The sequence below is a fragment of the Streptacidiphilus sp. EB129 genome, from assembly GCF_041262645.1.
Lineage (GTDB): Bacteria > Actinomycetota > Actinomycetes > Streptomycetales > Streptomycetaceae > Streptacidiphilus.
On record NZ_JBGCCS010000036.1, the window covers coordinates 1 to 57,671 of the forward strand.

The following is a 57,671-nucleotide window of genomic DNA, read 5'->3' on the forward strand; positions in this document are numbered from 1 at the left end:
GCTCGTTCTTGGTCGCGAAAGGGACCTCGTCCCCGATTCCGGCCGCGCGGCACCGCTCGCGGTCATCGGTCCACGAGGTGGGCAGGTAGAGCTCGCGGTCGATCAACGCCCGCCCCCGACCGGAAGCGTAGGCCAGGAATGTCCCGATCTGGCTGTTTTCTGTGCGGCCAGCTGTGCCGGTGTACTGCCGTTGGACGCCGGCGGACTTGACGCCCTTCTTCAGGAAGCCGGTATCGTCGCCGATCAGCACGCCGTCCCTGGCACCGATGGTCTCCACAACGAAGTCGCGCACATCGTCACGGACGGCATCGGCGTCCCAGTCGGAATGGTTGAGCAGCCGTTGGACACCGTCGGGACGCAACTGCCCGACCTGCTCGGCCACCGTCCAGCCGTTCTTCCTCTCCAGCGGAGCGAGCAACCCGTTCAGGTAGTCGAGCGCGCGCTCGCGGGGCTCCGACCTGCCGAAATGTCGGGCGAACCGGGCATGGAACCCGGCTATCCCCTCGGACCACGCCTCAACTTGTTTGACCGTCAGCTCATCAGCACACAGTCAGACCAACGAGCACGCACGCTCACAGTCACGCCCAGATGCGGTTGCAGTATTAGGCACGACGGCCTTCCAGCCATAGCGGTGGTGCCGACCGGTTGGGTGTACGCCCCCAAGCCCGGGGCCGTGCCACTGCGTCCACTTGACGCGAACGACATAGTCAAGGGCGTCTTCGCCACCGTCCGGCGCTACTTCGGGCCGCTGTACCTCCCGCTGCTCGCCGTCGTACTCGGCAGCACCGTGTTGCTCAGCGGCTGTGTCTACGTCGCTTGGAAGCTGGTCACTCGCTTGCACCTGCACGGTGAGCGGATGACCACAGGCCGCGTGGTCGACGCGGCCCTCGCGGCCGCCGTGGTCGTTGTTCCCGCTCTGTTCTGCGCTGCCTTCGCCTACGCGGTCACTACGGCCGTCAGCATCACCGTCCTGGGCCACCACGCCGTGCTGGGCCAACAGCCCCTGACAGCTCGCCAGGCCTGGAGGGAGGCCCGCCCCCATCTGTGGCGCACGCTCGGGACCCAGCTTCTGACCGTGCTGGTCGTCATCGCCGTCCTTCTCGTCTCCGCACTGCCGGCCGTCGTTCTCGGTGTCGCCCTGCACAGCGGCACTGCCGCGGCGTTCGGCCTGCTGGGGCTCATCCCCGGTTCGGTCGGCATGGTCTACGTCGGAGGCAGACTGTTCTTCGCCGCACCGGTGACGGTTCTGGAGGGCATGCGTCCGACCGACGCGATGCGCCGCTCCTGGCAGCTCAACCGCGGTGCCTGGTGGCGCACTTTCGGCGTCATGCTCCTGCCCGGCATGGTCGGCAGGGCGGCGACTCAAGTGATCACCGGTGGGGGCGATACTGTCGCGGCGCAGTACGCCCCGCCGGGCCTGCTCACCGGTACACAGAGCGGCCTGTCGCTCCACCTGTCTGCCGCCGGCCTCGTCCTCCCGGTCTCCATCATCGTCCTCGCCATCATCGCTGCCGCGATCATCAGGGCCCCTCTGACGCCCCTGACTCTGGGCCTGCTCTATATCGACCGGTGCATCCGGAAGGAGCGCCTTCATATCACTCTTGTTGCAGCGGCAGGCGGCGCGGTCAGCCATGCCCCGTTTCCCTTGCTCCCGCTTCCCCCGAAGGGCCCGCCGCCCAAGCTGCGGCGTGAGCAGGCCGGGCCACCCGGGGACGGTCTCCCACCGTACGGCAATCAGCAGCCTGCCCGGGGGCGCAGAATGATCGGGGCCGGGTGGGTACTGCGGATAGTCGGGACCGGCGTCGGGTTGACCGGCCTCCAGATATTCGAGCATCCCCGAGGCGCGGGCTGCCGCCCCCGGACTGGAGCCCAATCCGAGCAGTGAGGCCGTTCAAGGGATATTCGAACCCTACGCCCTGGCAGTCGAGATGGCGGACCGAGTCTCGGCACGGCGCGGCAGCGCCAACATGTTCTTCCTCTCCATCCAGACCTCGCTGCTGGCGGCCGTCGGCCTCGCCGACACGACACTCGAACACATCACCTGGTACTCGGCTCTCGCCGCAGCGCTCGCCGGCTGCGCGATCTCCGTAGTGTGGTGGATGCAACTGCGCAGCTACCGCATGCTGAACGCAGCCAAGTTCGCGGTGATCAACACTCTGGAAGATCGGCTGCCTGCTCGTATCTTCACCGACGAGTGGGCCAGCCTGAAACAGGAGCGGGCCCGAGTTTCACGACGGCTCGCGTACATCGAACTCGGCGCAACCGAGCGCCTGATCCCCTGGCTACTCGCCGCGTTGCACCTCCTGCTGCTGTTGGGCAGACTGCTCGGATGAACGCGTATCTCACCGAGGACGCCCACCTCGTCCGCAGCCTGCTCCCGCCGACCGCGCAGCCGCCCGGCGACGACGACGCCCTCTTCCTCGGCTACGCGGTGCTGATGAGGGCCAAGGGCCTCGGGACCACCGCGGAAGACGTCCACGACACGTGGGCCGCATGGGTGCTCGGGCGCGATCCGCACCATCCGGCCATCGTGCCGTTCGACGATCTTCCGGCCGACGCGCAGGCCATGGACCTGCCGTATGTCCAGGCGATCCATGCCGCGGCGAGGCAGCGCACCGCGGACCGCGCTCGGTCTCGTTGAGGCATTCAAGCGCCGTCCTCATGTACGCGATCATGGACCGTACATGACACTCCCTCAGGTGCAGGCGGCCTGGCCCCTCGTGTTTCGCAGTTGTCGACGTCATGAGTTCCGGGGGTTCAGGCGAAGGAGTTGAAGTGCGGGCCGTTCAGTCTCAGCCCACGCGGAGAAGGCCCATACTCCGGCCCAGTGAATGGAGAACCAGCCCCCGCCAGGGCGCAGCGGCCGTCGGCGCACGGGTACGTCCGTACGCACGCCGTTCCGGCTGCCACGGTGGTCGAACTCCACGGTGAGATCGACCTCGCCACGAGCCACTTCCTGACCACCCATCTCGAGGCCGCGACCTGCGGAGACCGGCCAAACGTGCTCGTGGACCCGGTACCGGTGGCGGTGTCAGCTCGCTCCTGGTCGATGACGACACCGTCACGGTCGACGACGGTGACCGATGCCGGGGAGGACGCGGCGCGGCAGTCGGAGCCCTGGACGTAGGTGCGGAGGCCGCGACAGCGCTCGGTGCCGCCTGCGTGACCACAGCCACGCCCACCGCGGCGACGGCAGCAGCGGCGAAATACCCCCTGCACGGTTGTTCCCATTTGACGACTGTGGACCCATCTCGCCCAGGGCGGACTGGCGGATCCGTCAGAGCTTCGGATCATCAAGCAGACAAAGCATATATATCGCCCAAGGACGAGAGGGGAGGCTGGCCGTAGGCAGGTCAACTGTTCAGTTTCCGACGACAGTTGGCGTCTCTTCGCCGTCCCATGTCAAAGTTATTGACGCTTGGAGCTCCTGTGGCCACAGTGCTCAAGGCGCGCTTTGCGTCCCTCCCGCAGCCTGATCGGAGCCCCTCATGAGGTCTGGAAGCTTACGAAGGCACCATCTGCCGCTGGCACTGTCCGGCGCACTCCTCCTGGCAGCCGCACTGCCCGGCACGGCGCAGGCCACGGCCGTCGTCCGGGCCGGTGCTTCCACGGCCTGTCCGTGGGTTGGTTCCAGCGCGCCGATCTCCCAGCGCGTCAGCGAGCTGATGTCCAGAATGACGGTCTCACAGGAGACATCCCTGGTCACCGGTGCGAGCGGTTCGAGCTACGTCGGCTTCACGCCGGCGATCGGCTCGCTCTGCATCCCGGCGATGAACCTGCAGGACGGCCCGGCGGGGGTCGGCGACGGGATGTCGAACGTCACGCAGCTCCCGGCCCCGGTGGACGTCGCGGCCACCTGGGACACCTCCGCCGAGCAGCGCTACGGCAGCCTGGTCGGCGCCGAACAGGCCGCCAAGGGCACCACGGTCGACCTGGGGCCCACCGTCAACATCGTGCGTGATCCGCGCTGGGGCCGGGCCTTCGAGTCGGTGGGCGAGGATCCGTACCTCAACGGGCAGATGGGCGCCGTCGACATCCGGGGTGTGCAGTCCACCGGCGTCATGGCCCAGGTCAAGCACTATGCGGTGTACAACCAGGAGACGGACCGCAACACGGCCGCCGACGACGCGGCCGTCAGCGACCGCGCGATGCAGGAGATCTATCTGCCCGCGTTCCAGACAGCGGCACAGCAGGGTGTGGCCTCGTCCGTGATGTGCTCGTACAGCACCATCAACGGCTCGCCGGCCTGCCAGAACTCCTACACCTTGAACACGGTGCTGCGTCAGCAGTTCGGCTTCACCGGCTTCCTCACCTCTGACTGGGGTGCCACCAAGTCCACCGTCGCCTCCGCGCAGGCCGGCCTGGACCAGGACATGCCGGGCGACGACGGCTACTACGGCGGCACCCTGCAGAGCGCTGTCGCCTCCGGCGCGGTGAGCAGGGCGACGCTGAACTCGCTGATCGCCCCCGTCCTCACCGAGATGTTCGGCTACGGCCTGTTCGACCGGCCGGCCGCCGGCTCCCCGGCGCAGTCGGCGACCAGCACCACCGACCAGAGTGCTGCGGCCGCACTCGCCGAGGAGGGTGCGGTGCTGCTGAAGAACAGCGGCACCGTCCTGCCGCTGACCTCGTCGGCCAGATCCGTCGCGGTCATCGGCGCGGACGCCTCCACCAGCCCCCGCACCGCCGGCGGTGGCAGCGCCTCGGTGAACTCCAGCGGCACCGTCACCCCCTTGCAGGGCATCACCGCCCGCGCCGGCAGCGGCGTCCGCGTGACCTACGACGACGGCTCCTCCGCCGCCTCGGCCGCCGCCCTGGCCGCGTCGTCCACCGTGGCCGTGGTCTTCGTCAGCGACTTCGAGTCCGAGGGCAGCGACCTGCCGGGAATTGACCTGTCCAGCGCCGACAACGCGCTGATATCCGCCGTCGCGGCGGCGAACCCCGACACGGTCGTGGTCCTCAACACCGGCTCCGCGGTCACCATGCCCTGGCTCTCCTCGGTCAAGGGTGTGCTGGAGGCCTGGTACCCCGGCCAGCAGGACGGCACGGCGATCGCCTCGCTGCTGTTCGGCGACACCGACCCCTCCGGGCACCTGACGGTCACCTTCCCCACCTCCCTCGCCCAGGTCCCCGCGGGCACCGCGGCGCAGTGGCCCGGCACCAACGGCCAGGTGCAGTACTCCGAGGGCGTCGACGTCGGCTACCGCTGGTACGACGCCAACCACCTCACCCCGTTGTTCCCCTTCGGATACGGGCTTTCCTACACCGGCTTCTCGTTCGGCAACCTGAAGGTGGGTCCGCTGACGGCGGGCGGAGCTGCCACGGTGACCGCGACGGTCACCAACACCGGCACGGTGGCCGGCGCGGACGTCGCCCAGCTCTACATCACCGACCCGGCCGCCTCCGGTGAGCCGCCGAAGCAGTTGGCGGGCTTCGCCCGGGTCAGCCTCACCCCGGGCGCCAGCCAGACGGTGAGCTTCCCGGTCACCCAGAGCAACCTGCGCTACTGGGACGCGACCGGCAACGCCTGGGCCACCAGCACCGGCGACTACACCGTCGCCGTCGGCGACTCAGCGGCGAACCTGCCCCTGTCCGGGACCCTGGCCATCGCCTCCTCGCAGTTGGGCGCGCCGGTGACCGTCCCTCAGATCCCCGAACAGGAGGGAGCGGTCGGCACCCCCGTCTCGGTCCCCGTCCCGGCGAGCGACAACAGCGGCGGCCGGACCCTCAGCTTCACGGCCACCGGCCTGCCGGCCGGGACCTCGATCAACGCCTCCACCGGCAGCGTCACCGGAACACCCACGACGGCGGGCACCACCACCGCGCAGGTCACCGCGACGGACACCGACGGAGCCCGCGCCAGCAGTTCCTTCACCTGGACCGTCGTGCCGGCCGCCGACACCGTCGCCAGCACCCCCCTGGTCGGCTACCAGGGCCAGTGCCTCGACGTTGCCGGCGACGACAACACCGACGCCACCAAGGTCGAGATCTACAGCTGCAACGGCACCGACGGCCAGCAGTGGACCCAGGAGCCTGACGGCACCGTCCGCGCCGACGGCAGCTGCCTGGACGTCGCCGGCGGCGGCACGGCCAACGGCACCCCGGTCGACCTCTACACCTGCAACGGCACCGGCGCCCAGATCTGGCAGCCGCAACCCGACGGAGCGCTGCTCAACCCGCAGTCCGGCAAGTGCCTGGACGACACCAACCTGTCGATCACGCCCGGCACCCAGACGCAGATCTGGTCCTGCAACGGCAACGCCAACCAGTCCTGGCTCTCGCCCGCCTCCGTGACCGGAACGGTCACCGGATACCGGGGCCTGGCCTGGACGTCGAGGGCGACAACAGCGCCAACGGCACCGGCGTGGACGTCTACACCTGCAACGGCACCAACGCGCAGAAGTGGACCACCGGCACCGACAGCACCCTGCGAGCCCTCGGCAAGTGCCTGGACGTGAGCGGTGCCGGAACCGGCGACAACACCGCCGTGGACCTGTACGCCTGCAACGGCACCGGCGCCCAGGTCTGGTCCCCCCAGCCCGACGGACAGCTCGTCAACCCGCAGTCCGGCAAATGCCTGGAGGACCCGGGCTCCGGCCCCTCCGGCACCGGTCTGGTCATCTACGACTGCACCAGCGGCGCCGACCAGACCTGGACCCTGCCGTAGCAGCGCACCACACACATCCCGGTGCCAGCGGCCGGCCGCACAACCGGCCGCAGGCACCGGGGTCTGACACGCCCTTCGCGCCGGACACAACCGCCCACCGGGCCCCAGGCTGATGCGTATCACGGGTGATATGACGGTGCCAACGACGGTGCCATCGGGTCGTGACGCCCACTGCTTCGGGAGTTCGAGAAGTTACTTGTCTGTCCACCGACGGTGGTGGATTGTCCGGAGCTGCCAGGGCCGTAGCCGAACGAGCTATTCACGCTGCCGTGCGAGTCGTACGAGGGCGTGTTGGTGGCCGAGCTGTACTGCGTGGCTGAGCCGCCAACAGTGTTGGAGCCACTCGCCTGATTGGCGTAGTTGGTCCCGACGGAGTCTTCGGCCCGGACTGTGGCACAGCAGCCGGGGTCCTGGGCGGTGGCGGCCTGGTCCACGGCTGGAGCCCGGCGGTGCCCGAGCTATTGCCGGCGGGCCGGTGGTTCATGCCGCACCGACCCGCCGGCCGGCCCGGCACGAAGCGCCGGCCGCGCCCTTGCGTCAGAGGGTCTTGGCCCTCTTCGCCCCGCCCCACAGCGAGCCCGGGTTGGCCCGGTTCGGGTACAGCGCGAGCATCGCCTCGTAGAGTTCGGCCGCGGTTTCGGTCTCGGCGTCGAGCCGGTTGAAGTCCGCCAGGTAGTTCTTGGTCTCGGCCAGGATCTTCGGGTCGTCGGGCAGGTCGGGGTTCTTGTGGCCGGCGACGACGAAGACGGGGCCGAGGGCGGCGAGCGTGTCGGTGGCGCGCATCCACTCCTCGCGCGAGGCGGTGGTGGTCTCGCCCAGGTACTGGTCGATGCCGTTGTAGGCGACATCACCGGCCACGACCAGCCCCAGATCCGGCACCCACAGCGCGGTGCTTCCCTCGCAGTCGGTGAAGCCGGCCTCGATCACCCGCAGCTGGTGCCCTTCGAGGGTGAACGTGTCACCGTCCAGCACCTGGGGGAAGACCTGCGGCAGCGGGACCTGTCCCGGGAAGCGCGAGGTCCAGAAGGTGTCCAGGAACGGCGCGGTGCCCTCGAAGGTCGCCTTAGCCACCACCGCGGCGGTGGACACCGCCCTGGCCTGGGGGAACGCCTCAAGGAGCTGCTTGACGCCGAAGGCGTGGTCGCCATGGCCGTGGGTGATGTAGATGTAGGTCAGGTTGCGGTCGTGGGATTTCACCCAGTCGACGAGCTCCTGGTTCTGCTCGACGGTGAGGAACGTGTCGACCACTACCGCGTCGCGCTCACCGTAGATCAGCGTGGCGGTGTTGGAGACCCACTGCAGGTCTTCCTTGCCGGGCGGCAAATCGCGCGTCAGGCCCGGCCTGCGGAGGCACAGCGTGTCGTACTGCAGCGACGATGCGGACGCCGTCATGGTGTGTTCCCTTCCAGGCTCTTGCAACTGGCGATGACGCTCCGGCGGCCCTCCACCCGGTGACGGCGGAGACGCTGATGGATGACCCGGCCGTGCACGGCCGCCCGGGCCGCCGCATGCCGGGATTCGTGGGGACTGCGTCCGTCCGGGCCAAAGACCTCCCAGGAGAGCGAAACCGGTTCGGTCACCCCTGGGCACTTCCCTCATGGACCGGCGCGGCCCCCGGACCACTCTCGCACCAGGAGCCGCATCGCGCCCACCGCCGGGCGAGGCGATCCCACTGCCCGCCACGGTGACGGATCGCGCCGGCGCCGGAGAATCAACCCGGTCCTCGCCGTCCCGGTACCGGCTGGAGGGGCAGGTCCTGCGGGCGGTCGGGACCGGCCACACCGCCGCCGACGACTCCAGCGTCCCGCGCGTGCCCTTGACCGGCCCGGTCGTGGCCGGGGACGTCGTCTGCCGCGGCGTGCACGGACGGCTGCGGCGGGCCGGTGACTGGCCTTGCCGCCCCCCGGCAGCGTGCCGGGCTACTGGCCCGCCGAACCGCACGAGGCATCAACGCCGGGCCCGGACCGGTCCTGGGCCCCGGCCGGCAGAATGCCGAGCCCGGCCAGGCCGCACAGCTCGACAACGGAACCGCCCTGGATCTCGATCCGCAGGTCACCCAGGGGCTGGACGGTACCGGTGCTGCCACCGGCCTGGTAGGCGACGGGCTCCGTGGTGAGGTTGTCGATGTCCACACTGACCGCCCCGGGGCATACGTCATCGTCGATGGCCTGCTGGCCGGTCAGATTGAGCAGGGTGTAGTCCTGGCCGCACAGTGCCTGCCCGCTGCTGCCGTACTGGGTGACCAGCAGCTCGCCGACATCGGCTTGAGCTGCTCCGACCGGTCCCAGAAACGGAGCAGGCCGGTGCCGGCCGTGACGGCCAGAGCGCGTTTGATCCGATTCATGCTGGGTCCCTGCCTCGGGTATGGGCATGCAGGTCAAACAGGTCCAACTCCCCGACACAGCCGACCGGTTCGTCATCTGCCACAACCCCGACCAGGCCACGCGCGACGCCGCGATCTGCGCCGTCCTGCTGACCCAACTCGAAGACGCGATCAAGGGCTCCCCCTTCCGCCTCGTCCAGGCGTGGGGTCAAGCCCGGACGTGCCCGACCTGCCAGGCCAGTCCGTCGGGGTCCGTGAAGTTCTGGTCGCCGGCGGCGCTGATGGCGATGCGGCGGGAGCCGGTGCCTTCGGGGTCGATTCCGGCGTCCTTGGCCGCGGCGCGGCGGGTGTACATGGCCAGCTTGACGAGCGAGGGGGTGGTGTCGAATTCGACGTACTTGCTGCCGAAGCTCTTGGCGACGGTCAGGCCGCGGTCGGTGTAGAACTGCTTGGTGGTCTTGACGTCGTCCACGCCGAGCAGCAGGACGAAGGCGTCGATCTCACGGGTGGCAGGAGCTGTGTCCTTCTTGGCCGAGGTCGCGATCTTCCAGATGGCGCCGTCCGGGGCCCGGACGATGCCGCCGTAGCCCCAGAAGCTCTTCCTGGCCGGCTTGAGGCTGGTGGCTCCGCGTTCGAGGGCGGCGCCGGTGAGCAGGTCGACCGTGCCCGGCTGGGACACTACGAGCGACAGGACGTAGCCGCGGAAGCCGGTCGTGGGTGCTTCGGTGGCGCGGATGCGCAGCTTGTCACCCAGGCCGAACGCCGCGCTGTAGAAGGCCTCGGTGGCCTCGGGCTCAGGAGATTCGAGGATGACGGATTCGATGACGGGCACGGCGGAACTCCTTCGGCGAGTCGGAAAGTCGGGGACGGCGGCCGGTCGGGCGGGTGCCCGGTGGCGCGTGACGTATCAGTTCGCTGCCCGGGTCACCAGGTCGGCGATCCGCTGCTCGTCGGCGGCGGTCAGGGTGGTCAGGGCGAAGGCCGTGGGCCACATGGCGCCGTCGTCCAGGTTCGCCGGGTCGTTGAAGCCGAGGGTCGCGTAGCGGGCCTTGAACTTCGCCGCGCTCTGGAAGAAGCAGACGATCTTGCCGTCCTTCGCGTACGCGGGCATGCCGTACCAGAGCTTCGGGCTGAGCTGCGGTGCCGCCGCCTTGACGACGGCATGTACTTGCTGTGCCAGGATGCGGTCTGCGTCGGCCATCTCGGCGATCTTCGCGAGGACGTCGGCCTCTCCGTCGGCCGCGGATGCCTTCGCGCCGCGTCGCACGGCCGTCTTCAGCTCCAGCGCGTGCTCCTTCATCGCGGCACGCTCGCCGGCGGTGAAGCCGTCGTAGCCGGCGGTTGCGTTGCTCTTCGTGGTCTTCTTCGTGGCGGTCATGCGGGTCTCCTGATTCGGTCGGGCTTGGGGGATCTGGTCGCCGGTCACTGGTCCTGGATCAGGCCCAGGACGTTGCCGTCGACGTCGGTGAAGGTGGCGACCAGCCGGCCGCGACCCACGTCGCGGACGGGCTCGACAACGACGGCGCCGGCGGCGGTCACCGCGGCCAGGCTCGCCTCGATGTCCGGCACGTGCCAGTAGGCCACCGGGGAGGTCATGCCCTGGGGGCCGCCAGCGGGTACCAGCCCGATGTGCGTGCCGGCGATGTCGAATCCGATGTAGTACGGCGCGTCGGTCTGTGGCTCCATGCCGAACAGGGCCGCATAGACGGCCTTCGCCCTCGTCAGGTCGATGACGGGGTGAAGCACGGTCTTGATTCCCTGCGTCGCGGGATCTGACATGATCGCTCCTTAGGGGGTCGTGGGTCCGGGCGAACCGGCCGTGCTCTCAGCCTCGCGCTCGACGGGGTGCGGTCACATCCGTGGTGAACACGGACTCGTCCACGGACCGGGATACGGGACAATGGCTGCGTGGACGTCTCAGGGGAGGTCTCGGCTCGGGAAGCCGAGGTGTTGGCGCTGCTCGGGGAGTATCTGAGCAACGCCGAGATCGCGGCGCGGTTGTTCATCTCGGTACGCACCGTCGAAAGCCATGTCTCCTCGCTGCTGCGCAAGCTCGACGCTCCGGACCGGCGTGTGCTGGCCCAGCGGGTGGCCGGGGCGTCGCGTCGTGGCGGGTCAGCCCTGCCAGTGCCGGACCAGCCGCAGCCACTGACCGCGTTCGTCGGCCGCGTCGCGGAGTGCGCCGAGCTGGCCGGGCTGATCAGGATGCATCGTCACGTGGTCGCGGTCGGGCCCGGCGGAGTGGGCAAGACGCGGTTGGCGTTGGCGGCCGCTGCGCAGGCGGCCGGGGACTTCCCCGATGGCGTGTGGTTCGTCGACTTGGTCCCGGTGACCGAGCCGGGCATGGTCGCGGCCGCGGTCGCCGCCGCGCTGGGGGTGGTCGAGCAGCCGGGCCTCGAAGTGGAGGAGTCGGTGGCTGCGGCGCTGGCCGGCCGTCAGGCCCTGCTGGTGCTGGACAACTGCGAGCAGGTCCGGGACGGGGTGGCGCCGTTCCTGGAGCGGCTTCTCGGGACGTGCCCGGGGTTGACGGTGCTGGCGACCAGTCGGGCCCGGCTGTTGGTGCCCTTCGAGCGGGTGTACCCGGTGCCGGCGTTCTCCCTGGCCGGCGGTGGCGACTCGGACGCGGTCGCGCTGTTCGCCGACCGGGCGGCGGTGGCCGGCTGGGTGCCGGATCCGTCGCAGCGTGAGCGCGTCGTCGAGGTCTGTGAACGGCTCGACGGAATGGCGCTGGCGATCGAGTTGGCGGCGGCGCGGCTGCCCGCGCTCGGTCTGGACGGGATCACCGCAGCGCTGTCCGATCCGCTGCGGATGCTGACCGGAGGCTCACGCGCCGACGACCGTCACCGCTCTGTGCGGGCGGCGTTGGACTGGAGCCACGCGCTGTTGGAACCTGACGATCAGGTGCTCCTGCGACGGATCTCGGTGTTCGTGGCGCCGTTCACTGTCGGGCCGGCTGCCGAGGTGGCCGGGTCCGAGGTGGCCGTTGTCGCTGACGGGCTGGCGCGGCTTGCCGAGCAGAGCCTGCTGATGGTGACGTCATCCGCGTCGGCGACCGCGTATCGCGCGCCGGAGACAATCCGCCAGTACGGCACGGAACGGCTCACCGCCGCCGACGAGCTGGCCGACGCCCGGCACCGGCATCTCCGGTGGTGTCTGACCGCTGCCGCCGGTCTGGCGGTGAGGGGAGCGGGCTGGAGGGCCCGCTTCGACGCCGTGGCCGACGACTTGCGCGCAGCCCTGGCGTGGGCGGCCGAGAAGCCCGATCAGCGGGCTGACGCGTACCGGCTCGCGCGGCACCTGGCGCAGGCGACGTTCCCCCGTCAACTGATCGGCGAGGCCCAGCGGCGCTACGAGCAGGCGGCCGGGCTCGCCGACGATCCGGCCACCGCGACGGAAATGCTGCGCCACGCCGCCGCCGTGGCCGGATGCCGGATGAACGGCGACGACATGCACCGGCTACGCCGCGAGGCCGCCGATGCCGCACGCCGGTCCGGGGACTTCGGCTCCGCCGCACGCGACCTGGCGACCGCCGCCAGTGACGCGTACCGGTTCTCCAGCAAGTTCGTCCGACCCATGCCGCCACAGGAGACGAGGACGCTCATCGCCGAGGCCCAGGAGCTGGCCGGCGACGATCCGGCAGCCCGGGCCGCGCTGGCGCTGGCCGAGGCCGGACGGATGCTCACGGAAGCCTTCGCCGCCCAGAACCCGGTCCAGGACGCGGCAGCGGAGACGATCGCCATCGCAGAGCGTGCGGTCGAACTCGCTCAGCGCGCCGGTGACCCGCTCGCCGAGTCCGCCGCCCTCGATACCCTCGTCGGCGCGCAGAGCTGGGCCGGCGACGCCTTCGCGGCGGCAGCCACGGCACGACGACGGATGGTGCTGCTGGAGTCCGTGCCGGACACGCCGGCCGGCACGCACGAGCTGATCGAAGCCCTCGGCGAGGCCACCGAGGCCAGCCTCGGCACCGGAGACCTCCCAGGCGCCCGACGGTGGGCACGGCGGCTCGCGGATCATCCGCTGCTGGCGGAGGTCGGCCATCGTGCCACCAGCGGGCTGTTGGTGGCCGGCGCTCTCACCGGCGACGTCCAGGAGGTCCTGGCGCTCAGCGATCGGTTCCTCAAAGGCTGGCAGCGGGCCGGCAGACCGACCAGGACGGTCCTCGGTCCGGCGGTGGCGGGCGTGGCGATGATCCACGGCCTGCGCGGAGATCAGGAAGCCCGACACGTCTGGAACACGGTGCTGCGGCAGCTGGGCGGATCGCCCTGGGAGACCTACGGGTACGGTGCGGTCTTCGAAGCGCTGGACTCTCTCCACCATGGGCGGCCGCAGGACGCGCTCAAGCGGATGACGCCAGGGCCGGACGCCATCTGGAGATGGGTCACGTGGACCTGGCTCCACTGGTACGTGGCGCTGCGCGCCGAAGCCGCCGTCATCGCCGGCAGCCCCGACGCTCGTGATCACGTGACCGAGGCCCGGGCCGTCGTGGCGGGCAACCCGGTCGCCGGGGCCCTGGTCGAGCGTGCCGAAGCGCTGCTCGACCACGACCGGAAACGGCTGCTCGCCACGGCAGGCGCGTTCGACGCCGCTGGCTGCCGGTACCAGTCGGCCCGGACCATGGTGCTCGCCGGCGGGGATCACGCCGTCCGGGGCGAGGCGACGATCGCGGACCTCGGCCTCGCGCCGATGGTTCCGTGCCGCTGGCCGTGACACGAACGCCGATGAGTGCGATGAATCATGCAGCGCGTGCCCTCGCCCATCCGCTGGGCGGAGCGCACGAAACCGGCCGGAGGCTCATATGCCGTGAACAATCTCGCTGGTGGTGAAGATGCGGCCTTGGACCGCGACCCTCTCGTTCGCCAAGGCGACCCTCGGGCACAGCGTGACCAGCGGTCCAACGAGCAGCCGGACGCGCCGTCACGCAACCGCCGGTGTCAGCGCGGCGAGGCAGCGGCGGTATCGGTCGAGTGCCGAGGGGAGAGGCTCACACGGTGCGACGGTTACGCATTCGGGGTCCAGAAGTCGACCAGGTGGGCGACGCCCTGCCCGACGGACTTCCAGGATCCCGTGAAGGTCAGGTGGCGATCGAGGCCGGCGGGAAGCCGCTGCGGTTCAGCCGCGTCAACAGGTCGCTGTCAGCCTCACCCGACCGCACCTACTGGGCACGCGGAGGAGCGCTGTCAGTTCCCAGAGGCATCCAAACGATCCTCGCCTCAATACTGGGCCTCGAGCCAGTGCCAACCAGCGAAAATCCGAACTGACCTGCTGGCACCACAACTGTTGCACCGCGACGGGACGGAAGGTACATCCCATCGTCTGCTGTGTTAAGTTCCAAGAAGCCAGACGCGTTATCCGGCGACCCTACCCACAAGCTGACCCTCCTTCCGACTGAGTCGTTCTTGTCGAGAGTCAAGAGAGTAACGGTCATAAATCCCGCGGTATCCGCAGCATAAGTCTTACGGATTGTTTCACTATTGGTTGTCCTGAAGAGCTCGTATTGCGGACCGACAATAATGCCCTTCTTGGCTTCAACGGTTCCGTGGGCGATGAGGCTACTGATCTCCAGGTCGGGCCGGTTGACGGTGACGTAGGTGTTGATCGTGCGTTCTGCGGTTCCGGTGCCGGCCTGGATGCGGCCGCGGAGGTAGAACATGGTGTTGCGGCTCACGTCGTCTACGCGGAAGGTGCTGTAGTCGGTGACGTCGAATTCTTGGCTTTCGTAGAGCAGGTGGTAGGTCTCGTTTCCGTTGGTGGAACGTTCCCAGGTGAGGGTGACGGTGTCGCCGTTTTCGATGTACGCGGAGTCGGGTTTGAGGTTGCGGAGGTAGAAGCCGGGCGGGAATTTGCCGATGGCCAGCGTCTGTTCCTCGGTGCGCCAGGAAGTGGAGCCGGGGGCGCGCCAGTTGAGGGCGAGGACGATGGGGGCGGTGCCGACCTGGCGGTTGATGCGGAGCTTGTTGAGCTGGACGGTGATGCCCTGCTCGGGGGTGAGGGTGGCGTGGCCGGTGGCGGGCTTGAACAGGATCCGCTCGTTGGCCGGGTCAGGGGTGCCGGTCCAGCCGGTGAGGTTGATCAGGGACTGCAGGCCGGTCAGGTCCAGGGCGAGCTGCCATGCCTCGGTCCCGAGGGGGACGTAGACGGCGATCTGGTTCGTCTCGACCGGCTCCGGTGAGATGCGGCTGCCGACGATGATCAGGTCGCCGGTTTCGACAGTCCCGCTGGCCGGGCTGACGGTCAGCGGGTCCGGGACGGTGGTGAGCGAGTACTGCAGCTGGCTGCCGAAGTCAGCAGCCGTCTCCGGGTCAGTGGCGGCCGTGGTCTGGGTGACAATGCCCATGAACGTGCGTCCTTCCGTGTCTGAGGTGCTGGGTCAGCGGGTGGCGTCGGCGGACCGGATTACAGTGATCCGGGCGATACCGGCAACCCCGGTTTCCGGGATCTATTTCTGGAGCCGAGGGTGGTAGATCCCGTTGGCTTCTCTACCAGTCCATCTCAAGCTGCGGGGTCCCCATGGAAACCCACCAGGCTATCGTTGGGCCCGGCTGGTTTTGGGTGACGCTAAAACTGGCGTTCTTCTGCAACGGCATGGCGAGGAATGACCTCCCCGTGGGGCCGACGGTGATTCCGGATACGTCCGGGAAGTTGAAGTACAGCTCCCCGCCATTCCACAGGACATAGAGGACCCCGTCATTTTTCGGCGTCACACTGACCGTTCGCCCTGCGGGGAAGCTCTTGAGCTTCTGTACGAAGGGGCGAGGGAATGTCAGTCCCCCGTTGACGACGAGATCGCCGACCTCGAGGTCGGGCTTGTTGACGGTGACGTAGGTGTTGATGGTGCGTTCTGCGGTGCCGGTGCCGGCCTGGATGCGGCCGCGGAGGTAGAACATGGTGTTGCGGCGGACGTCGTCGACGCGGAAGGTGCTGTAGCTGGTGACGTCGATCTCAATGTTCTCGTAGAGCAGGTGGTAGGTCTCGTTTCCGTTCGTGGAGCGTTCCCAGGTGAGGATGACGGGGTCGCCGTTTTCGATGTAAGTCTCGGCTTTGAGGTTGCGCAGGTAGAAGCCGGGCGGGAACTTGCCGATAGCCAGGGTCTGCTCCTCGGTGCGCCAGGTGGTGGTTCCGGGGGCGCGCCAGTTGAGGGCGAGGACGACAGGTGCGGTGCCGACCTGGCGGTTGATGCGGAGCTTGTTGAGCTGGACGGTGATGCCCTGCTCGGGGGTGAGGGTGGCGTGGCCGGTGGCGGGCTTGAACAGGATCCGCTCGTTGGCCGGGTCAGGGGTACCGGTCCAGCCGGTGAGGTTGATCAGGGACTGCAGGCCCGTCAGGTCCAGGGCGAGCTGCCAGGCCTCCGTCCCGAGGGGGACGTAGACGGCGATCTGGTTCGTCTCGACCGGGTCCGGGGAGATGCGGCTGCCGACGATGATCAGATCGCCGAGTTCCACGGTCCCGCTGGCCGGGCTGACGGTCAACGGGTCCGGGACGGTGGTGAGCGAGTACTGCAGCTGGCTGCCGAAGTCAGCAGCCGCCTCAGGATCCGTGACAGCGGTGGTCTGGGTGACGATGCCCATGAACGTCGTCCTTCCGTGGGTGAGGGGTTGGGTCAGCGGGTGGCGTCGGCGGCGTCGCCCAGGACGAGGAACCCGGTGCGGATTTCGGGGTCCCCGAGGGGCATGTCGGTGGGGTCGGGGACGGTGATGGGCAGGGTGCGCCAGGTGTTGTCGGTACCGGCGGGTTCGGTCCAGGTCCAGCTGCCGGTGGCGGTGGCGGGGTGGGGCAGGACCGCAGTGACGGGGTCGGGGGTGGTGGGGGCGAGGAGGGGGCCGGTGCGGAAGCAGACGGCCATGCGGGAGAGCGCGTGGTCGGTGAACTCGGAGGGGACGTGGACCGAGGAGACGGGGAGGATGTCGGTGGTGGCGTGGACGGCGGCGCGGGGATCGCACAGCAGGGTGACGGTTGCCGTGCTGGTGCCTTCGAAGGCGAGGGTGAGGCGGTCACCGGTGCCGATCGGCCGCAGGTAGCCGCCGTGGTTTCCGGTGGGAGTGGTGATGGTTTCCAGGTGGGTGTAGTCCTCGTTCAGGACGTAGCCGACAAGGCCGTCGTCGGTGGAGGTGGCTTGGCCCAGGCGCACGATCCAGTCCCAGGCGGGCATGGCCGGGGGGTGCTCGTCGGGGTCGAGGACTTCGTTCCAGCCGCAGGAGGTGCGGACCGGGCCGTCGAGTTGGAGGTTGAGGCGGGCGCGGACCAGGGCGAGGGGGCGGCCGAGGAAGAAGCCGAGGCTTTGGTCGTCGGGGCCGTCGGGGTCGATGGTGGTCAGGGCGTCGTCGATGGTCGCGCGGACCGCGTCGAAGACGTCCTGGCCGCCACCAGCGATGGCGGCGAGCAGGTCGTGGGTGTGCGGGGAGACCTGCCCCAGCTGGGCGAGGGTGGTGACGTCGGAGCCGGGCAGGGGTGCCCACACGACGGCCTTCGTGCTGTTGGATTGCATGATGGTGCGCAGTTCGCCCCAGGGGTGGCCGGTGGGGTCGTAGCAGGCCAGGGTGCGGTCCAGGCGGTTGGGCACGATCCAGGCGCAGACGGGGTTGGCCCCGGGGGTGAGGTCGACGTCCTGGTCGCGGGTGGCGTTGAGGAACCCGAAGGCGAGGCGGGCGGGCTGGAGCAGGCGGGGGGACAGTTCGACGAACCGGTGGGTGTCGGTGGATTCCACGGGGTGGTCGGGGATCATTGACGTGGGCCTGGATGGCTTGAAGTGGCGGGGGTTGTCGAAGAGGTTGACGGCGCGTCCGAACCGGTCGACGACCGCGAGCTGGGTGAACGCGAGCTGCCCGGTGCGCAGTTCGAAGAACGCGGAGGAGACGACCTCCGGGGGCCGGCCGGGGAAGGCGAACTTGACGGTGCCGGGCAGGGGGGCGTAGTGGTCGCCGTGGCCGACCAGATCGCCGACTTCGCCGGTGGGGCGCAGGGTGGAGCGGGGGTCGCGCTGGGCGAGGAAGGCGGAGAAGCCGTCGAGGCGTTGGGAGAGCATGTCGAGGTTGCGGACTTCTTCGCGCAGGGCACGGAGGTCGGGCAGGTCGGTGCGGTGGCGGGCGTGGGCGGCGAGTTTGCCTTCGGTATCGTGGCCGGCGGTGGGGGCCAGGACCTGGCGGCCGGTGATGACGAACGGGTCCGCGCTCGCGCCGGTCCCGTTCCAGCGGTAGCGGATGCCGTCGAAGGTCCAGTGCGGGCCGGCCTGGTCGCGGTAGGGCAGGGCGGTGTAGTCCACGGCCCACTGCAGGAACAGCGGCTGCCAGGGCTGCTGCCAGGGCTCGGTGCCGTACTCGGGCAGCGTGCCCGTCACCTCACCCAGCCCGACGCCCTGGTGGGTGGCGCGGTCGAGGATGAAGAACTCCGTCAGCAGCCCGGGAACCGTGGCGGGCACGTCTGCGCTGGTGTTGACCTTCGCGACGCTCCCTTGGACCGAGGCGGCGGTGACGGGCCCGGCCTTGGTGACGAGCCGGTCAGGGGTGCGGCACGGCAGGAAGGAGCCGCGGGTCATGGGCGCGTGCAGATGCGCCCCTTGGAGCAACAGCACGGGGTCCGCGGGCTCCTCGTTGGGGGCCTTGGGCACGCGTTGCAGGAGGTGGTCGGTGGGCAGGCCGTGGTCGTCGGCGTACCGGGCGGCGCTGTCCTCCAGGTCCTCAGGGGTGGTACCCCACGGGAGCGATCCCGAGGTGCGCAGGTCGTCCAGGCGTGTGGTGAGGTCGGCGACGCGTCCGGCGGCACCGTCGGAGTGGTCGGGGTTGAGTTCGTCGTCGATGCGGTTGGCGAAGGCAGGTGGCACCTTCTCGGCCTGGGACAGTGCCCACAGCAGGTAGAGGCGTTCCTGCGCGGCGGCCAGGTCTGCGGTCAGTGCGTCGTGTTCGGCCTGGAGGCGGTTGAGTTCGGCGACGACGTCCTGCTCGCGGGCGTGCTGGCGGGCGCGTTCGGTGGCCGTGAGGGATGCAGGGATGTTGGGGTTGCTGCGGTCGGCGATGAGCCAGCTGTAGCCGGCGGAGGCTGGTCCGAAGCCGGAGTCGTGGGCGGCGGTGTCGGTCAGTTCGTCGCCATCGGTGCGGTCCAGGGTGTCGAGGGTGCCCAGGGCGAAGGCGCGGACCAGCCGGGTCTCGTGTTCGGACAGGGCGCTGGGGCCGGCGGCTTCGTCGATGAGGCCGGTCATGGCCTCGGCGGCGGAGTTCCCGATGGAGACCGCGACCTGGTCCGGGTCGGGGACGATGTCCGGGGAGGGGGCGGGGCCTTCGCGGTCCCAGGTGATGCCCAGCACGCTGCCGGTGTACAGGCAGTGGTTGACGGTGCTGGTGGCGGTGGGGGCGAGCCATTCGAGCGTGTCGAGCAGGTCGGTGAGCTGGCCGTCGTGGCCGGCGAGGATGTCGTCGCCGGGGTCGGCGTGCCAGCCGGTCACGTGGTAGCTCAGTTTGTCCTGGCTCGGTACGTCGTCCAGGGTGTCGTGGAGGGAGAAGACGTTCTCGTTGTAGGGCTGGTACACCGAGAAGGTGAGCAGTCCGGGGCCGAGGGCGGTCAGGAACGGCTGCCGGGCGTCGGTGGGTTCACGCCACGGTGAGGTGGTGGTCAGTTCGTGTCGGCGGCCGATCTTGGTGGCGGTGACCTCGGCAGCGTCGGGGTCGAGGTAGGAGACGGTGCCGGTCTGCAGGCCGAGGTGGTCGCTTTCCACGACCCAGGCGCGCACGGTGTCGGAGGCTGCCTGGTGGCGGACCACCAGCCACCGGTTGGGTACCAGCGGGAAGTCCTCGACACCGTCCTGGTCGTCATGGCGGCCGCGGGTCAGTGCCTCGGGGAGCTGCCACTGCAGGTAGACGCCACGTCGCTCGGTCTCGCCGGGCCAGGGGTCGATCTGGAACGGCTCCGGCTCGGGAGGGATGCGGTTGTCCTGGAGCAGGAAGAAGTTGGGCTGCCAGCGGTGGAAGACGAACCTGTCGCTGGAGTTCTGGGTGCGGGTGTTGACCGCGAGCGCGGCCACCTCGACCGGCACCACCAGGGTGTCGTTACTGCGGGTGGGCATCGTCGAACTTCCCTTGCTGTTGACGGTTGGGTGTCGAGGTGCCGGTCAGGGACGGGGGGCGAAGGTCTGCAGTTGCGGGGCCTTGACCATCTGAAGGGTGAACTGGGCCGACGACAACTCGGCCACGTTGTGCGCCCGGGCCAGGGCGGGCAGCAGAGCGTCGCCCTGGCCCGCTACGTTGAGTACGTCGTAGCCGCCGGGGCGCAGGAACCGGCTGAACCGGTCGTCGCCCGGGTCTGGGGGGAATTCGCCCATCGGCATGCCGATGTCAGGTCCGCTGATCTTGCGCAGTTCGATCGTGCCCAGGTCGCCGAATCCGAAGTGCAGGCCCTGCGGCGGCTCCGCCATCGCGAACGTGTCGATCGCGGCGGGGTAGAGCAACATCAGCACGTGTGTGCCGTAGTGCGCGGTGCGCACCGGCTCGACGAGGCGGCCGGATCGGAAGGCGGCGTAGATGGTTTCGGGCCAGCCTTCGACGATGTCGGAGTGGAGCAGCACGCCGCACTCGGGTGCCTCGCTGACACGGCGGGCCAGCATGTTGAGGTCGAAGTCGAGGATGTGGCCGACGCCGATGCTCAGCGCGCCGTCGACGGCGGCCCGGATCCAGCCGGGGTCGAGGTGGAAGAAGCGGATGCTCTCGGGGGGAAGCATCCGCGGGTCGGGCACCAGGTGCTCGAACGGGATCCGGTGCAGGGTGACGAGCTCGTCCAGCCACTCGGTGACCGGGTCGAGTTCGGTGGCCGTCGCCGCCCGCAGCATGTCCTGCACGTCGGGCCGTCCCAGCGCGGTGTGCAGCGAGGCCGCGGTCAACGGGGCCGACCTGGTCGAGGTGCGCGTGTCCGGGGCGTGGCGCCGTCCGGCCGCGACGTCGGCACCGGCTTGGCCCAGCGCGCGGGCCAGGCGCGCCCCGCCGCCGGTGGTGAGCAGTTTGTCGAAGGCGTCCCTGGCCAGATCAGCGGTGAGCAGACCGGCGGTGGACGCAGTAGCGGCTCGCCCCGCCAGGTCGGGGTGGGCGACCAGGCGGCGTGCCGCGTTGCGGGCCCCTTTGCGCCATGCCAGCAGGTGGGTGCGGAACTCGGCGTCGGCCAGGGCCAGAGCGCGCCCCAGGGAGAACGCGGAAGCGTAGCCGGTGTCGTAGACGCCGTAGGTCTCCAGGTAGACCAGGGCCTCGTCGGCTGATTCCAGCCGCACCCGGTCTTCTTCGGGCAGGTCTGGCAGCGGTTGTGCTGGGGCGGCGGTGAGCGGGCCTCGGTAGAAGCCGGCGGTGCGTTCCCCGGAAGGCAGGCGCTGGGGCAAGGCGGTGGATCCGGTGGCAATCCGGTCCAGCGCCTCCCGTTGCGCGGCGTTCGGGTTCGACGGTGCCTGCGGGCGCAGGCGCAGCACCGGGTCGGGGTCGGCGGCGATGTGCTGGGCCAGGTCGCCGAACCCGGTCCCGGAGTCCGGCTCCGACTCGAACATCCACGACCACACCGACACCAGCCGCACGTCGTCCTCCGGAGCGGGCGCATCGGGGCGCAGGAGGGTTTCGTGGCCGTCGAGGGAGACCAGGTGTGCCACGTGCAGGCCGCCGGCCACGTCCGGGAACCGGTTGGCGACGACGACCGCCTTCAGTTCCTCCTCGTCCGGGGTGGGGGCGGCGCCGCGGGTGGCGTCCGGGGGGCCGCCCTCGCGCACGTGGGCCAGCATCGCCATCTCGGCCGGCAGCGGGGCGACAGCGGTGAACAGGTCCTTGGGCACCAGGATGCTGCGGCACACCATCTCGGTCTCGTCCGTGAACAGGTGGGCCGGGTCGATGTCCGGCCTGAGGCCGGGCAGCGGCTGCCCGCCGTCCAGGCGTCCGGCGAGGAGTTCACGCACGGTGCACACGTCTGCCTGCCCGATCGCGAGCGGGTCGCCGGGCAGTTCGCCCTCGCGGAACACCAGCAGCGCCAGCCACGGGACGTCCGGCTCCTGGCCGTCGAGCGGGCGCAGCCACGGCACGCCCGGGGTTTCCAGGGTGATGTGCGGCAGTACCTGGCTGTACAGGCCCACCGATCCCGGCAGCGGGTAGCAGGCGTGGATGTCGGTCCCGGCGATGGCGAACCTGGGGCCGCGCACGTCGAACCGCTGGGCGCGGGTCGGCAGCGACGAGCCCGGAAGGTCGGTGATCGACTGCTGGGTGGTGATCGTGTACTTGCCGGCGTACAGGGCGGGGATGCGGTGGTCGAAGAACCGTGTGCGGGTCCTGACATCAGGCGTGGTCGTCACGGGAAAGGGGTCACCCCAATCGGTGTCGGCGGGTCGCGGATGGGGGCGTGGTCAGGAGGCGGGGACGAGCATCGGCTCGGCGGTGAACGCGGTCTCGGCGGCATCCTTGTGAGCGGACAGGTCCGTATCCAGCGCGCCCAGGTCAAGGCCCAGGCCGGTCAGGGCTTGGGTGAGCTGGGTGCGGGCGCTGTTCTGCGCTGGGGCCGCGACCGTGCGCGCGATGATGCCGATCACTCCCGCCCGGCGGCGCGGGGCCGGGCCGACGGGCCTGGCGTCCGGGTCGAGCGGCTGGACGCCGTCGGGGTCGATCGGGTCGAACGCCAGGGCGTCCTCGCCGATGTAGCCGGTGTCGTTGCCGTAGTCCGCGTCCGGTGTGGACAGTGTTGCCCCGGTCAGCTGATCCGGGATCACCTGCTCCCCGGGGCCGGGCAGGGTGGTGCCGCGCCCGGTGCCCCACAGCGCCTGCGGTACCGACGCGGTGGAAGCAGACCGCCGCCAGGCGGCCAGGTCGAGGTCCTTGTCCTGCTCGTGCCGGTTGACGGAAACGCGCTGCACACTGGTCAAGTTGGTCTTCTGCATGGGGCGGATGTTCAGCTTGCTGGTGGGTTCCACCGGGCTGCCGCCGCTGCGGGTCAGATACAGCTCGCCCACCGGCACGGCGGAGTCGGTGGCGAAGGTGAACCCGGCCGACGACACCTGCCAGGCGTCGTCGTCGCTCAGGGTGCCGTCGGTCAGCTGCGGGCGGTCGGCGATCAGCCCGGCGCCGGGGATCACCCGCACCGTGGTGTCGGGCGGCGGGAGCATCTCACGGAAGCCGGGCCAGTCCAGCGCGTTGGTGTCCGCGTCGCGCTTGTTCCCGAAATTGATGGTGAACGAGATGAACCACAGGTGGATCTTGGCCTGGCCGCCCGTGGGCGGCCCCCAGACGCTGAGCGAGACCCCCACCTCGACGGTGATCGTGATCCGCACGAACAGGATCTTCACCGACGCGGATACGCCGACGGACACCCGCATGCTGACGTCGAAGAAGAACGGCTTCCACTGGATCAGCGCGTCCACCTTGGCGGTCAGCCAGGCCCGCAGCGCACCGGAGTGGAACCGCACATCCAGCCCGCCCCCGGCCATCACCGCGGCCGGCGTCAGCGCGAAGTAGGCATTGCCGCTGACCGTGACCGAACCGGACAGGTCCCAGTCGAACCCCAGCCGCGGCACGACCGGATAGTGCCCGGGCTTGCGGTAGTTGTGGTGGTAGCCGCCGACGGTGACCACGAAGTCGCCCTTGTTCGGGCTCGGCCCGAACCACGTCTTGAACGCCACCCCGCCACGCAGCCGGCAGTTCGGATCCAGCACGAACGACTTCAACGTCAGCGCCGCCGACAGGCTCAGCTCGCCCGCCTTCGGCTTCAGCAACGCCTCCAGCGCGATCTCGATGTGCGCGTACTTCCGCGCGCCAGGCTGCTTGGGAAAGCTCATCCCCGCCACTCCCAGCAGTGCCAGCGTCAGATCCTCACCCGTCTGCACCGCCAGCACCGCCCGCCCGTCCAGGCACTCGGCGACGGTGAACGACAGCCCTGCGGCGACCCACACCGGATCATCGGTGCCCCGGGCAGGCGTGATCCACGGCCTGGGGCCGGAGATGAGCTTGTCCAGGACCTTCAGAGGATCAGCGGAGCCGTCCGGCTTCGCGCCGATCGCCCCCGGGTTATCCAGGGCCTTGATGAAGGGAAAGTCCGCAACCGTTTCCGGACCGTCCGGCAGCCGCAGATTGCTGCGCCAGCCGAATCCGGCGGCCACCCCGCGTACCTGGAACGCGGGCGGGCCGATGCCCTTGTCCGCGGTCAGGGCGCCGAACGCGAAGAACGACGGCTTCGCGCCGGCGCTGGGCGCGTAGGCGGCGGCGATGGCGGTGCCGTGGAAGCTGCCGGTGTCCACCAGCAGCACACCACCCACCGCCAGCGTGTACGGCGGGTCCGCCTTGCGGGCCGCCAGGCCGCCACTGATGTGCAGCGGCGCCTTGTCGTACTTGATCGCCTTGGACTTGCCGTCCAGCATGCCGATGTCGATGAACCCCAGCAGCGACACCGCATCGTTCGGTCCACCGAAGGTGAACCCCGCCCGGCGTTGCGAGCCCAGCCACCTCGGCGCAAGGAGGACGAACCCGTCACTGGTCGCCACCGCGTGCGGCGCACGCCTGATCCCGACCCTGGGCACGGCAACGGCCGGCGCGGCGCTGCCGGGCACCGGCATCGCCCGTCCCAGACCGTCGCGCCGCGCCGGATCCAGCTGCGCCGGGGGCCGCTCGGGCCGCACCGGTACCAGCCACGGACCATCCGACCCGAATCCCTCGGGCAGGACCAGCCAGGTGCCTTCCGGCACCCCGTCCCCGGGCAGGGCGACATTCACACCCTTGGCCGCGGCGAGCAGGTCCGAGGCCTGATCAGCCGTCAGCGGCCGGTCGGCACACACCGCGTACCACCCGCCGGCCGCAGCCACCATCAGCCGGCCGGTGCCGGCATGGGAGACCACGGTCACCCCGCCGTGCTCGCCCTCGCCGGTGAGGACCGTGACGCTGTCGGCGCACTGCAGGTCCAGCCGGGTCACCGACGCGGTCGCTGGAAGTGGCGCAACAGCGATACCCAGCCCACGCCCCAGCACCTCCCCCGCCACCCCGGGCACCGGCAGCTCGACCGACAGGCTCACACCCGTCACGGCCTGGCCGCCGTCATGACTGAACGACACCTCGACCGGCACCGGACCATCCGCCAGAGCAGTTACGGCAGTCCCGGTGAACGTCAACGCCTGCGCGTCACCGTCCTGCCACACCGCCCGCAGCACCCCGTCGGCGAACACCGGCCGGAAGCCCTCCCCCGGCCCCAGCACATCACCCGACACCTCCACCAGGCGCCCAGGCCCGCCCCCTGCCCCGTCACCCAACAGCCACTCACGCAACTCGGCCACTGCGACCGTCATGACGCATCGCCTCCTCACCCGCCCGGCACGCGACTGCGGCAGACGGCCAGACAACAACGGAAAAGAACGGAACACAGGCCAGCGACAGCCGCGGAAGACACGACCGCTGCCCAGGCCACCGCGCTACGAGACAGGCCTCAAGCCCGCACTCGCGCCTTCACGGGCCCAACGAGACGAACGCGCAAAACGACGTACCGACGCCAGGACGCCGGTGTGAGCAACGAGGTTCACTGCGGAGGCATTGGGGGCTGAGCCGGGCCGCTGATGCGAGGCCGGGGTCTGCCTTCCCGCGCTGTCGATGCAGCGTGCAGCAGATACCCGGTCGAACGATCGGATGTGGCGACGCCTGACACGTAACCCCCAGCCTCGTCATGATGACCAGTGAGCGACAAGATCAGCACGAAGCGTAGCAGCGGCACTCACCGCACCGTTTCTGTTCGACAACGAATGGCTTGAAAGTCCTCCTCGATTGCGGCGATTTCCCCAGCCCGGAAAACACCGACCAACCCCCGGAACCATGGGTACCGCCACGACGACATCCAGAGCCCGGCCGCACAGTCCACCCGCCGCCGTCAGCGCGCCGCATCAACGTCACCCAGCGCGCAAGCCGGATGGCGCGAGCCACCGAAACACGAGGTCACCAGCGGTGGAGGGGGCACCATCGCAGCAGCCGAAACCAGCAATGCCGAACAGACCCGCGATCACCCTGCAGGAGCGATCACGGGCAGCGGCGAGGCAATCCGCCGACTTCGTGGCGACCGACAAACGGATCAAGAAACTGACGGGCGGATACCGAAAGGCCGCCCGACACCACCCTGGATTCGATCGGTGATTCGTGTGCGGGCAGACGCAACGCGTGGCCGATTATCGGCACTTGTGTGTCGCGGTTCTCATGGGAAAGCGCCGACCAAGCAGGAGCGGGCTTGCCAGGAAGCTGCGGCAGCGCGCGGACCCGGCCTGATCCGTCGACGCCGGTGGCCTGGTCCGGGTCCCGCCGCAGATCACGGTGGCGAGCAATCCGGACCATCCAGCCCATCCCCGCCCTGTCCGGTGCAGCTGCACTGCCGGCTGCCTGCCCTTGGCAACGTTGATGAGTTGCGCGCACCTGTCGATGGGGGTAAGGAAGTCGACATTCCGGGCCTTGGCGATGGCACCGATCGCATTCGGCTGCGTAGCCACGATGCAGGAGTCGTACTGGAGCGTGACCGCCGGTCCCCATCCAAAAGACGCGGTTGCGAACGATCCGGTCACCGACGACCGGCAGTAGGTGCCGGCCTGGGAGACCCACGCCGATGCGGGGGCAGCCATGGTGATCGCCGACGAGATGACTGCGACGGTCAGACCACCGATCGCGCCGAGCTTCTGGCGCTTGTTCACAGTTCCCCCTGTGTGAGTGGCGGTGGCGGCCATTCTGGCCTCACCGCGGAACGTGCCAGCCGACCATGGCGTTGACTCCGTACACCCGCCTCATAGACTCGGGCTGTCAGGGGCACGACCACCTGGGGGCATTGTGGGTGAGCAGCGCGGTTTGATGCCGGATCCGGACAGAGTGGAGGATCTGGCGGAGTTCATAGGTCTGTTGGGTGAGTTGCGTGTGTGGGCGGGGATGCCGTCCTACCGGGTGCTGGCCAAACGGGTCGGTCCGCTGATGCGGCCACCGGGTGCCGTCTCGGCATCCACGGTCGCGGACGCGTTCAAGGCCGGGCGACGCCGTCTGGACCTGGACCTGGTCATGGCGATCGTCCGGGCCCTGGGAGTGGGCGAACCGGGTCTCGCACGGTGGCGGGCGGCTTGCGTCCGTGTGCACACCTCGGCGAAGACAGGCGGACCGGCCGGAGTGTTCCGGCAGTTGCCGGCGGACCTGGCCACCTTCACCGGGCGTGAGCTCGAACTGACAGCCCTGCTGGACGCGGTCGAGACCGGTTCGGGCCCGGCGTCCACGGTGGTGATCTCGGCGATCGAGGGGATGGGCGGGGTCGGCAAGACGACACTGGCCGTCCACCTCGCGCACCGGCTCGTCACTGCCGGGCGGTTCACCGAGATCCAGCTGTATGTGAACCTGCGCGGCTTCGACCCGGAGCACGCACCCGTTGACCCGGCCGACGCCCTGGGCGCCTTTCTGCGTCAGTTGGGCGTCCCGGCGCAGCAGGTGCCCGAGGGGGTCGAGGAGCGTGGGGTGATGTTCCGCGACCGGATGGTCGGCCGGGACGCCCTGGTCCTGCTGGACGACGCGGCGGACGAGAGGCAGATCCGCGACCTCATCCCGGCCAGTGCCGCCTGCCTGGTTCTGATCACCAGTCGGCGCAGCCTGGCCGAGGTCGAGGGCGCGGCCCTGATTCCGCTTGACGTGTTCAGCCGTGACGAGGCCGGGGCCCTGCTGGCACGGATCATCGGCGCCGAGCGGGCCGCGGCCGAGCCCGACGCGACCGCGGAGATCGTCGAGCTGTGCGGCTGTCTGCCGCTGGCTGTGGCCCTGGCCGCCGGCCGACTGCGTTCTCGGCCCGCGTGGAGCCTGGCGTACCTGGCAGGCCGGCTGCGCGGACACCTCGTGGACGCGGCCGGTATGGGCAGCAGGCTTCGCAACGTGTTCGACCTGTCCTACCGGGGCCTGCCCGTGCAGGCGCAGCGTCTGCTGCGCCTGCTGGGCCGGCACCCCGGTACCGACTACACCGTTACGGCGGTCGCGGCCATGGCGGACCTCCCGCACCGTGACGTGGAGACGCTGCTGGAGCTGCTCCAGGACGAGTACCTGCTCCAGCAGAAGACCCCCGGCCGGTACGAACTGCACGATCTGCTGCGCAGCTTCGCCGCGCGCGCGTCGGGCCCGGAGCACGGCGCCGACGGCGGCGCGGCGGTGGAACGGCTCGGCTGGTGGTTCCTGTACTCGGCCTACAACGCGGCGAAAGCCATCGACACCCCGGACCTCCCCGTTCCCACAAGGCCCTGCGAGCACGAGCCGACGGCCTTCGCCTCCTACGACGAGGCGCTGGGATGGTTCGACCGGGAGTGGGGCAACCTGATTGCGGTTCAGCAGGCGGCCCGGGACCTGGCACTGCACGAGATCGTCTGGCAGCTGGCCGTCGCGCAGAAGTTCGCCGCCGCGCTGCGCTACCACCCGGCGGACTCCGTCACCGCGCACGAGCGCGCCGTGGACGCCGCCCGGGCGCTGGGAGACCGGACAGTTGAGGCCCGCGTCACCGGCGGTCTCGGACTGGCCTGCAGCATACTGGGGCGGCCGGACGACGCCGAGCGGTACTACCTGGGAGCCCTCGCGATCCTTCGGGAGCTCGGGGACTGGGTGCGGATGGGGCCGGCGCTGCTCAACCTCGGAGGGGTTCACTTCGGCCGCAAGGACTACGAGCAGGCCATGGCGACGTACCTGGAGTCCTTGGAGATCTTCGAGGAGTCAGGGGCGATCGGGGGCCGCGGGACCGCCCACCTGAGCCTGGGCCGCGTCCACCAGGAGCTGGGCAACCTCGACCAGGCCGAGCACTACTACCTGCTCTCGATGGAAGACAACAAGACGGTCACCGCCGCCGCGCAGGCCGACAGCACGAAGGTCGGCAACCGGCGCGGCCGGGTCAAACTGCTCGGGCACCTGGCCTCGGTCCACCTGGCGCGCGGCCAGTGCGAGCAGGCGGTCCAGGGGTACCGCGACACGGTCCAGCTCGCCCGCGTCGTCGCCGACAAGTACCTCCTCGCCGACGCGGTCCACGGATTGGGGCAAGCCCTGCTCGCAGCCGGGGAGACAGAACAAGCACGGGAGGCGTGGACCGAAGCACTGACCCTGCTCGAGAACATCGGACACGAACGCGCGACCGCGATACGGGAACAGCTCCAGGACATCACGGAGCCCTGAGCCGGCCGCACGGCGCGACCGCCCTGAGGCCGCCCCACGCAGGCGGTCCCGCAGTTGCCCGGGATCGAGTCGTAGGGAGTCACGGCGCGGGCGGCGTACTGCTTGCCGTGCGCGTCGGTCTTGACGATGTAGCCGTGCTTGCGGGCGACGGCCGCGTCGAAGCCGGTGACCGTCACCGGCTCCTTGACGACCGTTGTCGGAATTGCACTACGACGCGGTGAAGTAGCCGTACACGTCGGCGATCAGCTGGGTGCTGCCTGCGTGGTTGTAGATGTCGACGGCGCCGTCGGGCCCCAGCCGGGTCTGGACGTGGCCGGCGATGTCGCTCCACGGGTTGGTGTTGAGGCTGGAGGTGCCCGGCCTGGGCTGCTGGTCGGGCCACACGGTCAGATGGCTGGGCCGGGTCTCCTGGGTGGCGGTGAGGTTCACCACGGCGCCGATGGCACCGGCCGGAACGCCGCCGTGGCCGGTGACCGCAAGCCGGAGCGTGGAGTCCGGACCGAGCGGGTGACCGCCCGCGGGGGTGTCCAGTACCCGGCTCGGCGGAACGGGAGTGAACAGCCCCTGGCCGTGGATGCTGTAGTAGCCGACCACGTCCAGGACGGCATCCACGGACCCCCCGTTGTTGTGGACGGCGATCGAACCGTTGGAGACTGTGACGACCGCCTGGTTGGAGATGTCCTTGCCCGGCTCGTAGTTGACGGTCGAGGTGGTGAACGCGGCGCCGGTGGGCGCGGCGGTGAGATAGCTCCTGGTGCTGGCGTTGGTCGCGGTGAGGTTCACCAGGAGGGCGGAGGCGTCGGCCGGGATCCCGGGCATGCTGGTGAGCTGGACGGTCCGCTGGGCCCCCGGACCCAGAGGGCCCAGATGCCGGGTGTCCAGCACCCGGGTCGGCTGGACCGGGGTGTAGCGGTAGGTGGTCTGGGTCTGGCCCGGCGTCATGTAGTACCCGAGAACGTCGAAGACGAGATCGACCGTGCCCAGGTGGTTGTAGACCTCCAGGCCCGCGTCGCTAGTGTCGTACGAGCTGGGGCTGACCGGGACGGTGACGAGGTTGGCCACGTCGTGCCCCGGCGAGAAGTTGAGTGTGGAGAAGGCCGGCCGGTGGCCCTGGTTCTGCAGGCCGGGAGCGCCGATGCTCAGGTAGCTCTTCGCGGAGGCGTTGGTGGCGGTGACGTTCAGCACCACAGCGGCCGCCCCCGCCGGAACATTGAAGTACCGGGTGGGCGGCATGTGCGAAGAACAGGCGGCGAGATCCACCTCGGTGAAGCTGTCCTGCGTCAGGGTCGGGGAGGCGCCGCAGCTCGGGAAGCCGGCCCGGGTGTCCAGGACCCGGGTCGGGTTGACCGGCACGAAGCCGGACCGCGCCGGGGCGCTCGCCACGGAACGGGTCGCCGCGAACGCCGGGGTCCAGACCCCGACAAGAACCAGGGCCGCAGTGAGTAACGCGGCCAGACGCAGATGCATGATGAGCCCCCCGATAGAGAGTGTGCTGCGAGCCAGTTGGCTGGGAAATCGCCTGCCATGCTGCCCTGACGAAGGTCTGCCAGGAAGTGGCGGAGACGACGAGGGCGGGCCGACACGGGCGGGTGATCTGGAGCATGGAGGAAGCCGGCCGAACCATCATCAGCTTCGTACGTCGCTTCACGTGACCTCCATGCTCGCGTGTTCGAACCGCCCCTCGTCGGCTGCCCGTGGCGGCAGCCGGTGTGGTACGTCGCCTCACCGCGGAACGTGCCGGCCGACCATGACTTTGACCGACGGTCGCCTGACGCTTCCGGCACGAAGCGGCAGGACCAGGCTGCCCGAGACGACCGGGTGACGTCCCGTTTCCCGCACGAATCCGTACACCCGACTCATAGACTCTGACTGTCAGGGGCACGACCGCATGGGGGAATTGTGGGTGAGCAGCGCGGTTTGGTGCCGGATCCGGGCAAGGTGGAGGATCTGGCGGAGTTCATAGGTCTGCTGGGTGAGTTGCGTGTGTGGGCGGGGATGCCGTCCTACCGGCTGCTGGCCAAACGGGTCGGGCCGCTGATGCGGCCACCGGGTGCCGTCTCGGCATCCACGGTCGCGGACGCGTTCAAAGTCGGGCGCCGTCGTCTGGACCTGGACCTGGTGGTGGCGATCATCCGGGCCCTGGGGGCAGACGAGGTGGTTGTCGCTCGCTGGCGCGAGGCCTGCGTCAGGGTCCACTCGCTGGCCAGGACCGGCGGCCCGGTCGGGGTGTTCGGGCAGCTGCCCACGGACCTTGCCACGTTCACCGGACGCCACGAGGAACTCGCCCGGCTGGTTGCGGCCGCGACGGACCCGCGCGACAACGACAGTCTCGGCGCGAACACGGTCGTGATCTCCGCGATCGAGGGCATGGCCGGCATCGGCAAGACCCAGCTCGCGATCCACGCCGCCCACGAACTCGTCCGGGCGGGTCATTTCGCCGATATCCAGCTGCACGTGAACCTGCGCGGCTTCGACCCCGACCTCCCACCCGCCGACCCCTCCACCGTCCTGGAGGCCTTCCTGCGGCAGCTCGGAGTACCCGCTCAGCAGATTCCCGCCAGCCTCGACGAACGCGCAGCGATGTACCGCGACCGGTTACGCGATCGCAGCGCCCTTGTCCTGCTGGACAACGCCGCCGACGAGGACCAGGTCCACGACCTCATCCCCGCCGGCCCCAGCTGCCTGGTCCTGATCACCAGCCGCCGCAGCCTCGCCGGCCTCGACAACGTCACCCCGCACCTGCTCGACACCTTCACCGACACCGAGTCCCTGGACCTGCTCACCCGGATCGCCGGACACGACCGCGTGGAATCCGAACCCGAAGCCGCCGCACGCGTCATCGAGTACTGCGACCGCCTCCCACTCGCCCTGGCGCTGACCGCCGCCCGGCTCCGCTCCCGGCCCGCCCGGAGCCTGGCCGAACTCGCCGACCGGATGCAGACCGGGCGTCTGGAGGCGATCAGCGCCGGCGGCCGCACCATACGCCCGGTGTTCGACGCGTCCTACCAGGCACTCCCAGACACGGCACAGCAGGTGTTCCGCCTCACCGGCCTCCACCCCGGCCCGGACTTCAGCGCGGCGGCGGCCGCCGCACTGGCGGGCATCACCGTCAGCGAGGCCGCCGAGGCACTGGAACTGCTCCTGGACGAACACCTGCTCCAGCAAAAGCGCAGTGGGCGCTTCGAATTCCACGACCTGCTCCGCGCCTACGCCAATGAGCAGGCCAGCTCCATTGACCCTGACCCGGAGCGCCGCGCTGCAGTGCACCGGATGCTGGATCATTATGTGCGTACCGCGCACGAGGCCGCCCTGCTGTTGGAACGGGGCCGGGATCCGCTGAAGCTGCCCCCGCCGCAACCGGGGGTCTGCCTGGAACACTTTGCCGGTCACGAGCGGGCGCTGGCCTGGTTCGCCACCGAACATGCCGTGCTTCTCAGCGCCGTGGGCCACGCCGCCGCCACCGGTTTCGACGCCCACACCTGGCAGCTGGCCCACGCCCTGGCCACCTACCTCGACCGGCGCGGGAACTGGCACGACCTTGCCGCCGTCGGCAACACCGCGATAGACGCGGCCGACCGGCTGGCCGACCCCCTCGGGAAGGCCATCGCGCACAATATCGTCGCCCGCGCCCACCGCCGCCATGGCCACTATGGGGACGCCCAGCATCACCTTCGCCACGCCCTGGACCTGTTCGGCGGGATCGGTAACCTGGTGGGGCAGGCCGATACCTACATCGAACTGGCCAGAGTGAAGGCATGGCAGAGCCCTCCTGCCATGGCCGAAGCACTTGCGCTTGCCCGTCAGGCCCACGCCTTGTACCAGTCCTGTGGTCACCGGCTGGGGCAGGCCCAGACTCTGACCGCCATCGGCTGGTCGCACGCGCGCCTCGGCGACTATCCACAGGCCCTGACCTGCTGCCGACAGGCCCTGCCCGTCCTCGAAGAATTCGACGACCGTGAACGACAAGCCCATGCCTGGGACAGCATCGCCTACGCCCACACCTACCTGGGTCAGCACTCCCAAGCCGTCGCGTGCTACACACTCGCCCTCGACCTGTGCCGCGACCTCGGCGACCGCCCACTGGAAGCAGACATCCTCAATCGCTTCGGCGACGCCCACCATGCCGCGCACCACCCCGACGCAGCCCACGACGCCTGGCGACATGCCCTGGACATCCTCACCGAACTCGACCAGCCCTACGCCGACCAGATCCGCGCCAAGCTCGGGTCTAACGCGTAAATAGCCCCAGCTCAGGCAGGATACGGGCACGTCGAACAAACCGGAGAGGATGTCACGGGCCTCTCCGCGTGCCGCGCTGCCCGGCAATGACCACTCACAGCTGGAGCCGCTGTGTTGGGCCAGGTACACGCCGTCCGGGCGTAGCACTCGTCGCACCTCGTCCCAGCGGGTCACAACGGGGTGTCGGCTGACCACCAGGTCGAACGACTCCTTCGCGAATGGCAGGTCGGCCGCGTCCTCGGTCTCGACGATGGTCGCGTCGAACTTCGCCAGGGTGCGGCGGGCGATCTCGACGTTCGGGGGCCAGGACTCCGTCGCCGCCAGCACCGGCGGGGCGATGGGGATCGAGGCCAGCACCTCGCCGCCGCCCGTCTGGACGTCGAGTCCGGCCGCGGCCTTCGACATCCGCTCGGCAAGCAGCCTCGCGTACCCCCAGGACGGCCGCTGCTCGCTGGCGCGACCGGCGAACCAGGAGAAGTCCCACCCCGCAGTGGGGACGGCCTCGCCTTCCTGCACGAGCTCTTCGAACGTACGCATGGGCCCGAGAATGGCAGGCAAGAGCGGCGCCCGCAGCCGAGTTTCGGCGGTTCACCATCCGAGGCGGATCACCTCGCGATTCCCGGGCGCCTCATGAACCATGGCAGCGTAGGCACAAGTCTCCTTGATGAGTCACAGAGCGTCACAACTCTGTGATCACGGAACCTGTGCCTGCTCTCTCTGTCGGCCGACCTGCATGCCGTCTTTCCGCGCGACCTCCTATCCACATCGCTCGCTGCTCGACTCCAGTAGGCGAGGTTGGAGCGGGTGTTCAGGGTGTCGGGGTAGTCGGGGCCGAGGACTCGAAGCCGGTCGGTGAGCAGGTCCCCCCGACGGCGAGACGACGCTTCCCTCCTTTCGGCATAGCGAAGGCCTGACCCGCAGTCAACAATCCACCGCTAGCCGCCGGAGGCGTCCGTGACGGCGGTTGCCGGGATATCGGATAGCGGTGGCAGGAGAGGGAAGTGGCAGGCCGCGGTGTGGCCCGTGCCGAACAGACGCAAGGCGGGCTCCTCGTGCGCGCAGCGCTCGCGGGCCAGTGGGCAACGGGTCCGGAAGCGGCAGCCCGAGGGCGGGTCGACCGGGCTGGGCAGTTCGCCGCTGATCCCGGCACCGCGTTTGGCCCGCTCCAGGTCCGGGTCCGGCACCGGGACAGCCTTCAGCAGTCCGGCGGTGTACGGATGGGCGGCACGCAGATGGATGTCGTCCGCGCTGCCGACCTCGACCATGCGGCCCAGGTACATGACGCCGATCCGGTCGGCGAGGTAGCGGACCACCGCCAGATCATGTGAGATGACGATGTACGACAGGCCGTGAGACGCCTGGAGCCGGTTCATCAGGTTGAGCACCTGGGCCCGTACGGACACGTCCAGCGCCGAGACCGGCTCGTCTGCGACGATCAGCTTCGGGGTGAGCGCGAGTGCGCGGGCCAGGCCGATGCGCTGGCGCTGACCGCCGGAGAACTCGTGCGGGTACAGCTCCGCACTCCGCTCGGGCAGGCCGACCTCGGCGAGCAGCTCGGCGACGCGGGACCTCTGCTGGCGAGCCGTGCCGATGCCCTGGATCTGCAGAGGTTCGCGCAGGATGCTGCCGACCCGCATGCGAGGGTCGAGGGAGGAGAACGGGTCCTGGAACATCATCTGCAGGTCGCGGCGGCGCCGGCGCAGCTCGCGGCCACGCAGGTGGCCGAGGTCGGTACCGTCAAGGGTGACCGTGCCGGTATCGGGCCGGTCCAGGCCGACCAGGAGGCGACCGAGGGTCGTCTTGCCGCAGCCCGACTCGCCGACCAGGCCGAAGGTCTCACCGGGGCCGAGCGTGAGGGAGACGCCGGAGAGGGCGTGCACGACGCGCCGGCCGCGGCCGTGCAGCCGGTTCCCGCGCACCGGGAACTCCCGGACCAGGTCGCGCGCTTCGAGCAGCGGCCGGTCGGGGACCCCCGCCGGCGCAGCGGCGAGGCGGGGCACCACGGCGATGGAGCCCGACAGCAGGGGACCAGTCGTCGGATGCCAGCAGGCGTACCGGTGGCCCTCCGGGCCGGTGAGCGGCGGCTCCTCGGCGCTGCACCGGTCGGTGGCGTACCGGCAACGGTCGGCGAATCGGCAGCCGCCCGGCAGGGCGGCGGTGAGGTCCGGGGGCAGGCCGGGGATGGTCGGGAGTTCCTTGGCCGGGTCCTGGTCGAGCCGTGGTACGGAGGCCAGCAGGCTCTGGGTGTAGGGGTGGCGCATGCCGTGGAAGAGCCGGTCGGTGCCGGTGCTCTCGGCGATGCGGCCCGCGTACATGACGTTGACGCGGTCGGTGTGGCCGGCGGTGACCCCCATGTCATGGGTGATCAGGATCATCGCCATGCTGAGCCGGGTGCGCAGATCGGCCAGCAGGGTGAGGATCTGCGCCTGGATGGTGACGTCCAGGGCCGTGGTCGGCTCGTCGGCGATCAGCACCCTGGGCTCGTTGGCGAGCGCCATGGCGATCAGCACCCGCTGGCGCATGCCGCCGGACAGCTGGTGCGGATAGTCGTCCAGACGCTCGCGGGGATGGGGCAGGCCGACCAGGCCGAGCACCTCGGCGGCTCGGTCGGCCGCCTCGGCCCGGGTGCATCCGCGGTGCAGCAGGACGGATTCGGCGACCTGGTGGCCGATGGTCTTGGTGGGGTCCAGGGCGGTCATCGGGTCCTGGAAGACCATCGCGATGTCGTTGCCGCGCACCCGGCGCAGTTCGCGTTCGGGCAGCCCGACCAGCTCGCGCCCGTCCAGCGTCACCGAGGAGTCGCCCACGAGCGCACCGCCGGGCGGCAGCAAGCCCATGACGGACAGGCCGGTCATGGACTTGCCGCAGCCCGATTCGCCGACCAGGCCCAGGGTTTCGCCCGCCTCCAGGATGAAGGAGACGTCGTCCACGGCCCGGACGACCCCACGACGCGTCCTGATGTGGGTGGTGAGGTTCCTGACATCAAGGAGGGGTGCCATGCGTGTTGTCCTCGGATCCGTTGCAGCGGTCAGGGGTGTCGAGGTCAGGGGTGTCGAGGTCACCGGTGTTGCAGTCGGACGTCCAGGGCGTCATGGACGGCGTCGCCGAGCAGGTTGAACGCCACCACGGTGACGATCAGGAGCCCCGCGGCCGGGTACACCTGCCACCAGTAGCCGTCGTACAGGGAGTTGAGGCCGGCGGAGAGCATGGTGCCCCAGTCGGCGTGCGGCGGCGGCAGCCCGAGCCCGAGGAAGCTGAGGGCTGACAGGGTGAGGATCGAGTCGGCGATGGTGAAGGTACCGCTGACGATGATCACGCCGGCGGCGTTCGGCACCAGATGGCGCAGCACGATGCGCCCGCCGGTGCCGCCCATCATCCGCGCCGCCTGGACGAACTCCCTGGTGCGCAGGCTGAGCACCTCACCCCTGACCAGGCGGGCGGCGCTGAGCCAGGACAGCAGCGACAGCAGGAGGATGATCCCCCAGAGCGTGGGCGTGAACATGCTGACCATCATCAGCAACAGGACGATGCTGGGAATGGCGAGGAAGGTGTCGATGACCCGCATCATGACGGCGTCGACGATGCCGCCGAGATAGCCGGCTACGGCGCCGTACACCGTTCCGATGACCGTCGTGGTGAGGGCCACCGCGAAGCCGAGTTCGAGCGACGACCGTCCTCCCGTCATCAGCCGCCCCAGCACGTCGTACCCGGAAGCGTCGGTCCCCAGCGGATATCCGCCACCGGGCGGCAGATCGGCGAGGTCCAGCCGGACGGTGACCTGGTCGGTCCGGTACAGCAGCGGCCCGATGAAGCAGAACGCGACGATCACCGCCACCATGCCCAGTCCGACCAGGGCCCGCCGGTTGCGGACGATCGCCTGCACCGACAGCCGTCCTGAGGCGCGTGACGCCGTCGAGGCGTCCACAGGTTCGGGTGTGTCCAGGGACTCAAGCGTTGACATAGCGGATCCGGGGGTCGAGGAAGCTGTAGGCGATGTCGGCGAAGAGGCTGCCCAGGACGGTGGCCACACCGACCACCAGGGTCGACCCGAGCATGATCGGGTAGTCCTTGCTGGTGGCTGCCTGGTAGAACAGCAGCCCCATGCCCGGGTAGTTGAACACGGACTCGGCGATCACCGCGCCGGCCACGATGTTCGGAGCCTGCAGCCCCAGGACGGTGATGACGGGCAGCAGGGAGTTGCGCAGCACGTGCCGGCGCAGGACCAGTCGCTCAGGCAGCCCCTTGGACCGGGCGACCTGGATGTACTCCTGGGCCAGGGTGTTGACGGCCGACGTCCGCATGTACCGGCTGAAGCCGGCCACGCTGACCAGAGTCAGGGTGACCACCGGCAGCACCAGGCCGCGCGGGTCGGCCAGGATTCCGCCGACAGACTCCGCCTGCGGGGCCTCGGAAGGCAGCAGGTGCAACTGCACCGCGAAGACCGCGATCAGCAGCAGGGCGAAGAAGAAGTCCGGCATCGAGTAGAGCACGAAGGAGACGACGGTGAAGGCATGGTCCGCGACGCGGCCCCGGCGCACCGCCTGGAAGATCCCCATCGGCAGGGCGATCACAAGCGCGAGCAGGGTGGACAGCCCCAGCAGCAGGCCGTCGCGCGGCAGCCGCTGCGCGATCAGCGTGGACACCGGCTGCTGCATGGAGTACGACGTGCCGAAGTTGCCTTCGGCCGCCTGCTTCACGAAGGTCAGGAACTGCGAGGCCAGCGGTCTGTCCAGGCCGTAGGCGGCGTTGAAGACCGTGATCCGCTCGGCGGTGGCCCGGGTCCCGAGCGTGGCCCGGGCGGCGCTGCCGGGGACGAGGTGGATCATGAGGAACGTCAGGACCAGGACGCCGACCACCACCACGATCGCCTGACCGATCCGGCGGATCAGGTAGGCGGTCACCGCTTGCCCGTCACGATGTGTACGCCCAGTCCTCGAAGTTCTGCCCGTCGGAGAACGGGTTGAGCGGGACGACACCCTGCAGCTTCGTCCGGTAGACCAGGATGCCTTCTCGCAACGGCAGCCACAGCCACGGAAGTTGCTGGGCCGCATAGTCCTCGTAGTCCGTGAACGCCTGGGTCGAGGATCCGTACTCGGTGGCCTTGATCAGCTGGTCCATCTTCGGGTCGGAGTAGCCGCCGGAGTTGTTGGAGCCGCCGGTGTCGAAGAAGCCGGTGCCGTTCGGGTACAGCGGGTACGGCTGGTAGCCGAACTCCGCCAGCTGCCAACCGCAACCGGATGCCGGGTGAGAGGCCACGGTGCACGTGCCGATCGTGCTGATGAGGGTGTTGAACGGCTCCGACTTGAGGTTGATCGTGATGCCCGCCTGCGCCTCCGAGGACTTGACGGCGGCGTTCTGCACGTCCGTGGTAGCCCGGCCCGAGGAGTACGCCAGGTTGAAGGTGAGTGCCTGACCGGCGTTGATACCGGCCCCGCACTGCGCGGATCCGGTCCCCGGGCTGACACACGTCGTCGTCCCGTCCGGCACCACGTTCCAGCCGTGCGCCTGCAGCAGTGCCTTCGCCTTGGCCGGGTCGTACGGGTACGGGCCTCCGGCCTTCTCCAGCGGCGAGGCCCACGCTCCGGTGGCCTTGACCGGCACCGGCCCGTTGCCCGGATCCGCATAGCCGTTGTAGACCTTGTCGACGATCTGCTTCCGGTCGATCAGGTACTCCATCGCCTGCCGGACGTACAGCTGCCGGAGCACGGCGCCGACCTCGGAGTTGTACAGATTGGGCTGGATCTCGGCCACGCCGGGGATGGGGACGCTCGCGATCGAGTATCCGCTCGACTCCAGGGCCTGCGCCTGTTTGATGTCGTTCAGCGGAAGCGACGCGACATCGAGCGAACTGCCCGATCGCAGGGCGTTGATCTCGGGGGTGTCCGAGGTGAAGGGCGAGAAGACGACCTTGTCGACGGTCGCTTTGGTCGCGGAGTAGTGGGCGTTGGGTACGTAGCTGTAGTAGCCGTTGCTCCGGAATTCGGACAGCTTCCACGGTCCGTCGACCACCTGCCACAGCGGGTTCGTGGCGAAGCCGGTCGTCTGCGCGCCTTCCTTCTGCAGGTAGGTGTACACGGCCTTGGCGCCCGCTGTCGTCGTGTCGTTGTCGCCGACCGCGCCGGTCGCGGAGGTCTTGTCCCAGGCATGCTGGGGCAGCAGCGGGATGGTGCTGAGAACGTCGTCGGTGTAGAAGTCCGGGTTGTACGCCTGGGTGAGGTCCAGCACCACGGTGTGCGCGTCCGGGGTGGACGCCTTCGAGACATCCTCGGGGAAGAGCCCGACGAGGTGGGCGTTCCAGTTCGAGGCGTTCGCCTTCAGGAGGTTGTAGACAAACATGAAGTCCCGGCTGGTGACCGGCTGGCCGTCCGACCAGTTCCAGCTCTTGAGGGTGATGGTGATCCGCTTGTCACCATTGGAGTAGACAAGGGAGCTGAAGAGGCTCTTGTCCTTGTTCACCACCGAGTCAGCACCGTCCCCGGCGTATACCAGGAACGGCCACAGGGGTTGAGTGAGATTGACGTTCCAGCCGTTCTGGTTGGTCGCCGGAGCGAGCGGAAAGATGAAATCTGGCTGCGTCGCCAGCTCCGCGATGGTGACCGTCCCGCCCTGCTTCACCGGGCCCTTCTTCGCGCCGGCGCTCTCGCCGTTGCTGATCGCCCCGCTGCCGCCGCCTGCTGTGCACCCGACGGCAAGAACCGCCAGGGCTGTCGCGGCCGCCGCAGCTCTCAGTCTTTGCCCAACTCGCATGTGGGTCCTCGTCTCCCTCGTCCGCATACCGTTACATCCGAATCAATTCGAACATTGCATCATGGTCATGACACTGCTCTGCACGGACTTACCCTTGGCCCGCCTGATTCATGCCCCGCAGAAACCGGTCCAGCACACGGGTCCGGCTGGGACCGGCTGCGACGGGGGGCGCGGCCGGGGAAGCCGTCGTGGCCACGACGGTCGGGGTCGGTGACGGCGGCCAGGGTGTGGCGATCGCCGTCGGGGCTGCTGCGCCGAGAGCGCTGTGGCGGGGCCGCGTGCCGGACCTGGCCACCAGCCTGATACCGCCGTGACCGATCGCCCGTGCCTCCGCCCCATCACCAGCCTGCGCTGACGCTCGTTCAGGTGCGGGAACTGAAGTTCCCCCCGACTCATACTCCCGGCTGCCGATCACCCTGGTCTGGCCGCACGCGTCGATCTGTCCGGTGCAGGCCTCCTGGGTGCATACTCCAGTTGCAGGCAGACAAGCGGACCGCGCTTCGGGGGGACGGGTCGCTATGAGCATGATCCGGTGGGGTGTCACTTCCCGTTCGCTGAGCCGCTGGGCGGCCCGCGCACGGCTGGGCTACCGGCGGACGATCACCGGGGCAACCGGCGCGACCGCGCTGGTGCTGCTCGTGCTGGGCGTGGGCGAGCACTCCGCGCATGCCCAACACCTGTGGATGGCCGCGGCCTTGCCGTTCGCCCTGTTCGCCGCCGGCTGGCAGGTGTGGCGCGCGCCCGAGGAGGGCCTGCCGGACGCACTGCGGTGGCGGTCGCGCAGCCGACGGATCGCCCTGCGGGCGAGCTCGATCCCCGCGTTCTGCGCGTCCCTGGGCCTCGTCGTCCACCTGGCCGGGCACGGCGCTCTCGCGCACGAGGCGGGCGTCGACGCGCTCTGGGCGGTGGCCCTCGCGCCCGTCCCGGTGCTCATGGAGGCTGCGCTGTGGCGCCTTGCCCCACGCGAGCTGCGCCGTCGGATCCGTACCGGTCAACTGGCCGAAGCGGTACGGGAGCTGAACACGAAGGTGCCGCAGGCCTCGTTGCTCGACTTCGATCCGGACTCCGGCTACGCCGGCACGCCCGTGCCCCGCCACAGCGTCGACTCCCCCCAACACTTCGGCACGCCGTGCGAGGTGCGCCCGACGGCCCAGCGGACGTCGGCCATGCTGGGCATGGCACCTCTCGGCCACGCGCGGCAGATGTGGCTTCGCGAGGCCTCCCTGCACTGGGACGGCACCACGCTGACCCTCACCGACGGCCGCCGCACCGTCGTCGCGATCACGCTCGCTCCCACCGATCGGCCCGTGCGTGACCCTTGGCCGGACCGCCCGGTCGAGTTGGTCCTGCTGCGCGAAAAGGGCCTCGGCGAGCCTCGCTGGGAGGCGCGCATCCTGCTGCTGGACGCCACCGGCCGCCGCCTGCTCACCATGCCGGGCCTGGGTTTCCTCGACAACCAGGTGTCGCACGTTGCCACCGCCGCGGGCCTGCGCTTCACCTTCCAGTACTGGGCCCCCGCGTCGTTCGAGCTCCCTTGGTGCAGCCTGTGGGCCCGCGCCTACCCCCGCCACCGCCACCACATCCGACTCCGGCTGGGCCACCGGCTCTGAGAGGGGGTTGTCAGAGATTCCGCGAGGACATACAGGCCCCGTGAGCAGGCACGACGCCCAGGCCGGCCGCACCCACACCACCGCCCAACGGCCGGGCCTACGGCCCCCACTACAGACGGCCCTACGGCCCCCTCAACGACACACCACCGGCCCCCCTGGCAGACCCGGGAGCAGCCCGGCGCGGCCTGGTGCAGGCCGCGCCGGCTGTGGGGGACGCCGGCACCCGTGACGTCCCGTTACCCGTGGACCACTGCCGGGCGTTGCCAAGGCGGCTCCGCCCGGCCAGTTCCCGCGCTGTCGGCGGGGCTACCTCCCCACGGTGGCCCCGGGAGCGGCCCCACTGACGGGCCTGCCGCCGCACCCAGCGCCGCCTGCCCCGAGCCGTCGTCGACCGCTGTCAGCAGCCCCGGGCGCAACCGTCGGCATCCACCGGGCCCGCGGTGTGACACGCGGACGCGGACCACCGGAACGGCCGCCGGCGCCGAATCCGGTTGCGGCGCGTTCCGGGTACGTGGAGGGATCCAACCTGGCCTGCCCCCGCGGCTCACGCCTCGCGACCCTGGCCGCCGACTGCATCGGCCCATGCGATCTCCACCTCGACCCCACGACGAAGAGCCAGGGCCCGGGCCTTGCCGGTAATTAACCTGCGCCGCCTGGCTCTTGACGTTGCTGGTCAATCCGAATGAGCGCCACCAAGTATCAATTACCGGAAAGCCTTTAGTCATGATGCAACAGCTGGCATTGGGGCTGATCCCCGCACTCAAGCGGCAGGTGCTGCCCACCGGGCCGCGTGCTCCTGGACGAACTGAGTGAAGGTGCGGGGCGGATGGCCCGTCAGATTGAGCACCGCGGTGCTGAGCTCGTCTTGCCGGCCGGCCCGGACGCCGGCGTCGGCGTCGGCGTCGGCGAGGATCGCGGCGAACTCTGCGGGTATGCCCGCGGTCCGCAAATCGGCCGCCTGTTGGTCCGCACTGGCGTGGAGCACCCGGACCGGCCGTCCGGTACCGGCGGCGATGATCGCCGCCGCCTCCGGGTAACTCAGCGCCTGCGGGCCGGTGAGCAGGTAGTCACGCTGATCGCCGGGGACTGCGTCAAGATCAGGCAGTAGGACCGCGGCGGCGGTTGCCGCGATGTCCCGCGCGTCGATCCACCCCACCCGGCCGTCACCGGCGGCGGTGCGGATCTCACCGTCTCGCCGGATCCGCTCGCCCAGCGGGTGCGGGCTCAGGAAGTTCTGCATGAACCCGGACGCGCGCAGCACGATCCAGCCAGACTGGGCCCGGACCTGGGCGGCCAGTTCCGGCGCCCTGGGGGCAAGGGGGATGGCGGAGTCGAGAAGCACCACCTTGCGCACGCCGAGGCGCTGAGCCTCGGCCAGGAACGGTCCGACCGACGGCATCGGGTCCACGCTCTGCACCGGAGGCACCACGAAGACCCGGTCCTGTCCGTCCAGAGCGGCCGGATGGGTGGCCGGGTCATCCCAGTCGAACCGGATCGCATCCGGGTCGTCGGCGGCCGGGTTACGGCTGGCCACCCGAACCGGCACGCCTCTGCCGCGCAGCAGTCCTACCAACTCGTGACCGGTTTTCCCGGTGCCGCCGGTCACAAGTACGCCGGTCATCGGGTCGACTCCTCGGAAGTACGTGGCACGGTGTCTCCTTCAATCAGGGCTGACACGAACGTGCCGACAGCGAGGACGAGTAGCCGCACTGCCGACACATCGTTTGATGCTTGTCGAAGCATCGCAGGATCTGAACGTAAGCTAAAGTTCGATGTACGTCAAACGATGAGGAGGCGGCGGATGCCGCGCGCACTACCCGAACCCTCGGTCGACTCCTTCGATCTCACGGTCGTTCTCAGCGCGCTCGCCGAACCGGGCAGGCGAGCGTTGATGACCGAGCTGTATCGCAGTTCGGAGCCGGTCGATTGCGCAGTCATCGTCGAGAAGGCCAACCTTGGCCTGAGCAACCCGACGATCTCCCATCACTACCGGGTCCTGCGGGAAGCGGGCCTGATCAGGACCGTCGCAGAAGGACGCAAGCGGATCGTCAAAGTGCGCCGCGACGACATGGAGGCGCGTTTCCCCGGCTTGCTCAACGCAGTGCTCAGGGCCTAGCTACTGACCGACGCCAACACCTGTCACCGGCCTACGCGCCATGACCACAGTCGGCGGCGGGACCATGAGCGGATCTGCACGATGGCCTGCGCCATCGCGCAGCTCCTCCCCTGATCGGCCATATCACCGCAGCGGCCCGCCACGGAGTCGGCCGGACGCATCAATGCACTCCAACCAGAAGCAGCCATCCGTTGCCCTGCGTCATCTCGATCACCGATTAATCCAGGCAGAAGGGCCCCACTGCCGCCCGGAACTGTCCATGGAACCGCTGGTACCACACGAGCGGCGCGTCCGGATCACCGCCGTCCTCGGCCAGCGCATCCCAAGCCCGTCCTACTCGGAACCGCGCACCGGCGCGCGCCCGGCAGTTGGGAGATCCGCACCGCTCGGGACGCGCAACTCCCCCACACCGCCGACCTGCTCCACGCCATCGCCCTGGTTCGCCAGGCGCAGTGGCCCCGTGCGCCAGCCCCACTTCCCGGCGGCGATCACCTGAGCCACCGGATCGTTTCTCGGGCTGAGCCGGGCGGCGTCGGGCGGCAGCTCCTCGGTCATACTCCAGAACTGTGCACGCCGAGCGGCGCCAGTAGGCGGCGCCGGATTCGAACCCGGCTGGCTAGCTGAGGCTGCGCAGCCGCTTGGCGGAGGGGACACCGGCCTCGCCGAGTAGTGCGATGGCCCGGGTCAGGTGAGGGACGGGGAAGCTAAGACGTCGCTGCTGCGGCACCAGGAGGGCCGCGGAGCGGGCCGCGCGGAGACCTGCGGTCGCCATGGGTGCCGGGAGTCCGGGTCGGGTGTAGAGGGCCTTGGCCTCGGTGGGCATGATCGAGTATCCCAGCCGGGAGGCGACGGACCATGCCGGGCGCATCGCCCTGTGCAGTCCGTGGAGCGGAGGCCCGGACAGGAACCGGTGTATCGCCATCGCTTCCGCGGAGGCCGCCAGTGTCCCGTACATCCCGGTCAGGTAGTCCTCCAGATCGGCGACGGATCCGGGGGCGTCGGTGGGGTCCAGCCCGACGAGGGCCGCGATGCTGCGCTGCTCGTGGATGTAGCGGTCCGCCTGCCGGGAGGTGAGCATCAGGCCACTGCGCCGCACGGCGTGGAGGTTGGATCTGGTGAGAGCGCAGTGCACCCAGAGCAGGAGGTCAGGGGAGTCCAGGCGGTGGATGGTGCCGGTGCTGGGATCGCGGAGGCTCATCCGTGCATGAACGGCCCGGACCCGGGCTCCGGCCTGCTCCGCCTGTGCTCGCGTGCCCCACGTGGTCTGCACGATGAACGCGCCGGTGCTCACAAGTCGGCCGAAGGGGTCCTCTTCGAAGGATGAGTTCTGCACGATGCCGCAAGCCGCGAGAGGGTGCAGTGCCTGCAGGTGGAGCGCGCTGATGCCCCCGATCCACATCGCTGGGTCGGCGTGGAGATGCCAGGTCACGGAAGAGGGGCCGAAGAGCCCCGCATCAACGCTCATCTGCATCCGCCGAACCCTATACGTAGATCGCCGACTTGCTGATGGTCACCTGCCAGTGATGCTCTGGACCGTGTGCTGCGCCGGGCGGCTGCATGCGCCGCATGGGGATCGGCCGTACGTTCGGCTGGCACGGGCCGAGAAGGCGGCCGTGTGCCTGGTCCGTTGTGAGGATCTCGGGCACGACGGTATGCCGCGCACCGATGGCGAACGGCTGTTCTGGTTTGCGGGAGGTCGCGAATGGCCGAGATGGTGTCCCGCGAGGTGCACGCGGCGGGGCACCATCCAGCCCCGACCGGCGGGCTGGCCAACCGGCCCCAGGCGGATCCGCTCAGTCCGAGCCTGGCTCGACCCCTCGACCACCCTCCAACGCTGCTGACGCGCCTGGACCAACGCACCCCTGCCACCCGAGCTCCAAGCCCCGATCAACGCCGTCAGCGCAGGCTGTCCACTTGATCTCTACTGCCCGGCGTATCAAACCACCACCAGCTAGGCGGGTGCGGTGTGGTCTCGGGCACGGTATCCGCGCCGGTAGGTCGACGGGGTGGTGCGCAGGGCGGCCGTCATTCGCTTCCGCAGGTTGGCGCCGGTGCCAAAACCCGCCTGGCGGGCCACCTCGTCAACCGGGAGTTCGGTTGCCTCCAGCAGGTGCCGGGCGTGGTCGAGACGGGCCTGGTTCAGCCACCCCACTGGCGACAGCCCGGTCTCCTGCCGGAAGCGGCGGGTGAACGTCCGCACGCTCATGTGCGCCTCGGCGGCCAACTCGCTCAGCGCGTGGTCCCCATCGAGCCGGGCCAGCATCCTCGCCCTGGCGGCCGCCGTCGAGGTGCCGACGTCCTCGGCAACCGGCCGGTCGACGAACTGCGTCTGCCCGCCGTCGCGCATCGCGGCGACGACGTTGAGCCGTGCCACCCGATTCGTCACGGCGCTGCCGTAGTCTTCGCGGATCAGGTGCAGGCACAGGTCGATCGCCGCAGCGCCACCCGCTGAGGTCAGCACGCCGTTGTCGTCGACGAAAAGCGCATCGACGTCGAGGTCGACCTGGGGAAAGAGTCGCCTGAACCGGTCCGCGTAGAGCCAGTGTGTCGCGGCTCGCCGGCCATCCAGCAGGCCGGCGGCCGCGAGTACGAAAGTCCCGGTGCACAGGGACACCATGCGAGCATGCCGCGCGGCAGCGCGCAGTGCCGCGGCTGTGCGGGGTTCGAGCTCGCCCCTGTCGCGCAGGCCGGGTGCATGGGAGCCCGCGACGATCACGGTGTCCGCCTCCCGCAGCAGTGCGATGTCACCCTGCGGGGCAATGCCGTACCCGGCCGTCGTCGGCGCTGTCTTGCCGTCGGGGGTCACGGTCCGCACGTCATACGCCGACACACCGGTGGCCAACTCGACGCCGGTGAGGATCTGCGCGGGAATACTCAGGTCGAACGGCACTACCGGCGGCACGGCCAGCACAACGACCCGGTGCGGGGCATCGACCTCGATCATGGCCCGATTGTTGCACAAGGTGTCCCCCGGGCCACTCCCGGGCCGGGCGGCCCGCTGCGACAGTTGCCCCATGACTACCCCCGCAATCGATCGCGAGATCCAGGCGATCCTGGACGCGACCGACGACCCGTTCCTGCACAACCCCGACTCCATCTTCGCCACCACCGAACGGTTCGCGGCACTGCGCGCCATCCCGGACGTGCCGCAAGACGACCGGGTAGAGGTCCGTGACCACCACACCCACGGCGGGTTGCGCCTGCGCGTCTATCGGACAGCCGGGGCAGAGGTACAGCCGCTGATCCTGCTCCTGCACTCCGGGGCCTTCGTCTTCGGCCGGCCCGAGACGGAGGAGGCACGCGCACTGCGCTACGCCACCGACGTCGGCGCGGTCGTCGTATCGGTGGACTACCGCCATGCTCCGGAACACCCGTATCCCGCTGCCGCCGAGGACGCGTACACCGGCCTGCTGTGGGCCGTCGAGCACGCCGCCGAACTGGGTGCCGACCCGCACCGACTGGCGGTGGCCGGTTGCAGCGCCGGCGGCACGCTGGCCGCGGCGACCGCGCTGCGCGCCCGGGACACCGCCGGACCCGCCATCCGATTCCAATTGCTGATGTACGCGGGGCTCGATGACCGCCTGGCCACGGCGTCAGTGCGCGAATTCACCGACATTCCCGTACTGACCCGCTTCGCCCTCGAACGCGCGTGGGAATACTACGGCCCGGACGGTGCCCCCGACGGATACGCCGCCCCGGCCCGCGCTGCCGACCTCGCCGGCCTGCCGCCGGCCCTGGTCATGGCCACCGAGGTGGACCCGCTCCGTGACGAAAACATCGCCTATGCCGCCCGGCTCAGTGCCGCCGGAGTCAACACCGAACTCGTGCAGGTCCCCGGCGCCGTGCACGGCTTCGATCTGATGTTCGCCCACACGACCATCGGCGAGCGCGGCCTCGCCACACAAGTGCGAGCACTCCGAGAAGCCCTGCGCGTCTGACTGTCCGTCAGGCAGTGGTCCCGGCTGTGGCGGCCAGGACCGAGCGGCCGAGGATGCGGTCGGCCACGGTGAAGCCGAGCACGGCAGGGGTGGCGTCGGCTGGGACGCCGACGGACTCGACGTCGAGGGCGTGGGCCCACCCCGACCCCACCAGCAGCGCCCTCGCCCCGGTTCCCTGACGGCCTATGAGATCTGCCGCCTGCCGGCGATCACCGTAGCTCAGCGGCCACCGGCTCCTGCACCAACGCCCTCCTGCAGCCCAGAGACCGGGGCTTGGTCAGATCATCCCCCGGTCGGCAGACTCCTGCTCTGCCGGGTGACGCCCGTGGTGACGCATGGCCCGACCACCCGGCTCGCTGCGGTTGCGTGTGAGACTTGCAGTGCGCGGATGGCGGGACCTGACCGATGGCGAACGGAGCGCGGGAATGATGAGTACGTGGCCCGGGGCCGGTCCGGGTCGCCGACGGATGTTCGAACGCAGTGACCTGATCGGCGCGGCGGCCATGGTGACCAGCGTGGCCGTGTCGGTGGTCGCGACGCACGGGGGGACCCTCAAGCCGGTCGTCGGCGCGCTCGGGGCCTGCGCCGAGCTGGGGATGCTGCTGAGGCGCCTGATCCTGCCGACTCGACTGGCATGGCTTGGCGTGGCACTGACCATCGGCACCGGCTTCGCCATCATCGGTTTGGCGCCGGGTGGGCTGGGTGAGGTTCCCGTGCTGGTCGGCGCCGCCGTCCTTCCGATGTGTGTCCAGGCCGGGCCGGTACGCAACGCGTGCGTCGCGGTGGTGGCGACCGGCTTCGGCGTCACGGTCATGGTGATCTCAGGCAGCCTGGCCGGTCTGCTGGCCGGTGTCGGCGCCTGGTTCATCTCCGACTCGTCGGTGGGGCACGCCGCTCTCCAGGCCGAGCGGGACCGGGCCGTCGCACTGCTGGCCGAGGTGGAGGCGTCCCGAGCGGCGCGTCAGGAGGCGGCGGCCTTGGAGGAGCGCGGCCGGATCGCCCGCGAAATGCACGATGTGCTGGCGCACAGCCTCGCCGGCCTGTCCATGCAGTTGCAGGCGGTCCGGGCGATCGCCCGCCGGGACGGCGCCCCGGCGACGCTGACCGAGCCGCTCGACCGGGCGGCCGAACTCGCCCGCGACGGGGTGCAGGAGGCCCGCGCCGCGGTGGGCGCGCTGCGCGCCGCGCCGCTGCGGGGCGTGGACGACATCAGGGGGCTGATCGGCGGCTTCCCGGGTGAGGCGCGGCTGCGGATCAGCGGCCGGGCGGGCCGGCTCGCGCCGGAGACGGGGCACGCGGTCTACCGGGCGGTGCAGGAGGCCATGACGAACGCGGCGCGCTACGCCACCGGCAGCGCCATCGAGGTGGACATGGTGTGGGAGGACTGCGAGGTGCGGGTCGTCGTGCGGGACCACGGGCTGCCGGCCGGCCATGGCCCCTCGGGCGTGACGGGCACCGGCACCGGCCTGCGCGGCATGACCGAGCGGATCGAGGCCGTCGGCGGTTCACTGACCGCAGGACCGGCGCCCGGCGCGGCGGGCTGGCGCATCGCGCTGCGCGTGCCGGTCACAGCGACAGACGGGGTGCCGAGCACCGTGAGCACCGCGGAGCCGACCGAGGCGCCGGACGCCCGGAACGGCACGGCGCCGAATCTCGCCGCGGCAGGCGGCACCGGCGGGACAATGGGCGCGCGAACGGATCGGCCGCCGTCGGGGCACCGAGCACGGACAGGGAAGGCGGACGCGTGACGATTCGGGTGCTGGTCGCCGACGACCAGGCGGTGGTGCGCGACGGGGTCGTGCTGCTGCTGACCTCGTCCGAAGACATCGAGGTGGTCGGCCAGGCCGGCGACGGGAACGAGGCCGTGCGGCTGGCCATGGCGCAGCGGCCCGACGTCGCCCTGGTCGACCTGCGGATGCCCGGGCTGGACGGCGCCCAGGTGACGGCCGAGGTGCTCGCGGCGGGCATCGGGGCCCGGGTGCTGATCCTGACGACGTTCGCCGATGACGACGCGGTGATACCCGCGCTACGGGCCGGCGCCGTCGGCTATCTGACCAAGGACGCCACCGGCGAAGCGCTGCTGGCCGCAGTCCGAGACGTGGCGGCCGGCCGCACCGTCCTGGACCCCGCCGTCCAGCGACGGCTCGTCCAACTGGTCGTCAACGGACCGAACTCGCCGGCCCCCACGTCGGCCTCGCTTCCCTCCGAGGCCGAGGGTCTCACCCGCCGGGAGGTCGACGTCGTGCGCCTCATGGCGAACGGTCTCAACAACCGCCAGGTGGCCCGTGAGATGGTCGTCAGCCAGGCGACGGTGAAAACCCACCTCAACCACGTCCTGTCCAAACTGGCACTGGAGGACCGGGGCGCACTGATCGCCTGGGCCTGGCGCTTCGGACTGGTTGACAACACAGGCCAGTAGCGGCCCGATCGACGGCGCTCACGAAGACCGCCGGGACACCGGGCAGCGGTGAGGCCATGGCGAGGGATCCACGCGACGGACCGATCAGGAGCGTCGCTGCGGCGAGTGCACGGTAGGAATAGCGGCAAGGCCACCAACTGTGGCCGTCCCGCGGACTCGGTAACAGACGGCGTCAGCAGTGGCATCGCACGATCATGTCGTCCAGCACGATCTCGACCTCGGCGACCGGTTCGGCCCCGCCGCACACGCGGCGCTCGGCGTCAGGCGATGACCAGACCTGTGATCTGCGTGTTGACTGCCTCGGTGCCAGACGTTCTCACGACGCTGCCGCAGGGCGACCCGTCAGGAGTCCGCTGAGGAGCACGACCCGGCATCGACCTCCACCCGGGTTCCAACCCTGGGTTGAAGGACTCCGGGGCGCGGCAGCGGATGCTCGAGGACATGACGATCACCGACTGGATCATCGACATCGCGCTCATCCTCATCGTCTTGCGCCAGATGCGCGAGGAGCGGCTCACCGCTCGCACGATCCTGCTGCCCCTGGCCATCATCGGCTGGGCCGCCAGCAACTACCTGCACCACATTCCGACCGCCGGCAACGATGTGCCGCTGGCCGTGGTGTTCGCCGGCGTGGGGGTCGTGTTCGGCCTCTTCGGCGGCCAGCTCACCCGTGTCCGCTGCTCCGGCGGGCAGGTGCGGATCAAGGCGTCCCTCAGCGCGGCCGCGCTGTGGGTGGTCAGCATGGGTTTCCGCCTGGGCTTCGCCGTGTGGTCCTCCCACCCCTCCGGCGGCGCCCAAGTCGCCCACTTCTCCGCCGCACACGACATCACCAGCAGCCAGGCGTGGGTGGTGGCCCTCGTCCTGATGGCGTTCGGCGAGGTCGTCGTCCGCCTAGGGACGATCATCGTCCGAGGGCAGCTCGCGCTGGCACGCGCCAACCGCAACGAGTTGGCCCCCCTGCCCGGCGCGTACGTCTGACGTACGGCACGACACGCGCCCCAGCCCGCCGGGTCGGTCGGCGGATGTGTGTCGGTCGAGCCGGGCCAGCAGTTCGTCCAGGCCAGAGGTGGTGAACTTCCACTGGAACGGCTGTGCCGCGGCGTTGTAGCGGTCTTCGAATGTTCGGAGCCGGTTCCTGACCTGGGTCAGGTCCGTGAAGTCGCTGGGTGAGACGTCCTTGCGCTGGACGATAGAGAAGAAGATCTCGATCTGGTTGGTCCAGGAGGCGTGGACGGGGGTGTGGTCCATGAACGGCACGATGCCGGTGGTGGCCTCGCAGCGGCCGAAGACTTTCGCTTGGTGGACGTCGTAGGCGGCCAGGTAGGCCAGGGCGCCGCCGCGGCCGTACTCGTGGTTGACGCGCATCGCCCTGGCCTGCCCGGGGGCCAGGGTCGGGTGGCAGCGGGCCTGGACCGAGGTCTTCCCGTCGCTGGAGACCACGTACTCGTCCGCGCCGAGAGGCTCGCCTTCCCGTAGTGCCAGGCAGCGCGAGAACACATCGGTCCGCGGGAGCCCTCGCGCCAGGTGACCCCGGTGAACGCCTCCCGCCCGGCCGCCACAGCCAGGGCGGACACGGCGGCCGGGGGCTGGCGGTAGCGCGGCTGCGGATGCCGTCCGTTTCCCGACCAGGGCGGGGTGACCGGTTCGGCGTCGCCCGGGTGGACGGTCACATCACTGCGAACCGCCACCACGTACTGCAGCCGACGCGCATCCAGGCCGGCCCGGAACTCGGCGTTCGGCCCGTAGCCCGCATCGGCGACCACCACGGGCGGCACCCGGCCCCAGCCTGCCAGTTCGTCGAGCACATCCAGGGCCGGCCGCCACTTCTCACGGTGCCCGACCCCCTCGGGCACCCCGGTCTTCTCACGCCACGCTTCGTGTCGTCGGCCCGGTCCTGGTTGACGAAACAACCGCCGCTGCAGCGGACAGGACGCGACATCAGTCACCGCGTGCACGCTGACCGCGACCTGGCAGTTCGCCTGCCTGCCCAAGGCGCCGCGGTACTGATGCGCCATCGACATCCGCCCGTCCTTGGGGAACGGGACGTCGTCGATCACCCAGGCATCGGGACCGATCAGCGGCACGATCCGCTCCGCTATCCGCCGCTGCACCGGTACCAGGTCCCACGGGGACCGGAGGGCGAAGGCTGACCCGGCGGTGCTGGGTCGGCCTTCGCCTTGCGGGTGTCAGTGACCGGCGACCGACTGGGCGGCGTCGATGATTGTGTCGGCGACCGTTCCCGGGTGGGTGATCAGGGACAGGTGGCCCGCCTTGACCTCGACCAGGTGGGACCCGGCTCGGTGAGCCATGACGAGCTGCTCGGCCGGTGGGATCACGTGGTCCTGCGTGCCGCACGATGGCCCGGGAGGGGATCGTCTTCCAGGCGGGGACACCGGACTGCTCCGAGCCCGCGCTGACGGCGAACGGCCGCTGGCCGGCAGCCAGCAGGCGCGCCTCAGCCGCCGGGACGCCGTTCGCGAAACAGTTCGCGAAGCCCTTGTAGGCCCCGTCGGGCGCGTACTTCAGGTACGCGTTCAGCGTTCGTGGCACACGACCTGCGTGGGTGAGGGTTTCGGCAGGCGCAACCCGCAGTCCGGGTGCAGGACGGCTGTCTGGCGAGGATACAGGTGTTGGGGCCTTGTGGGGATCAGGTGTTGGTGAGCAGGTCCATGAGTGTGCTGACCGAGGTGCAGTAGGCGGTACACATGGCGATCAGGGCGGGCCCGAGCAGCAGGGCCACCGGTGCGAGCGCGGTGGCGGCGATGGCCAGTAGGGCGCTGGCGGTCGGGCCCGGACCCAGGGGCGGACGGGGTGTCAGTAGTCGCTTGACCCGCTGCGCCGCCGCGCTTTGTGCTGCGGCCAGGGCGGCTCCCGGCATCCGCGCCGGGAGCGGCGTGGTGCGGGGCGCGCTGGCGAGCGCGAAGACCGCCTCGGCGAGGTCGAGGCGGTCTGCGGTGCGGGCCGCGGCGTCATCGGCCAGCAGTTCCAACAGGCGGAGGATCTCCGTTCGCACTGTGGCGAATGCGCCGAGGCGGGGCAGTAGGGCTTCCAGGGCCTGGGCGAAGGTAGCGAGCAGATGGTGCCGTCCGCGAAGATGGGCCCGTTCGTGGGCCAGGACGGCGTGCAGTTGGCCATCGGTCAGTGTCCGCAGGGCCGCCGATGTGACCACGATGCGGGTGCCGCGCCCAGGGAGGCAGTACGCGGCGGCGTCGCAGTGGTCGACGACGACGACCGCCGGCCCGGCACCGTCCAGACGCCGGCCCACGACCCTGACGATCTCCTCATGCTGGTCGCGCTGACGCCGGGCGCGGTACCACGCGACGGCGCACCCGAGCACGATCCGCAGCGTCACTGCGATGGACACCAGCAGGCCCAGCACCAGCATGGCCTGGCCCGGGGGGCCTCCCCCGTGGCGGAGGCCAAGGAGCAACCGGTCGGGGCCGGCAGGGAAAGGCGTCGGCCCGGGCGGGAACAGGACCAGCGGGACCAGCGGTGCGATTCCGGCGAAGACCACGGCGCACAGGAGCGAGCCGGCCAGGCAGATCCAACCCGCGATGGCCACACGCGGCGCCCGCCCGGTCCATGCGGCGCCTTCCAATGCGCCAACCAGCCAACGCGACGCCAGTACCGCGTAGCCGAGCAGCAGCGCCGTCACGATCATGGCTGCTGCGCGTCCCGGGAGCCGGACCTGGCGGCGTCCAGTGCCCGGCGGAGCTCGTCCGCCTCACCGGGGTCCATCCGCTCCACGAAGGCGGCCAGCGCCGTGCTGCGGTCATGCGTCCCGGCAAGCGCCTCGTCCATCAGCCGTGCGATGTAGTCGGCCCGAGAAGCTGTGGCCCGGTAGAGGTAGGCCCGTCCGTCGCGTTGCCGGGTCAGCCATCCCTTGCGGTGCAGGATCTCCATCACGGTCTGCACCGTCGTGTAGGCGGCCGGCCGCTCCGCGTGGAGCGCTGTGACCACCTCCCGCACGCTGACGGCGTCGGTGGCCGCCCATACGCGGTCCATGATCGATGCCTCCAGTTCACCGAACCTTGGCATCCGCACCTCCTCGCATGGACTGACCCGCCTGCCGACTGCCTGCGCGTTTGATCGACGCTAGGTAACGCTACTACAGTCCTAATCAACTTAGGAGATTCGTTTCAGGCTCCGCGCACCCCCGTAGAGAGGCCTCCGCACTATGGCTGCACTCCGCAGACCCCAACACTGGAAGACCTGGCTCATCGGTGGCGTCATTGCCCTGGTGGTCCTGGCTCTGGGCGTCCCCTTCGCCTACATTCACCTCTTCACGAGCAAGGCTCCCGCGGCACTCACGTTGTCCACCGCCGCGCCCTCGCCCGGCAGTTCCGCCACCGGCGGCGGCACCACGCCGGCGACCGGCTCGGTCGCCGGCGCCTGGACAGTCGCCAGGGGATCCGAGGCCGGCTACCGGGTCAGCGAGGTGCTCGTCGGCCAGAAGACGACCGCCGTGGGCCGGACCTCCTCGGTCACCGGAAGCCTGACGATCAGTGGTACAACCCTGAGCGCGGCGACCGTCAACGTGGACCTGCGCACCGTGGCGAGCGACAAGAGTCAGCGCGACGCCCAGTTCCAAGGCCGGATCATGGACACCGCCGCGTACCCGACTGCCACCTTCACGCTGACCAAACCGGTCGACCTGGCCCCCCTGCCCGCTGTGGGCGCCTAGAAGGCCTACACGGCGCAAGGGAACCTGACCATGCACGGGCAGACCCACCCGGTCACCCTGGACCTGACCACCCAGCGGACCGCGTCCGGCGTCGAGGTCGCCGGAAGCATCCAGATCACCTTCGCCACCTGGGGTATCTCCAACCCCAGCTTCGCTCCCATGGTCACCACCGGGAACACCGGGACCATGGAGTACCTGCTGCAGCTCACGCATTCCTGAACGCCGCCCACACGCCCAGCTCCCTGCAGCCGGGTGTCGCAGGGACCTCGAAGCCCCTGCGCCGCATGAGGACCCCGGCTGATCCGGAGGATCGCGTCACCGGGCAGGCCGCGGTCCGCCAGGCCGTCCGGCACGGCGAACCCGAGGCGGCTGCCCTCGCCACAGCCGCGCACCTCGACCCCACCCTTGAGGACCGCACGCCCCTGTCCGGTCCCGGCCCAGGCGGTGCGGTTCGAGGTGAGGAAAGGGTTTCCGCAGGCGCGGCAACCTTTTCCCGCCCAGCGACCACTTAGGGCAAGACCCAGTGATCTGTTCCTGGGTCTGCCAAGTTCACGCGGCTCGTCACGCCGTAGTCAAGGAGATCGTGTTCTATGAGCGACATCAGGGGCCTCCGTCCCTCCCATCGTGCAGGTGACAAGTCCGGGCTGGCCCGCGGTCGTCACCGGCGGCGGTGGAGCGCGACCGTCCTGCTGCTGGGAGTGCCCGCCGTTGTTGGGCCGTACCTGCTGCTGTCCCAGCCACGATCCGAGGCAGCGACGGTCGATACCACCGCGTACTACCGGCTGATATCCGTGCACAGCGGCAAGGCACTGGACGTGGCGGGCTTCTCGACCGCTGACGGCGCCCTGGTCGACCAGTGGACCGATCAGGACACCGCCAACCAGCAGTGGCAGTTGAAGCCCACCGACAGCGGCTTCTACCAACTGGTCAACCGCAACAGCGGCAAGGCGCTGGACGTCACGGGCGCGGCGACCACCAAGGGCGCCACGGTCCAGCAGTCGAGCATCAGCGGTTCCGCCAGTCAACAGTGGAAGATCGGGGACACGGCCGGCGGCGCGGTCACCCTCACCTCGCGCAACAGCGGCGAACTGCTTGACGTCCGACGCCGTTCCCGCGCCGACGGTGCCACGGTCGAGCAGTGGCCCTCCAACGGAGGCGCCAACCAGCAGTGGACACTGGTGAAGGTGTCCGGTACCGGTGCGGCACCCACCGCGTCGTCTTCGCCCTCGTCCTCGGCTTCGACCGCGGCCTCGCCGGGCCCGTACACCTGGCGCAACGCCGAGATCAACGGCGGCGGATTCGTGGACGGCCTGGTGTTCAACCCCAGCCGCAAGGACCTGCTGTACGCGCGCACCGACATGGGCGGCGCCTACCGCTGGGACGCCACGAACAAGAGGTGGCTCCCGCTCACCGACTGGGTCAGCGCCAAGGACTGGACCCTGCTGGGCATCGAGAGCCTGGCCACCGATCCGGTCGATCCCGACCGCCTCTACCTCGCGGCCGGCACCTACACCAACGACTGGTCCGGCAACGGCGCGATCCTGCGCTCCGCCGACCAGGGCAGGACCTTCCAAGGCACCGCCCTGCCCTTCAAGCTGGGCAGCAACGAGGATGGCCGCTCCATGGGCGAACGCCTGGCGATCGACCCGAACCACAACAGCACCCTGTACCTCGGCACCCCCAAGAACGGCCTGTGGCGCAGCACCGACTACGGGGTGACCTGGAGCCAGGTCGCGAGCTTCCCGGTGACCGGCGGCGCCAGCAGCGGGGCCGGCATCTCCTTCGTCACCTTCGACCCGTCCGGCGGCACGAGCAGCACGGGCAGCGACACCATCTACGTCGGAGTCGCCGACAGCGGCACCTCCCTGTACCGCAGCACCGACGGCGGCACCACCTGGCAGACCGTCACCGGCGAGCCCACCGGCCAGTTCCCCCAGCACGGCGTGCTCTCCTCCGACGGCTCCCTGTACCTGACCTACACCAACGCGCTGGGCCCCAACGGCGTGACCGGCGGCTCGGTGTGGAAGTACGTCGCCAAGACCGGGGCCTGGACGAACATCTCGCCCTCCAGCGGCAATTACGGATTCGCCGGGTTGAGCGTCGACGTGGAGCACCCGTCCACGGTCATGGTCGCCACCCTGGACCGCTGGTGGCCCTCCGACGAGATCTACCGCAGTACCGACGGCGGTTCGACGTGGAAGGCGCTGGGTGCCACCTCGGTGCGCGACGACTCCGCCGCACCGTACGAGGGCACCGGCATCGGGAACTGGATCGGCTCGCTGGAGATCGACCCCTTCGACTCCAGGCGTGTGCTGTACGGCACCGGCGCCGGCATCTGGACCAGCACCGACGTCACCGCCGCCGACACCGGCGGCAGCACCCACTGGACCGTGGGCGCACACGGCTTGGAGGAGACCGCCGTCTTCGGCCTGATCGCTCCACCCGGTGGCGCTTCGGTCATCAGCGCGCTGGGCGACGTCAGCGGCTTCCGCCACGACGACCTGACCAAGGCACCGGCCCGCGCGATGAGCCACCCGCTGTTCACCACGACCACCGGCATCGACTTCGCCCAGAGCGTGCCCGCCTTCATCGTCCGGGTCGGCCGCGGCGGAAACCAGAACGGCGCCTACTCCACTGACGGCGGCTCCACGTGGACGCCGTTCGCCTCGGCACCCGTCAGCGGCGCAGCCGGCGGCACGACCGCGGTCTCGGCGAACGGCACCACCCTGGTGTGGACCGCAGCGGGCCAGCTCCCCTACCGCTCCACCGACAAGGGCTCGACCTGGAGCGCCGTGGCCGGGC

Annotated in this window: 41 protein-coding genes and 4 pseudogenes (1 of these 45 running past the window's edge); 17 read left to right on the top strand and 28 right to left on the bottom strand. The window is 69.9% G+C overall.

What is annotated here, in order from left to right; genetic code table 11:
* Nucleotides 1-499 (bottom strand): IS701 family transposase (locus ABH925_RS31010; RefSeq protein ID WP_370153449.1); only part of this gene is annotated, 499 nt, incomplete at its 3' end.
* A gap of 174 nt (nucleotides 500-673) precedes the next feature.
* Here ABH925_RS31010 and ABH925_RS31015 point away from each other — a divergent pair.
* From ABH925_RS31015 to ABH925_RS31035, 5 genes are all read left to right on the top strand, one after another.
* Nucleotides 674-1,885, top strand: coding sequence for a glycerophosphoryl diester phosphodiesterase membrane domain-containing protein (locus ABH925_RS31015; protein WP_370153361.1), 1,212 nt, complete (start codon nucleotides 674-676; stop codon nucleotides 1,883-1,885).
* 43 nt (nucleotides 1,886-1,928) lie between these two features.
* The gene (locus ABH925_RS31020; RefSeq protein ID WP_370153363.1) at nucleotides 1,929-2,333 is read left to right on the top strand and encodes a hypothetical protein; all 405 of its coding nucleotides are present in this window, start codon (nucleotides 1,929-1,931) and stop codon (nucleotides 2,331-2,333) included.
* On the top strand, nucleotides 2,330-2,641 hold the full coding sequence (locus ABH925_RS31025; protein WP_370153365.1) for a hypothetical protein: 312 nt from the start codon (nucleotides 2,330-2,332) through the stop codon (nucleotides 2,639-2,641). Before ABH925_RS31020 ends, ABH925_RS31025 begins: the two co-directional genes overlap by 4 nt.
* Before the next feature lie 847 nt (nucleotides 2,642-3,488).
* The gene (locus ABH925_RS31030) at nucleotides 3,489-6,458 is read left to right on the top strand and encodes a glycoside hydrolase family 3 C-terminal domain-containing protein (RefSeq protein ID WP_370153366.1); all 2,970 of its coding nucleotides are present in this window, start codon (nucleotides 3,489-3,491) and stop codon (nucleotides 6,456-6,458) included.
* Nucleotides 6,365-6,667, top strand: a complete 303-nt coding sequence (locus ABH925_RS31035) for a ricin-type beta-trefoil lectin domain protein (RefSeq protein ID WP_370153367.1) — start codon at nucleotides 6,365-6,367, stop codon at nucleotides 6,665-6,667. Before ABH925_RS31030 ends, ABH925_RS31035 begins: the two co-directional genes overlap by 94 nt.
* A gap of 537 nt (nucleotides 6,668-7,204) precedes the next feature.
* Here ABH925_RS31035 and ABH925_RS31040 read toward each other — a convergent pair.
* From ABH925_RS31040 to ABH925_RS31060, 5 genes are all read right to left on the bottom strand, one after another.
* Nucleotides 7,205-8,059, bottom strand: coding sequence for an MBL fold metallo-hydrolase (locus ABH925_RS31040; protein WP_370153369.1), 855 nt, complete (start codon nucleotides 8,057-8,059; stop codon nucleotides 7,205-7,207).
* A gap of 527 nt (nucleotides 8,060-8,586) precedes the next feature.
* The gene (locus tag ABH925_RS31045; RefSeq protein WP_370153371.1) at nucleotides 8,587-9,039 is read right to left on the bottom strand and encodes a hypothetical protein; all 453 of its coding nucleotides are present in this window, start codon (nucleotides 9,037-9,039) and stop codon (nucleotides 8,587-8,589) included.
* 159 nt (nucleotides 9,040-9,198) lie between these two features.
* Nucleotides 9,199-9,822, bottom strand: coding sequence for a glyoxalase (locus tag ABH925_RS31050; protein WP_370153373.1), 624 nt, complete (start codon nucleotides 9,820-9,822; stop codon nucleotides 9,199-9,201).
* Nucleotides 9,823-9,897: 75 nt separating this feature from the next.
* Nucleotides 9,898-10,368 carry an iron chaperone gene (locus tag ABH925_RS31055; protein WP_370153374.1) on the bottom strand — a complete coding sequence of 157 codons (471 nt, stop codon included), beginning with the start codon at nucleotides 10,366-10,368 and terminating at the stop codon, nucleotides 9,898-9,900.
* A gap of 44 nt (nucleotides 10,369-10,412) precedes the next feature.
* The gene (locus ABH925_RS31060) at nucleotides 10,413-10,769 is read right to left on the bottom strand and encodes a VOC family protein (RefSeq protein ID WP_370153376.1); all 357 of its coding nucleotides are present in this window, start codon (nucleotides 10,767-10,769) and stop codon (nucleotides 10,413-10,415) included.
* Nucleotides 10,770-10,898: 129 nt separating this feature from the next.
* On the opposite strand from ABH925_RS31060, the gene ABH925_RS31065 reads away from it, so the two are divergent.
* Nucleotides 10,899-13,697: a LuxR C-terminal-related transcriptional regulator gene (locus tag ABH925_RS31065; protein WP_370153378.1), complete on the top strand. Its 2,799-nt coding sequence runs from the start codon at nucleotides 10,899-10,901 to the stop codon at nucleotides 13,695-13,697.
* Between the two features lie 445 nt (nucleotides 13,698-14,142).
* Here ABH925_RS31065 and ABH925_RS31070 read toward each other — a convergent pair whose 3' ends face one another.
* The 6 genes from ABH925_RS31070 to ABH925_RS31095 all read right to left on the bottom strand — a co-directional run bounded on the left by ABH925_RS31070 (nucleotide 14,143) and on the right by ABH925_RS31095 (nucleotide 26,634).
* Nucleotides 14,143-15,324 carry a hypothetical protein gene (locus tag ABH925_RS31070; protein WP_370153380.1) on the bottom strand — a complete coding sequence of 394 codons (1,182 nt, stop codon included), beginning with the start codon at nucleotides 15,322-15,324 and terminating at the stop codon, nucleotides 14,143-14,145.
* A gap of 142 nt (nucleotides 15,325-15,466) precedes the next feature.
* A complete protein-coding gene (locus ABH925_RS31075) occupies nucleotides 15,467-16,555 on the bottom strand; it encodes a hypothetical protein (protein WP_370153382.1) in 1,089 nt (362 codons plus the stop codon).
* Nucleotides 16,556-16,587: 32 nt separating this feature from the next.
* Nucleotides 16,588-20,040 (bottom strand): hypothetical protein, encoded by a 3,453-nt coding sequence (locus tag ABH925_RS31080; protein WP_370153384.1) that lies wholly within the window; start codon nucleotides 20,038-20,040, stop codon nucleotides 16,588-16,590.
* 45 nt (nucleotides 20,041-20,085) lie between these two features.
* Nucleotides 20,086-22,287, bottom strand: a complete 2,202-nt coding sequence (locus ABH925_RS31085; protein ID WP_370153385.1) for a hypothetical protein — start codon at nucleotides 22,285-22,287, stop codon at nucleotides 20,086-20,088.
* Between the two features lie 51 nt (nucleotides 22,288-22,338).
* Nucleotides 22,339-25,257 carry a DUF6603 domain-containing protein gene (locus ABH925_RS31090; protein ID WP_370153387.1) on the bottom strand — a complete coding sequence of 973 codons (2,919 nt, stop codon included), beginning with the start codon at nucleotides 25,255-25,257 and terminating at the stop codon, nucleotides 22,339-22,341.
* Between the two features lie 864 nt (nucleotides 25,258-26,121).
* Nucleotides 26,122-26,634: a hypothetical protein gene (locus ABH925_RS31095; protein WP_370153389.1), complete on the bottom strand. Its 513-nt coding sequence runs from the start codon at nucleotides 26,632-26,634 to the stop codon at nucleotides 26,122-26,124.
* A 202-nt stretch (nucleotides 26,635-26,836) separates the two neighbouring features.
* On the opposite strand from ABH925_RS31095, the gene ABH925_RS31100 reads away from it, so the two are divergent.
* The gene (locus ABH925_RS31100; RefSeq protein ID WP_370153391.1) at nucleotides 26,837-29,116 is read left to right on the top strand and encodes a tetratricopeptide repeat protein; all 2,280 of its coding nucleotides are present in this window, start codon (nucleotides 26,837-26,839) and stop codon (nucleotides 29,114-29,116) included.
* Nucleotides 29,117-29,323: 207 nt separating this feature from the next.
* Here the strand turns inward: ABH925_RS31100 and ABH925_RS31105 are convergent, their stop codons facing one another.
* A complete protein-coding gene (locus ABH925_RS31105) occupies nucleotides 29,324-30,583 on the bottom strand; it encodes a hypothetical protein (RefSeq protein ID WP_370153393.1) in 1,260 nt (419 codons plus the stop codon).
* A gap of 432 nt (nucleotides 30,584-31,015) precedes the next feature.
* On the opposite strand from ABH925_RS31105, the gene ABH925_RS31110 reads away from it, so the two are divergent.
* The gene (locus tag ABH925_RS31110; RefSeq protein ID WP_370153395.1) at nucleotides 31,016-33,355 is read left to right on the top strand and encodes a tetratricopeptide repeat protein; all 2,340 of its coding nucleotides are present in this window, start codon (nucleotides 31,016-31,018) and stop codon (nucleotides 33,353-33,355) included.
* Between the two features lie 132 nt (nucleotides 33,356-33,487).
* Here ABH925_RS31110 and ABH925_RS31115 read toward each other — a convergent pair.
* The 5 genes and pseudogenes from ABH925_RS31115 to ABH925_RS31135 all read right to left on the bottom strand — a co-directional run.
* Nucleotides 33,488-33,892: pseudogene (locus ABH925_RS31115) on the bottom strand (class I SAM-dependent methyltransferase); the annotation flags it as partial.
* A 398-nt stretch (nucleotides 33,893-34,290) separates the two neighbouring features.
* On the bottom strand, nucleotides 34,291-36,354 hold the full coding sequence (locus ABH925_RS31120; protein WP_370153396.1) for a dipeptide ABC transporter ATP-binding protein: 2,064 nt from the start codon (nucleotides 36,352-36,354) through the stop codon (nucleotides 34,291-34,293).
* A 59-nt stretch (nucleotides 36,355-36,413) separates the two neighbouring features.
* Nucleotides 36,414-37,316, bottom strand: coding sequence for an ABC transporter permease (locus ABH925_RS31125; RefSeq protein WP_370153399.1), 903 nt, complete (start codon nucleotides 37,314-37,316; stop codon nucleotides 36,414-36,416).
* Nucleotides 37,303-38,256: an ABC transporter permease gene (locus ABH925_RS31130; protein WP_370153401.1), complete on the bottom strand. Its 954-nt coding sequence runs from the start codon at nucleotides 38,254-38,256 to the stop codon at nucleotides 37,303-37,305. The genes ABH925_RS31125 and ABH925_RS31130 overlap by 14 nt, the downstream gene beginning before the upstream one ends.
* Nucleotides 38,257-38,266: 10 nt before the next feature.
* A complete protein-coding gene (locus ABH925_RS31135; RefSeq protein ID WP_370153402.1) occupies nucleotides 38,267-40,102 on the bottom strand; it encodes a peptide ABC transporter substrate-binding protein in 1,836 nt (611 codons plus the stop codon).
* 188 nt (nucleotides 40,103-40,290) lie between these two features.
* On the opposite strand from ABH925_RS31135, the gene ABH925_RS31140 reads away from it, so the two are divergent.
* Both ABH925_RS31140 and ABH925_RS31145 read left to right on the top strand, forming a co-directional pair.
* On the top strand, nucleotides 40,291-40,416 hold the full coding sequence (locus ABH925_RS31140; protein ID WP_370153404.1) for a hypothetical protein: 126 nt from the start codon (nucleotides 40,291-40,293) through the stop codon (nucleotides 40,414-40,416).
* A 204-nt stretch (nucleotides 40,417-40,620) separates the two neighbouring features.
* Nucleotides 40,621-41,712: a hypothetical protein gene (locus ABH925_RS31145; protein WP_370153406.1), complete on the top strand. Its 1,092-nt coding sequence runs from the start codon at nucleotides 40,621-40,623 to the stop codon at nucleotides 41,710-41,712.
* Between the two features lie 760 nt (nucleotides 41,713-42,472).
* On the opposite strand, the gene ABH925_RS31150 is transcribed toward ABH925_RS31145, so the two are convergent.
* Entirely contained in the window at nucleotides 42,473-43,333 is an 861-nt protein-coding gene (locus tag ABH925_RS31150) for an ergot alkaloid biosynthesis protein (protein WP_370153408.1), read from the bottom strand.
* Nucleotides 43,334-43,513: 180 nt separating this feature from the next.
* Between ABH925_RS31150 and ABH925_RS31155 the strand changes: the two genes are divergently transcribed.
* The gene (locus ABH925_RS31155) at nucleotides 43,514-43,828 is read left to right on the top strand and encodes an ArsR/SmtB family transcription factor (RefSeq protein ID WP_370153410.1); all 315 of its coding nucleotides are present in this window, start codon (nucleotides 43,514-43,516) and stop codon (nucleotides 43,826-43,828) included.
* A gap of 333 nt (nucleotides 43,829-44,161) precedes the next feature.
* Here the strand turns inward: ABH925_RS31155 and ABH925_RS31160 are convergent, their stop codons facing one another.
* The 3 genes from ABH925_RS31160 to ABH925_RS31170 all read right to left on the bottom strand — a co-directional run bounded on the left by ABH925_RS31160 (nucleotide 44,162) and on the right by ABH925_RS31170 (nucleotide 46,739).
* Nucleotides 44,162-44,383 carry a hypothetical protein gene (locus ABH925_RS31160; protein WP_370153412.1) on the bottom strand — a complete coding sequence of 74 codons (222 nt, stop codon included), beginning with the start codon at nucleotides 44,381-44,383 and terminating at the stop codon, nucleotides 44,162-44,164.
* 61 nt (nucleotides 44,384-44,444) lie between these two features.
* The gene (locus ABH925_RS31165) at nucleotides 44,445-45,299 is read right to left on the bottom strand and encodes an oxygenase MpaB family protein (RefSeq protein ID WP_370153414.1); all 855 of its coding nucleotides are present in this window, start codon (nucleotides 45,297-45,299) and stop codon (nucleotides 44,445-44,447) included.
* A gap of 480 nt (nucleotides 45,300-45,779) precedes the next feature.
* Entirely contained in the window at nucleotides 45,780-46,739 is a 960-nt protein-coding gene (locus ABH925_RS31170; RefSeq protein WP_370153416.1) for a GlxA family transcriptional regulator, read from the bottom strand.
* A 103-nt stretch (nucleotides 46,740-46,842) separates the two neighbouring features.
* Between ABH925_RS31170 and ABH925_RS31175 the strand changes: the two genes are divergently transcribed.
* Nucleotides 46,843-47,766 (top strand): alpha/beta hydrolase, encoded by a 924-nt coding sequence (locus tag ABH925_RS31175; RefSeq protein ID WP_370153418.1) that lies wholly within the window; start codon nucleotides 46,843-46,845, stop codon nucleotides 47,764-47,766.
* A 7-nt stretch (nucleotides 47,767-47,773) separates the two neighbouring features.
* Here the strand turns inward: ABH925_RS31175 and ABH925_RS31180 are convergent.
* A pseudogene (locus ABH925_RS31180) lies at nucleotides 47,774-47,899 on the bottom strand (YbhB/YbcL family Raf kinase inhibitor-like protein); the annotation flags it as partial.
* A gap of 334 nt (nucleotides 47,900-48,233) precedes the next feature.
* Here ABH925_RS31180 and ABH925_RS31185 point away from each other — a divergent pair.
* The 3 genes from ABH925_RS31185 (at nucleotide 48,234) to ABH925_RS31195 (ending at nucleotide 51,163) form a co-directional block, all read left to right on the top strand.
* On the top strand, nucleotides 48,234-49,514 hold the full coding sequence (locus ABH925_RS31185; RefSeq protein ID WP_370153420.1) for a sensor histidine kinase: 1,281 nt from the start codon (nucleotides 48,234-48,236) through the stop codon (nucleotides 49,512-49,514).
* A complete protein-coding gene (locus ABH925_RS31190; protein ID WP_370153422.1) occupies nucleotides 49,511-50,185 on the top strand; it encodes a response regulator in 675 nt (224 codons plus the stop codon). The genes ABH925_RS31185 and ABH925_RS31190 overlap by 4 nt, the downstream gene beginning before the upstream one ends.
* Nucleotides 50,186-50,626: 441 nt before the next feature.
* Nucleotides 50,627-51,163, top strand: coding sequence for a hypothetical protein (locus ABH925_RS31195; protein WP_370153424.1), 537 nt, complete (start codon nucleotides 50,627-50,629; stop codon nucleotides 51,161-51,163).
* Here the strand turns inward: ABH925_RS31195 and ABH925_RS31200 are convergent.
* The 5 genes and pseudogenes from ABH925_RS31200 to ABH925_RS31220 form a co-directional block, all read right to left on the bottom strand.
* Entirely contained in the window at nucleotides 51,077-51,682 is a 606-nt protein-coding gene (locus tag ABH925_RS31200) for a hypothetical protein (protein ID WP_370153426.1), read from the bottom strand. The genes ABH925_RS31195 and ABH925_RS31200 overlap by 87 nt on opposite strands.
* Nucleotides 51,676-52,329 (bottom strand): annotated as a pseudogene (locus ABH925_RS31205) (transposase); the annotation flags it as partial. The gene ABH925_RS31200 and the pseudogene ABH925_RS31205, both read right to left, overlap by 7 nt.
* A 42-nt stretch (nucleotides 52,330-52,371) precedes the next feature.
* A complete protein-coding gene (locus ABH925_RS31210; RefSeq protein WP_370153428.1) occupies nucleotides 52,372-52,494 on the bottom strand; it encodes a hypothetical protein in 123 nt (40 codons plus the stop codon).
* Nucleotides 52,495-52,832: 338 nt separating this feature from the next.
* Nucleotides 52,833-53,846 (bottom strand): M56 family metallopeptidase, encoded by a 1,014-nt coding sequence (locus ABH925_RS31215; protein ID WP_370153430.1) that lies wholly within the window; start codon nucleotides 53,844-53,846, stop codon nucleotides 52,833-52,835.
* Entirely contained in the window at nucleotides 53,843-54,223 is a 381-nt protein-coding gene (locus tag ABH925_RS31220) for a BlaI/MecI/CopY family transcriptional regulator (RefSeq protein WP_370153432.1), read from the bottom strand. The genes ABH925_RS31215 and ABH925_RS31220 overlap by 4 nt, the downstream gene beginning before the upstream one ends.
* Before the next feature lie 139 nt (nucleotides 54,224-54,362).
* Here ABH925_RS31220 and ABH925_RS31225 point away from each other — a divergent pair.
* Both ABH925_RS31225 and ABH925_RS31230 read left to right on the top strand, forming a co-directional pair.
* Nucleotides 54,363-55,088 (top strand): annotated as a pseudogene (locus ABH925_RS31225) (YceI family protein).
* A 371-nt stretch (nucleotides 55,089-55,459) separates the two neighbouring features.
* Nucleotides 55,460-57,671: the 5' portion of an RICIN domain-containing protein gene (locus ABH925_RS31230; protein WP_370153434.1), read on the top strand. 506 nt of this gene lie beyond the right edge of the window; the window shows 2,212 of its 2,718 coding nt (coding positions 1-2,212); the start codon lies at nucleotides 55,460-55,462; its stop codon lies beyond the right edge, outside the window.

Excerpts from the sequence above, each read along its gene's own strand:
- ABH925_RS31020 (WP_370153363.1), top strand. The coding sequence starts at position 1,929 with ATGGCGGACCGAGTCTCGGCACGGCGCGGCAGCGCCAACATGTTCTTC.
- ABH925_RS31025 (WP_370153365.1), top strand. The coding sequence starts at position 2,330 with ATGAACGCGTATCTCACCGAGGACGCCCACCTCGTCCGCAGCCTGCTC.
- ABH925_RS31030 (WP_370153366.1), top strand. The coding sequence starts at position 3,489 with ATGAGGTCTGGAAGCTTACGAAGGCACCATCTGCCGCTGGCACTGTCC.
- ABH925_RS31040 (WP_370153369.1), bottom strand. The coding sequence starts at position 8,059 with ATGACGGCGTCCGCATCGTCGCTGCAGTACGACACGCTGTGCCTCCGC.
- ABH925_RS31045 (WP_370153371.1), bottom strand. The coding sequence starts at position 9,039 with ATGCCCATACCCGAGGCAGGGACCCAGCATGAATCGGATCAAACGCGC.
- ABH925_RS31055 (WP_370153374.1), bottom strand. The coding sequence starts at position 10,368 with ATGACCGCCACGAAGAAGACCACGAAGAGCAACGCAACCGCCGGCTAC.
- ABH925_RS31060 (WP_370153376.1), bottom strand. The coding sequence starts at position 10,769 with ATGTCAGATCCCGCGACGCAGGGAATCAAGACCGTGCTTCACCCCGTC.
- ABH925_RS31070 (WP_370153380.1), bottom strand. The coding sequence starts at position 15,324 with ATGGGCATTGTCACCCAGACCACGGCCGCCACTGACCCGGAGACGGCT.
- ABH925_RS31075 (WP_370153382.1), bottom strand. The coding sequence starts at position 16,555 with ATGGGCATCGTCACCCAGACCACCGCTGTCACGGATCCTGAGGCGGCT.
- ABH925_RS31080 (WP_370153384.1), bottom strand. The coding sequence starts at position 20,040 with ATGCCCACCCGCAGTAACGACACCCTGGTGGTGCCGGTCGAGGTGGCC.
- ABH925_RS31090 (WP_370153387.1), bottom strand. The coding sequence starts at position 25,257 with ATGACGGTCGCAGTGGCCGAGTTGCGTGAGTGGCTGTTGGGTGACGGG.
- ABH925_RS31105 (WP_370153393.1), bottom strand. The coding sequence starts at position 30,583 with ATGCATCTGCGTCTGGCCGCGTTACTCACTGCGGCCCTGGTTCTTGTC.
- ABH925_RS31120 (WP_370153396.1), bottom strand. The coding sequence starts at position 36,354 with ATGGCACCCCTCCTTGATGTCAGGAACCTCACCACCCACATCAGGACG.
- ABH925_RS31125 (WP_370153399.1), bottom strand. The coding sequence starts at position 37,316 with ATGTCAACGCTTGAGTCCCTGGACACACCCGAACCTGTGGACGCCTCG.
- ABH925_RS31135 (WP_370153402.1), bottom strand. The coding sequence starts at position 40,102 with ATGCGAGTTGGGCAAAGACTGAGAGCTGCGGCGGCCGCGACAGCCCTG.
- ABH925_RS31145 (WP_370153406.1), top strand. The coding sequence starts at position 40,621 with ATGAGCATGATCCGGTGGGGTGTCACTTCCCGTTCGCTGAGCCGCTGG.
- ABH925_RS31150 (WP_370153408.1), bottom strand. The coding sequence starts at position 43,333 with ATGACCGGCGTACTTGTGACCGGCGGCACCGGGAAAACCGGTCACGAG.
- ABH925_RS31155 (WP_370153410.1), top strand. The coding sequence starts at position 43,514 with ATGCCGCGCGCACTACCCGAACCCTCGGTCGACTCCTTCGATCTCACG.
- ABH925_RS31160 (WP_370153412.1), bottom strand. The coding sequence starts at position 44,383 with ATGACCGAGGAGCTGCCGCCCGACGCCGCCCGGCTCAGCCCGAGAAAC.
- ABH925_RS31165 (WP_370153414.1), bottom strand. The coding sequence starts at position 45,299 with ATGCAGATGAGCGTTGATGCGGGGCTCTTCGGCCCCTCTTCCGTGACC.
- ABH925_RS31175 (WP_370153418.1), top strand. The coding sequence starts at position 46,843 with ATGACTACCCCCGCAATCGATCGCGAGATCCAGGCGATCCTGGACGCG.
- ABH925_RS31185 (WP_370153420.1), top strand. The coding sequence starts at position 48,234 with ATGTTCGAACGCAGTGACCTGATCGGCGCGGCGGCCATGGTGACCAGC.
- ABH925_RS31195 (WP_370153424.1), top strand. The coding sequence starts at position 50,627 with ATGACGATCACCGACTGGATCATCGACATCGCGCTCATCCTCATCGTC.
- ABH925_RS31210 (WP_370153428.1), bottom strand. The coding sequence starts at position 52,494 with ATGGCTCACCGAGCCGGGTCCCACCTGGTCGAGGTCAAGGCGGGCCAC.
- ABH925_RS31215 (WP_370153430.1), bottom strand. The coding sequence starts at position 53,846 with ATGATCGTGACGGCGCTGCTGCTCGGCTACGCGGTACTGGCGTCGCGT.
- ABH925_RS31220 (WP_370153432.1), bottom strand. The coding sequence starts at position 54,223 with ATGCCAAGGTTCGGTGAACTGGAGGCATCGATCATGGACCGCGTATGG.